The sequence below is a fragment of the Pseudomonas umsongensis genome, from assembly GCF_002236105.1.
Taxonomy (GTDB): Bacteria; Pseudomonadota; Gammaproteobacteria; order Pseudomonadales; family Pseudomonadaceae; genus Aquipseudomonas; species Aquipseudomonas umsongensis.
In genome coordinates this window covers 228640-285913 of the sequence record NZ_NIWU01000003.1, presented here as the reverse complement: position 1 = coordinate 285913, position 57274 = coordinate 228640, and the positions used below count along the sequence as shown (strand labels likewise).

51 protein-coding genes (2 of these 51 running past the window's edge) are annotated in these 57274 nt (G+C 60.2%); 28 read left to right on the top strand and 23 right to left on the bottom strand.

What is annotated here, in order from left to right; translation table 11 throughout:
- From rnk to cyaY, 3 genes are all read right to left on the bottom strand, one after another.
- Positions 1-360 carry the 5' portion of a nucleoside diphosphate kinase regulator gene (gene rnk / locus PSUM_RS17900; RefSeq protein ID WP_020799336.1) on the bottom strand. It extends 51 nt beyond the left edge of the window, so 360 of the gene's 411 nt are visible here — the first part of the coding sequence; its start codon is at positions 358-360; its stop codon lies off the left edge, out of view.
- Between the two features lie 153 nt (positions 361-513).
- Entirely contained in the window at positions 514-741 is a 228-nt protein-coding gene (locus tag PSUM_RS17890; protein WP_081648183.1) for a DUF1289 domain-containing protein, read from the bottom strand.
- Between the two features lie 4 nt (positions 742-745).
- On the bottom strand, positions 746-1078 hold the full coding sequence (gene cyaY, locus PSUM_RS17885; protein ID WP_020799338.1) for an iron donor protein CyaY: 333 nt from the start codon (positions 1076-1078) through the stop codon (positions 746-748).
- Positions 1079-1372: 294 nt separating this feature from the next.
- Here cyaY and lptM point away from each other — a divergent pair, with 294 nt between their 5' ends.
- Genes lptM through PSUM_RS17855 form a run of 6 tightly spaced genes read left to right on the top strand, consistent with a single transcriptional unit; the run spans position 1373 to position 5983 of the window.
- Complete coding sequence (lptM, locus tag PSUM_RS17880) at positions 1373-1546, top strand: LPS translocon maturation chaperone LptM (RefSeq protein ID WP_020799340.1); 174 nt, start codon at positions 1373-1375, stop codon at positions 1544-1546.
- A gap of 9 nt (positions 1547-1555) precedes the next feature.
- Positions 1556-2803 carry a diaminopimelate decarboxylase gene (lysA, locus tag PSUM_RS17875; RefSeq protein ID WP_033039364.1) on the top strand — a complete coding sequence of 416 codons (1248 nt, stop codon included), beginning with the start codon at positions 1556-1558 and terminating at the stop codon, positions 2801-2803.
- A 4-nt stretch (positions 2804-2807) separates the two neighbouring features.
- On the top strand, positions 2808-3638 hold the full coding sequence (gene dapF, locus PSUM_RS17870; RefSeq protein ID WP_020799342.1) for a diaminopimelate epimerase: 831 nt from the start codon (positions 2808-2810) through the stop codon (positions 3636-3638).
- A gap of 13 nt (positions 3639-3651) precedes the next feature.
- The gene (locus PSUM_RS17865) at positions 3652-4377 is read left to right on the top strand and encodes a DUF484 family protein (protein ID WP_083349900.1); all 726 of its coding nucleotides are present in this window, start codon (positions 3652-3654) and stop codon (positions 4375-4377) included.
- A 2-nt stretch (positions 4378-4379) separates the two neighbouring features.
- Entirely contained in the window at positions 4380-5279 is a 900-nt protein-coding gene (xerC, locus tag PSUM_RS17860) for a tyrosine recombinase XerC (RefSeq protein WP_033039362.1), read from the top strand.
- Positions 5276-5983, top strand: a complete 708-nt coding sequence (locus tag PSUM_RS17855; RefSeq protein WP_033039360.1) for an HAD family hydrolase — start codon at positions 5276-5278, stop codon at positions 5981-5983. Before xerC ends, PSUM_RS17855 begins: the two co-directional genes overlap by 4 nt.
- A gap of 186 nt (positions 5984-6169) precedes the next feature.
- Here PSUM_RS17855 and sutA read toward each other — a convergent pair whose 3' ends face one another.
- From sutA to glnK, 4 genes are all read right to left on the bottom strand, one after another.
- Positions 6170-6493, bottom strand: coding sequence for a transcriptional regulator SutA (gene sutA, locus PSUM_RS17850; RefSeq protein WP_007980816.1), 324 nt, complete (start codon positions 6491-6493; stop codon positions 6170-6172).
- Between the two features lie 101 nt (positions 6494-6594).
- On the bottom strand, positions 6595-7020 hold the full coding sequence (locus PSUM_RS17845; RefSeq protein WP_033039357.1) for a secondary thiamine-phosphate synthase enzyme YjbQ: 426 nt from the start codon (positions 7018-7020) through the stop codon (positions 6595-6597).
- 216 nt (positions 7021-7236) lie between these two features.
- Positions 7237-8574, bottom strand: coding sequence for an ammonium transporter (locus tag PSUM_RS17840; RefSeq protein ID WP_020799347.1), 1338 nt, complete (start codon positions 8572-8574; stop codon positions 7237-7239).
- Between the two features lie 35 nt (positions 8575-8609).
- Complete coding sequence (glnK, locus tag PSUM_RS17835; protein ID WP_002555808.1) at positions 8610-8948, bottom strand: P-II family nitrogen regulator; 339 nt, start codon at positions 8946-8948, stop codon at positions 8610-8612.
- A gap of 421 nt (positions 8949-9369) precedes the next feature.
- Between glnK and PSUM_RS17830 the strand changes: the two genes are divergently transcribed.
- Complete coding sequence (locus PSUM_RS17830; RefSeq protein ID WP_020799348.1) at positions 9370-9636, top strand: accessory factor UbiK family protein; 267 nt, start codon at positions 9370-9372, stop codon at positions 9634-9636.
- Positions 9637-9835: 199 nt separating this feature from the next.
- Positions 9836-11329 carry a YifB family Mg chelatase-like AAA ATPase gene (locus tag PSUM_RS17825; protein WP_083349901.1) on the top strand — a complete coding sequence of 498 codons (1494 nt, stop codon included), beginning with the start codon at positions 9836-9838 and terminating at the stop codon, positions 11327-11329.
- 6 nt (positions 11330-11335) lie between these two features.
- Here the strand turns inward: PSUM_RS17825 and PSUM_RS17820 are convergent, their stop codons facing one another.
- Positions 11336-12547, bottom strand: a complete 1212-nt coding sequence (locus PSUM_RS17820; protein WP_020799385.1) for an aldose 1-epimerase family protein — start codon at positions 12545-12547, stop codon at positions 11336-11338.
- 266 nt (positions 12548-12813) lie between these two features.
- Here PSUM_RS17820 and PSUM_RS17815 point away from each other — a divergent pair, with 266 nt between their 5' ends.
- From PSUM_RS17815 to PSUM_RS17765, 11 genes are read left to right on the top strand one after another with little or no spacing between them, the layout of a single operon-like run.
- Entirely contained in the window at positions 12814-14214 is a 1401-nt protein-coding gene (locus PSUM_RS17815) for an SrfA family protein (protein WP_033039472.1), read from the top strand.
- Positions 14215-14231: 17 nt separating this feature from the next.
- The gene (locus tag PSUM_RS17810) at positions 14232-17297 is read left to right on the top strand and encodes a virulence factor SrfB (RefSeq protein WP_020799387.1); all 3066 of its coding nucleotides are present in this window, start codon (positions 14232-14234) and stop codon (positions 17295-17297) included.
- Positions 17294-20005: a putative virulence factor gene (locus PSUM_RS17805; protein ID WP_083349902.1), complete on the top strand. Its 2712-nt coding sequence runs from the start codon at positions 17294-17296 to the stop codon at positions 20003-20005. Before PSUM_RS17810 ends, PSUM_RS17805 begins: the two co-directional genes overlap by 4 nt.
- A gap of 3 nt (positions 20006-20008) precedes the next feature.
- Positions 20009-21037, top strand: coding sequence for a hypothetical protein (locus tag PSUM_RS17800; RefSeq protein ID WP_083349903.1), 1029 nt, complete (start codon positions 20009-20011; stop codon positions 21035-21037).
- Positions 21038-21048: 11 nt separating this feature from the next.
- Entirely contained in the window at positions 21049-23028 is a 1980-nt protein-coding gene (locus tag PSUM_RS17795; RefSeq protein WP_083350199.1) for a vWA domain-containing protein, read from the top strand.
- A 10-nt stretch (positions 23029-23038) separates the two neighbouring features.
- On the top strand, positions 23039-23740 hold the full coding sequence (locus PSUM_RS17790; RefSeq protein WP_020799391.1) for an ABC transporter ATP-binding protein: 702 nt from the start codon (positions 23039-23041) through the stop codon (positions 23738-23740).
- The gene (locus PSUM_RS17785; protein ID WP_083349904.1) at positions 23724-24947 is read left to right on the top strand and encodes an ABC transporter permease; all 1224 of its coding nucleotides are present in this window, start codon (positions 23724-23726) and stop codon (positions 24945-24947) included. Before PSUM_RS17790 ends, PSUM_RS17785 begins: the two co-directional genes overlap by 17 nt.
- Positions 24937-26481 (top strand): SUMF1/EgtB/PvdO family nonheme iron enzyme, encoded by a 1545-nt coding sequence (locus PSUM_RS17780; protein WP_020799393.1) that lies wholly within the window; start codon positions 24937-24939, stop codon positions 26479-26481. The genes PSUM_RS17785 and PSUM_RS17780 overlap by 11 nt, the downstream gene beginning before the upstream one ends.
- Before the next feature lie 34 nt (positions 26482-26515).
- On the top strand, positions 26516-27253 hold the full coding sequence (locus PSUM_RS17775; protein WP_020799394.1) for a hypothetical protein: 738 nt from the start codon (positions 26516-26518) through the stop codon (positions 27251-27253).
- A 4-nt stretch (positions 27254-27257) separates the two neighbouring features.
- Positions 27258-27764, top strand: coding sequence for a hypothetical protein (locus tag PSUM_RS17770; RefSeq protein ID WP_033039480.1), 507 nt, complete (start codon positions 27258-27260; stop codon positions 27762-27764).
- A 57-nt stretch (positions 27765-27821) separates the two neighbouring features.
- Positions 27822-29324, top strand: a complete 1503-nt coding sequence (locus PSUM_RS17765; RefSeq protein ID WP_083349905.1) for a vWA domain-containing protein — start codon at positions 27822-27824, stop codon at positions 29322-29324.
- 40 nt (positions 29325-29364) lie between these two features.
- On the opposite strand, the gene PSUM_RS17760 is transcribed toward PSUM_RS17765, so the two are convergent.
- On the bottom strand, positions 29365-30285 hold the full coding sequence (locus PSUM_RS17760; protein ID WP_020799397.1) for a LysR substrate-binding domain-containing protein: 921 nt from the start codon (positions 30283-30285) through the stop codon (positions 29365-29367).
- A 157-nt stretch (positions 30286-30442) separates the two neighbouring features.
- Between PSUM_RS17760 and PSUM_RS17755 the strand changes: the two genes are divergently transcribed.
- Entirely contained in the window at positions 30443-31837 is a 1395-nt protein-coding gene (locus PSUM_RS17755) for a NorM family multidrug efflux MATE transporter (RefSeq protein ID WP_083350200.1), read from the top strand.
- 44 nt (positions 31838-31881) lie between these two features.
- Here PSUM_RS17755 and PSUM_RS17750 read toward each other — a convergent pair whose 3' ends face one another.
- Positions 31882-33555: a putative bifunctional diguanylate cyclase/phosphodiesterase gene (locus tag PSUM_RS17750; protein ID WP_020799399.1), complete on the bottom strand. Its 1674-nt coding sequence runs from the start codon at positions 33553-33555 to the stop codon at positions 31882-31884.
- A gap of 254 nt (positions 33556-33809) precedes the next feature.
- Here PSUM_RS17750 and rep point away from each other — a divergent pair, with 254 nt between their 5' ends.
- Positions 33810-35819: a DNA helicase Rep gene (rep, locus tag PSUM_RS17745; RefSeq protein ID WP_020799400.1), complete on the top strand. Its 2010-nt coding sequence runs from the start codon at positions 33810-33812 to the stop codon at positions 35817-35819.
- Between the two features lie 57 nt (positions 35820-35876).
- Positions 35877-36449, top strand: a complete 573-nt coding sequence (locus PSUM_RS17740; RefSeq protein WP_083349906.1) for a xanthine phosphoribosyltransferase — start codon at positions 35877-35879, stop codon at positions 36447-36449.
- Between the two features lie 130 nt (positions 36450-36579).
- On the opposite strand, the gene PSUM_RS17735 is transcribed toward PSUM_RS17740, so the two are convergent.
- The 6 genes from PSUM_RS17735 to dadA form a co-directional block, all read right to left on the bottom strand.
- A complete protein-coding gene (locus PSUM_RS17735) occupies positions 36580-38502 on the bottom strand; it encodes an acetyl-CoA hydrolase/transferase C-terminal domain-containing protein (RefSeq protein WP_083349907.1) in 1923 nt (640 codons plus the stop codon).
- 218 nt (positions 38503-38720) lie between these two features.
- Complete coding sequence (ltrA, locus tag PSUM_RS17730) at positions 38721-40013, bottom strand: group II intron reverse transcriptase/maturase (protein ID WP_083348477.1); 1293 nt, start codon at positions 40011-40013, stop codon at positions 38721-38723.
- A gap of 499 nt (positions 40014-40512) precedes the next feature.
- Positions 40513-40929 (bottom strand): c-type cytochrome, encoded by a 417-nt coding sequence (locus PSUM_RS17720; RefSeq protein ID WP_020797888.1) that lies wholly within the window; start codon positions 40927-40929, stop codon positions 40513-40515.
- A gap of 182 nt (positions 40930-41111) precedes the next feature.
- On the bottom strand, positions 41112-41660 hold the full coding sequence (locus PSUM_RS17715; protein ID WP_020797889.1) for a cupin domain-containing protein: 549 nt from the start codon (positions 41658-41660) through the stop codon (positions 41112-41114).
- A 127-nt stretch (positions 41661-41787) separates the two neighbouring features.
- Positions 41788-42861 carry an alanine racemase gene (gene alr / locus PSUM_RS17710; RefSeq protein WP_020797890.1) on the bottom strand — a complete coding sequence of 358 codons (1074 nt, stop codon included), beginning with the start codon at positions 42859-42861 and terminating at the stop codon, positions 41788-41790.
- 119 nt (positions 42862-42980) lie between these two features.
- On the bottom strand, positions 42981-44285 hold the full coding sequence (gene dadA / locus PSUM_RS17705) for a D-amino acid dehydrogenase (protein ID WP_033044263.1): 1305 nt from the start codon (positions 44283-44285) through the stop codon (positions 42981-42983).
- A gap of 157 nt (positions 44286-44442) precedes the next feature.
- Here dadA and PSUM_RS17700 point away from each other — a divergent pair, with 157 nt between their 5' ends.
- Complete coding sequence (locus PSUM_RS17700; protein ID WP_003177284.1) at positions 44443-44931, top strand: Lrp/AsnC ligand binding domain-containing protein; 489 nt, start codon at positions 44443-44445, stop codon at positions 44929-44931.
- 38 nt (positions 44932-44969) lie between these two features.
- Here PSUM_RS17700 and PSUM_RS17695 read toward each other — a convergent pair whose 3' ends face one another.
- A complete protein-coding gene (locus PSUM_RS17695) occupies positions 44970-45323 on the bottom strand; it encodes a YkgJ family cysteine cluster protein (protein ID WP_083349908.1) in 354 nt (117 codons plus the stop codon).
- 146 nt (positions 45324-45469) lie between these two features.
- Between PSUM_RS17695 and PSUM_RS17690 the strand changes: the two genes are divergently transcribed.
- Entirely contained in the window at positions 45470-46783 is a 1314-nt protein-coding gene (locus tag PSUM_RS17690; RefSeq protein ID WP_083349909.1) for an NAD(P)/FAD-dependent oxidoreductase, read from the top strand.
- A gap of 140 nt (positions 46784-46923) precedes the next feature.
- Here PSUM_RS17690 and PSUM_RS17685 read toward each other — a convergent pair whose 3' ends face one another.
- A complete protein-coding gene (locus tag PSUM_RS17685) occupies positions 46924-47169 on the bottom strand; it encodes a DUF1127 domain-containing protein (RefSeq protein WP_020797894.1) in 246 nt (81 codons plus the stop codon).
- 179 nt (positions 47170-47348) lie between these two features.
- Here PSUM_RS17685 and PSUM_RS17680 point away from each other — a divergent pair, with 179 nt between their 5' ends.
- Both PSUM_RS17680 and PSUM_RS17675 read left to right on the top strand, forming a co-directional pair.
- Positions 47349-48782, top strand: a complete 1434-nt coding sequence (locus PSUM_RS17680; protein WP_020797895.1) for an aminotransferase-like domain-containing protein — start codon at positions 47349-47351, stop codon at positions 48780-48782.
- Between the two features lie 60 nt (positions 48783-48842).
- Positions 48843-50411, top strand: coding sequence for a phospholipase D family protein (locus PSUM_RS17675; RefSeq protein WP_042955424.1), 1569 nt, complete (start codon positions 48843-48845; stop codon positions 50409-50411).
- 78 nt (positions 50412-50489) lie between these two features.
- On the opposite strand, the gene PSUM_RS17670 is transcribed toward PSUM_RS17675, so the two are convergent.
- Together PSUM_RS17670 and PSUM_RS17665 are read right to left on the bottom strand one after the other, a co-directional pair.
- A complete protein-coding gene (locus tag PSUM_RS17670) occupies positions 50490-51632 on the bottom strand; it encodes an MFS transporter (RefSeq protein WP_020797897.1) in 1143 nt (380 codons plus the stop codon).
- Between the two features lie 255 nt (positions 51633-51887).
- Positions 51888-53381 (bottom strand): aldehyde dehydrogenase, encoded by a 1494-nt coding sequence (locus PSUM_RS17665; protein WP_020797898.1) that lies wholly within the window; start codon positions 53379-53381, stop codon positions 51888-51890.
- A 234-nt stretch (positions 53382-53615) separates the two neighbouring features.
- Between PSUM_RS17665 and PSUM_RS17660 the strand changes: the two genes are divergently transcribed.
- Entirely contained in the window at positions 53616-53978 is a 363-nt protein-coding gene (locus tag PSUM_RS17660; protein WP_083349910.1) for a cupin domain-containing protein, read from the top strand.
- Between the two features lie 71 nt (positions 53979-54049).
- Here the strand turns inward: PSUM_RS17660 and rpmG are convergent, their stop codons facing one another.
- A complete protein-coding gene (rpmG, locus tag PSUM_RS17655; protein WP_007894709.1) occupies positions 54050-54205 on the bottom strand; it encodes a 50S ribosomal protein L33 in 156 nt (51 codons plus the stop codon).
- 11 nt (positions 54206-54216) lie between these two features.
- Positions 54217-54450 carry a 50S ribosomal protein L28 gene (gene rpmB, locus PSUM_RS17650; protein ID WP_003176907.1) on the bottom strand — a complete coding sequence of 78 codons (234 nt, stop codon included), beginning with the start codon at positions 54448-54450 and terminating at the stop codon, positions 54217-54219.
- A 447-nt stretch (positions 54451-54897) separates the two neighbouring features.
- On the opposite strand from rpmB, the gene PSUM_RS17645 reads away from it, so the two are divergent.
- Positions 54898-56484: an ABC transporter substrate-binding protein gene (locus tag PSUM_RS17645; RefSeq protein ID WP_083349911.1), complete on the top strand. Its 1587-nt coding sequence runs from the start codon at positions 54898-54900 to the stop codon at positions 56482-56484.
- A gap of 126 nt (positions 56485-56610) precedes the next feature.
- Here the strand turns inward: PSUM_RS17645 and radC are convergent, their stop codons facing one another.
- A protein-coding gene (radC, locus tag PSUM_RS17640; protein WP_033041752.1) for a RadC family protein crosses the window boundary here: on the bottom strand, positions 56611-57274 show its 3' portion. Its footprint extends 11 nt past the window's final position; the window shows 664 of its 675 coding nt (coding positions 12-675); its start codon lies beyond the right edge, outside the window; it ends in the stop codon at positions 56611-56613.

The following is a 57274-nucleotide window of genomic DNA, read 5'->3' as shown; positions in this document are numbered from 1 at the left end:
GGTCAGTTTCAACGTCTTGCCGCCCGGTGCTGGCCAGTCGATGTGCTGGCCGACTTTCAGGCCCAGCAACGCGCTGCCGACTGGCGCCAGAATGGAAATCTTGCCCTCATCGGCGTTGGCATCCTTCGGATACACAAGCGTCAGGTGGTAGTCCTTGCCACTGCCTTCTTCACGGCAATGCACGCGGGAATTCATGGTCACGACATCGGCGGGCACTTCATCGTGGCCGACCACTGTATCGGCGCGATCCAGTTCGGTTTGCAGCGCGATAACGCCCGGCAGCGATTCATCCAGGCTGTCGATCAGACGCTCCAGACGCTGAACGTCTAGACGGGTAAGGGTGATGGAAGGTGCGGTCATGATCAGGGCAGACTCCTTTCTTCTGCACGAAAAAAGCAAAACCCCGCCAGAAAAAGGCGGGGTTTTCACAAGCCTCGATGGGTTGAGGCGTTTCTGGACACTATCACAGCTCAAAAAATATACAAGCCGCCACCGGCGTACGGCTGTGTGTCCCTACCGGGGAGTGTCGGTGGTTTTGCGTTGCGAGGCCTGGGCGCAGATCACCCGGCGGCGTTCGTCATCCGCCGAGCGCCATTCGCGTATGTCTTCCACATGACGGAAACACCCGAGACAGACCTTCTGCTCGTCCAGCCGACACACGCCGCTGCACGGGGAAGGCACCGCCGGGCTGACGTTGCTGTAAAGCGGCTTGGGAGGGCGAGCAGGCGCGGACTGGGTCACGAGATTACAGGCCTTCGAAATCGAGCTCGACGTCAGCCTGCTGCTTGACGATACGTTCAAGCATCTCGCCCAACTGCTCTTCGCTCTTGTCGCACATCCAGCGCTCGCTTTCTTCGTCGTAGTCGAAGTGGAAGCCGCCGGACACAGCTGCCAGCCACAGCTGGCGCAGGGGCTCCTGGCGACTGAAAATCAGTGCGGTTCCGTTTTCAAATTTGACGGTCAGTACACCGGCCGAACTCTCCAGATCGATATCCAGGTCGCTTTCGTCAAAGATGTCTTCCAGTTTTTCCTGGGTGGCATCGACCAGATCGTGGAAACGGGCTTCGGACAAACTCATTGCGGCAACCTCAAAAATGTCTGATCAGGCTCAAGCGCCGCAAGATACGGACGCTGCTTGCCGAATGCAAAGGATTACTAATTGTGGGAGCGAGCCTGCTCGCGAAGAGGTCGGCACATGCAACATCATAGCTGCCGGACCCACCGTTTTCGCGAGCAGGCTCGCTCCCACAGGGACTCCATGATACCGACTGGCATCTTGCAAGGCCCGCCGGACGGGAGCCCCGTCGCATAGGCAAGCTGCCGGGTGGCCGGTATACTCCGGCGCAATTAATGCATTTTCAAGGATTTCGCCATGAAGCGCCTGATCTCTTCCCTTGCTGCGCTCCTCGCGGTTGCCTGCCTTGTGTCGGCCTGCGGTCAAAAAGGCCCGCTGTACCTTCCCGATGAAGATCAGGACCCTGCAGAGCAAGCCAAGTCCTCGCAAAAGCAGCCCTCCAAGTCGCACAAGCACGACGTCTACCAATAAGGGAACATCATGGACGCTTTTAACTACCGTGACGGTGAACTGTTCGCGGAAGGTGTTGCACTGTCTGCTATTGCCGAACGCTTTGGTACACCGACCTACGTTTACTCGCGTGCGCACATCGAAGCCCAATACCTGGCTTATGCCGATGCCCTGGTCGGTATGCCTCACCTGGTTTGCTTTGCGGTCAAGGCCAACTCCAACCTGGGTGTGCTGAATGTCCTGGCGCGTCTTGGCGCCGGTTTCGACATCGTTTCCCGTGGCGAGCTGGAACGTGTGCTGGCCGCTGGCGGCAGCGCCGACAAGATCGTGTTCTCCGGCGTCGGCAAGACCCGCGACGACATGCGTCGTGCGCTGGAAGTCGGCGTGCATTGCTTCAACGTCGAATCCACCGACGAGCTGGAACGCCTGCAAGTGGTGGCCGCCGAGCTCGGTGTTCGTGCGCCGATCTCCCTGCGCGTCAACCCGGACGTCGATGCCGGTACCCACCCGTACATTTCCACCGGTCTCAAAGAGAACAAGTTCGGCATCGCCATCGCCGACGCCGAAGACGTCTACGTGCGGGCCGCCCAACTGCCTAACCTGGAAGTGATAGGCGTCGATTGCCATATCGGCTCGCAACTGACCACCCTGCCACCGTTCATCGATGCCCTCGATCGCCTGTTGGGCCTGGTCGACCGCCTCGGTGACTGCGGCATCTACCTGCGTCACATCGACCTCGGTGGTGGCCTGGGTGTGCGTTATCGCGATGAAGAGCCGCCATTGGCTGGCGACTACATCAAGGCCGTGCGTGAACGTCTCGACGGTCGCGACCTGTCGCTGGTCTTCGAACCGGGCCGCTTCATCGTCGCCAATGCCGGCGTGCTGCTGACCCAGGTCGAGTACCTCAAGCACACCGAGCACAAGGATTTCGCCATTGTCGACGCAGCCATGAACGACCTGATCCGCCCGGCGCTTTACCAGGCTTGGATGGACGTCACCGCCGTGCGCCCGCGCAATACCGCTGCGCGTCCCTACGACATCGTCGGCCCGATCTGCGAGACCGGCGATTTCCTGGCCAAGGAGCGTGAGCTTGCCCTGGAAGAAGGTGACCTGCTGGCCGTGCATTCGGCTGGCGCCTATGGGTTTGTCATGAGTTCCAACTACAACACCCGCGGCCGCGCCGCCGAAGTGTTGGTGGACGGTGATCAGGCATTTGAAGTGCGTCGCCGTGAGACGGTAGCCGAGTTGTTCGCTGGCGAAAGCCTGCTGCCGGAGTAAAACCATGCTGCTGCGTTTTACCAAGATGCACGGCCTGGGCAATGACTTCATGGTCCTCGACCTGGTCAGCCAGCACGCGCATATACTGCCCAAGCATGCCAAGCAATGGGGCGACCGGCATACCGGCATCGGTTTCGACCAACTGCTGATCGTCGAAGCTCCGAGCAACCCGGACGTTGACTTCCGCTATCGGATCTTCAACTCCGACGGCTCCGAAGTGGAACAGTGCGGCAACGGTGCACGCTGTTTCGCCCGTTTTGTGCTCGATAAGCGCCTGACCGCAAAACGGCAGATCCGTGTCGAAACCAAAAGCGGCATTATCGAGCTCGATGTTCGCAGCGATGGCCAGATCAGTGTCAACATGGGCGCTCCACGCCTGGTGCCGGCCGACATTCCGTTCCAGGCGCAAGAACAGGCCCTGAACTATCAGGTCGACGTCGATGGCACGCCCGTCGAATTGGCCGCCGTGTCCATGGGCAACCCCCATGCCGTGGTGCGGGTCAGCGATATCAACAACGCACCGGTGCATGAACTGGGGCCGAAAATCGAGCATCACCCGCGTTTCCCGGCACGGGTCAATGTCGGTTTTCTCCAGGTTATCGACCGGAGCCGTGCGCAGTTGCGCGTCTGGGAGCGCGGGGCTGGTGAAACCCAGGCCTGCGGTACCGGCGCCTGCGCCGCCGCAGTCGCTGCGATCAGCCAGGGGTGGATGGATTCGCCACTACTGATCGACCTGCCTGGCGGGCGCTTGTCCATTGAATGGGCAGGCCCTGGCCAACCGGTCATGATGACCGGCCCGGCAGTGCGCGTTTATGAAGGACAAGTGCGTCTTTGAGTGAGCCACAACCATGACCGATAAGCCTCAGGTACCCGCCCGACAGCCCGACGAATCACCGTCCGAAAGCCTGGAGGCGGCGGCCATTGCCGCGTACCTGGAGGCTCATCCGGACTTCTTCGTCGAGCACGAAGACCTGCTTGCATCCTTGCGCATCCCCCACCGGCGCGGTGATACCGTTTCGCTGGTGGAGCGGCAGATGACCATCCTGCGCGACCGCAACATAGAACTGCGTCATCGCCTCTCGCACCTGATGGATGTGGCCCGCGACAATGACCGCCTGTTCGACAAGACCCGCCGCCTGATTCTCGCCCTGATCGACGCGACGAGCCTCGAAGACGTGGTGATCTGCGTCGAAGACAGCCTGCGCCAGGACTTCCAGGTTCCCTTCGTCAGTCTCATCCTGCTGGGCGACAACGCCATGCCGGTGGGCCGCTGGGTGACCCACGCCGAGGCACAAGTGGCCATCGGTGGTTTGCTGCAGGAAGAAAAGAGCGTCAGCGGCACCCTGCGCGAGCATGAACTGGACTTTCTGTTCGGCGAAGAACAGCGCAAGCAGATTGGCTCCACCGCCGTCGTTGCCATCAGCCATCAAGGCATCCACGGCATACTGGCCATCGCCAGCCGTGATCCGCAGCACTACAAGAGCTCGGTGGGCACGCTGTTCCTGAGCTACATCGCCGAAGTCATGGGCCGCGTGCTGCCACGATTCAACAGCTCCCTGCGCTCGGTACGCTGAAAATGGAACGGCAACTGGACGCTTACTGCGAACACCTGCGCAGTGAGCGGCAGGTGTCGCCGCACACGCTATCGGCCTATCGCCGCGACCTCGACAAAGTGCTGGACTGGTGCGTCAAACAGAACATCGCCAGTTGGGCGGCCCTGGACATCCAGCGCCTGCGTAGCCTGGTCGCCCGCCTGCATTCACAAGGCCAATCGTCGCGCAGCCTGGCGCGTCTTCTGTCGGCAGTACGCGGGCTTTATCACTACCTGAACCGCGAAGGTCTCTGCGACCACGATCCGGCCAATGGCCTCGCACCGCCCAAGGGCGAGCGCCGCTTGCCGAAGACCCTCGATACTGATCGTGCGCTGCAACTGCTGGAAGGCGGCGTGGAAGACGACTTCCTGGCGCGCCGGGATCAGGCGATCCTTGAGCTGTTCTACTCCTCCGGACTGCGCTTGTCGGAGCTGACCGGGCTCAATCTCGATCAGCTGGATTTGGCGGACGGCATGGTCCAGGTGCACGGCAAGGGTAGCAAGACCCGTCTGCTGCCTGTGGGCAAAAAAGCTCGCGAGGCGCTGGAACAGTGGCTGCCACTGCGAGCCTTGGCCAATCCGGCAGACGATGCGGTGTTTGTCAGCCAGCAAGGCCGGCGCCTGGGGCCGCGGGCGATCCAGTTGCGGGTCAAGGCGGCGGGCGAACGCGAACTGGGGCAAAACCTGCACCCACACATGTTGCGACACTCCTTCGCCAGCCACCTGCTGGAGTCCTCCCAGGACCTGCGGGCGGTGCAGGAACTGCTCGGCCACTCGGATATCAAGACCACCCAGATCTACACCCATTTGGATTTCCAGCACCTGGCAACCGTCTACGACAGCGCCCACCCACGGGCCAAACGCATTAAAGGCGACGATTCATGACTCTCCAACTGATCACTTTCGACCTCGATGACACCCTGTGGGACACCGCCCCGGTGATCGTCAGCGCCGAAGCCGTATTGCGGGAATGGCTGACTGAACATGCGCCCAACCTTGGAGCGATACCGGTGGAGCATTTGTGGGCCATTCGCGAACGCATCCTGAGCATCGAGCCAAACCTCAAGCACCGTATCAGCGCCCTGCGCCGGCGCGTGTTGTTTCACGCATTGGAAGAAGCCGGATACGCTCACGCTGAAGCGTCGGACCTGGCCGATCAGAGCTTCGAAGTGTTCCTGCATGCCCGGCATCAGCTGGAAATCTTCCCGGAGGTGCAACCCACCCTCCAGGCACTGGCCAACCATTACACCCTTGGCGTGGTCACCAACGGCAACGCCGACGTGCGCCGGCTGGGGCTGGCGGACTACTTCAAGTTTGCGTTGTGTGCCGAAGACATCGGCGTCGCCAAACCCGATGCGCGCCTGTTCCATGAAGCGCTGCAGCGCGGTGGTGCAACCGCAGAGACGGCGGTGCATATCGGTGATCATCCAGGGGATGACATCGCCGGTGCGCAACAGGCAGGGTTGCGGGCGATCTGGTTCAACCCGGCGGGCAAGGTCTGGGAAAACGAGCGTTTGCCGGATGCCGAGATTCGCAGCCTGACCGAGTTGCCAGCGTTGTTGGCGCGGTGGAATGCAACCTCAGCCTGACATAGCAACCTGTGGGAGCGGGCTTGCCCGCGAAGGCGTCGTGACAGTCAATAAAGGTGTCGACTGACAAACCGCATTCGCGGGCAAGCCCGCTCCCACATTGGGTCTCGTTGAGCCCAGAGTTTTATTTCAGGCATGAAAAAGCCCGCAGCGACGGCGGGCTTTTTCAGCAAGCGAGTAGCAGGCTCAGATAGGCCGGCTGCCGTACTTGTTGTCTGGCTTCTTGGGAGGATCGGCGACCACATTGGCCTCCACTTCCTGCACCTTGCCACCACGAGCCAGGAACTCCTCCATGGCCTTGGCCAGGGCGTCACGTTCCTTGTTCTTGGCTTCGACACTCGGCAGCTCATCGACCGATACCGCTGCCTTGGCTTTGCCTTTGGCGGTCGGAACGGGGGCATCACCGCCGTCGTCTTCAGCGACGTCTTCCGCCGCTGCTTCCAGACCTTCTTCGGTTTCGTCGTCGTCGCCTACTTCGAGGTCGTCGTTTTCCAGATCATCGTCGCTCATGTTCTACCTCATGACTTGCGAAAAGCAGATTAGTTATAGCCCAGCTTTGCCCTCTGTCGAAGGCTGCCGGAAAAAAATCAACAGCCGCTGCTGACCAGCGGTTATGCCCCTTCACCGTGCAAGGTGGCGAGGACTTTACGGGCACCGCCATGATCACGGTGCTCGCCCAGGTAAACGCCTTGCCAGGTCCCTAACGCCAGTCGACCCGCCGAAATCGGCAAACTGAGCTGACAGCCAAGCACACTGGCCTTGAAATGCGCCGGGAGGTCGTCCAGGCCTTCGTCGTTATGCTCATAGCCGTCTGTTCCTTGTGGGATCAGACGATTGAAAAATCGTTCGAAGTCGCGACGTACCGCCGGATCGGCGTTCTCGTTGATGGTCAACGACGCCGAGGTATGCTGTATCCACAAATGCAACAGACCGACCCGGCACGCCTTGAGTTCAGGCAGGCCAGCGAGTAACTCGTCCGTTACCAGATGAAAGCCCCGGGGCCTCGCCCGAAGGGTTATCAGAGTCTGTTGCCACATACAGTTCTCCGCACGTCCGGGGCGCATTCTAGCGCGCTCAGGGAAAAAACAAAGGCCCTGATCATCCTTCAATCATGTAAGCCATTGGCGGCACAAAAACTCGCATCGCAAACGTCGTAAAAGCTGTAAGAAAAAACCTTTCAGCCTTTGCTTCAATGACAAACTCCAGACGAAAAAATGCCCGGCAAGCCGGGCAAGATTTTTTCATGCGCGTGCTTACAAGTTGTAGCCGCGTTCGTTGTGAAGCGCCAGATCGATGCCGACCGCTTCTTCTTCCTCGGTGATCCGCAGGCCCATCACGGCGTCCAGGACCTTGAGGATGATGAAGGTGACGATGGCGGTGTAGATCACCGTGAAGCCCACGCCTTTGCACTGAATCCATACTTGTGCGGCGATGTCGGTCACGGTGCCGAAGCCGCCCAGGGACGGTGCAGCGAATACACCGGTCAGGATCGCGCCGAGAATACCGCCGATACCGTGCACGCCAAAGGCGTCCAGGGAGTCGTCATAGCCGAGCTTGCGTTTCAGGGTAGTGGCGCAGAAGAAGCACACCACGCCCGCTGCCAGGCCGATAACCAGGGCACCCATCGGGCCCACGGTGCCAGCAGCAGGAGTGATCGCAACCAGACCGGCCACGACACCCGAAGCGATACCCAATGCGCTTGGCTTGCCGTGGGTGACCCACTCGGCAAACATCCAGCCCAGCGCAGCGGCGGCGGTCGCGATCTGAGTGACCAGCATCGCCATGCCGGCAGTGCCATTGGCCGCCGCAGCGGAACCGGCGTTGAAACCGAACCAGCCGACCCACAGCATGGCCGCACCCATCAAGGTGTAACCCAGGTTGTGCGGGGCCATCGGCGTGGTCGGGAAACCTTTGCGCTTGCCCAGCACCAGGCAGGCAATCAGACCGGCCACACCGGCGTTGATGTGCACCACGGTGCCGCCAGCGAAGTCCAGCACGCCCCAGTCCCACATCAGGCCGCCGTTGCCGGACCAGACCATGTGCGCGATCGGTGCATACACCAGGGTGAACCAGATGCCCATGAAGATCAGCATCGCGGAGAACTTCATGCGCTCGGCGAAGGCACCGACGATCAGCGCCGGGGTAATGATGGCGAACGTCATCTGGAAGGTGATGAACACCGCCTCAGGGAACAGCGCCGCAGGGCCGGTCAGGCTGGATGGCGTGACACCGGCGAGGAAAGCCTTGCCCATGCCACCGAAGAAGGAGTTGAAGTTGACGACGCCCTGCTCCATGCCAGTGGTGTCGAACGCAATGCTGTAGCCATAAATGACCCACAGGACGCTGATCAGGCCGGTAATGGCGAAGCACTGCATCATCACCGACAGAATGTTCTTGGAGCGCACCATGCCGCCGTAGAACAGCGCGAGGCCGGGAATGGTCATGAACAGCACGAGGGCTGTCGAGGTCAACATCCAGGCGGTGTCGCCGGAGTTGAGGACTGGGGCCGCCACTTCGTCTGCCGCCAAGGCCAGGCTGGGCATTACGAAGGACAACAGGGCTCCTAGCCCTGCGAATTTACGCAGAGTCATTTTGTTTTCTCCTGGGGCGTTGGGTTTGTGGCGGCTTAGATTGCGTCGGTATCGGTTTCGCCGGTACGGATGCGAATCGCCTGTTCCAGATTGACCACGAAGATCTTGCCGTCACCGATCTTGCCGGTGTTGGCCGCCTTGGTTATCGCCTCGATAACCCGGTCGAGATCCTTGTCGTCAATGGCGACATCAATCTTCACCTTTGGCAGGAAATCGACCACATACTCCGCGCCGCGATACAGCTCGGTGTGACCCTTCTGCCGACCGAAGCCTTTGACTTCAGTAACGGTAATGCCCTGCACGCCGATCTCGGACAACGACTCGCGCACGTCGTCCAACTTGAACGGCTTGATGATGGCAGTGACTAGCTTCATGAAAACTCTCTCCCGAATTTGGTGGACTTGCCCCAGGAAAACAAACCCGTCTCAAGTCTAAGCGCAGTGCCTGGCTTTGTAACGCATCGTCGGCCTTACCTGCCCGTACGACGCCAGCTAACCGCTCCTTGCGAAACACTCCCCGCGTCTCGCCTGGCGCACTGCATTCGTCACAGCGACTGCATCAGTGCATGGGTCATCAGCATCTAAGCAGAAAGCTTGCCATCTCCACAAAACACTTTGATTTCAAGCCTTTGCCAACAGATCGCAACCACTTCACGACAACACCCAACGCGTTACGCACAACAACGGTGCGATACCGTCCGTCCCCATGCTCGAAAAGCGTGCATCCCTTGCCCGCGAATTTGACTATAGACACTGCGTGGTACACTGCCGGGCATTGCTACCAGGACATTCCCCCATGCTCGCGCCCAAAGACTTCCTCGACGCCCTGACAGGCACCGCCTCCCGCCTCTTCAGCGGCGACACTCCACTGCCGAAAAGCGAAATCGAAAGCCAGTTCAAGGCATTGTTGCAGAGCGGATTCAGCAAGCTGGATCTGGTCAGCCGCGAAGAGTTCGATAGCCAGATGGTCGTGTTGGCACGCACCCGGGCACGGTTGGAGGCTCTTGAGGCGAAAGTGGCGGAGCTGGAAGCGAAGCTGAGCCCACCAGCGGAAACTGAATAACTGAAGTAACTGATCCTTCCCATGCTCTGCGTGGGAATGCTTCCAGGGACGCTCCGCGTTCCGCCTCTGAAGCGACGCGGAGCGTCACCGTAATATCCCGTGAAAGTTTGCCCGCCTAACCACTTCACCAATCCCCTCTCCCACGTCTACCCTTGAAAAACCCGCAGGAAGCGGCCTCTCGTCACCTCAAGGAACGACCATGTCCCTCTCCATCGTCCACAGCCGCGCCCAGATTGGCGTGGATGCGCCCGCTGTCACTGTTGAAGTCCACCTGGCCAATGGCTTGCCATCATTGACCATGGTCGGCCTGCCCGAGGCGGCGGTGAAGGAAAGCAAGGACCGGGTGCGCAGTGCGATCATCAATTCGGGGCTGCAGTTTCCGCCACGGCGCATCACGCTGAACCTGGCACCGGCGGATTTGCCCAAGGATGGCGGGCGCTTCGATCTGGCGATTGCGCTGGGGATTCTTTCGGCGAGCGTGCAGGTGCCGACGTTGACGCTCGATGATGTGGAGTGCCTGGGTGAGCTGGCATTGTCTGGCGCGGTCCGGGCTGTGCGCGGTGTATTGCCGGCGGCTTTGGCGGCGCGCAAGGCCGGGCGATCGTTGGTGGTACCACGGGCCAATGCCGAGGAAGCGTGCCTGGCGTCGGGATTGAAAGTGATTGCGGTGGATCATTTGCTGGAGGCTGTCGCGCATTTCAATGGGCATACACCGATCGAGCCTTACGTCTCCAATGGTTTGCTCTACGCCAGCAAACCTTATCCTGACTTGAATGAAGTGCAGGGACAGCTGGCGGCCAAGCGGGCGCTGTTGATTGCTGCCGCAGGCGCTCATAACCTGTTGTTCAGCGGGCCGCCTGGAACCGGAAAAACGCTGTTGGCGAGTCGCCTGCCCGGGCTACTGCCGCCGCTATCCGAAAGCGAAGCCCTGGAGGTGGCGGCGATCCAATCCGTTACCAGTTGCGTACCGCTGAGCCATTGGCCGCATCGGCCGTTTCGCCAACCCCACCATTCTGCCTCAGGCCCCGCACTAGTGGGTGGCGGCTCGAAACCGCAGCCGGGCGAGATCACCCTCGCCCACCATGGCGTCCTGTTTCTGGACGAACTTCCAGAGTTTGAACGCCGGGTGCTGGAAGTTTTAAGAGAACCATTGGAGTCCGGGCATATCGTGATTTCCCGGGCGAAGGATCGCGTGCGGTTTCCAGCGCGGTTCCAGTTGGTGGCGGCGATGAATCCGTGCCCCTGTGGATATCTTGGCGAACCCACGGGCCGCTGCTCCTGCACACCGGACATGGTGCAACGTTACCGCAACAAGCTGTCGGGCCCACTGTTGGATCGGATCGACTTGCACCTGACCGTCGCACGGGAGGCCACGGCGCTGAATCCCCCCGTGAAACCGGGAGAGGACAGCGCCAGCGCTGCATTGATAGTGGCCGAGGCACGCGAGCGCCAGCAGAAGCGTCAGGGCTGTGCCAATGCCTTTCTCGATCTACCGGCGCTGCGTAAGCACTGCAAGTTATCCACAGTCGATGAAAACTGGCTGGAAACCGCTTGTGAACGACTAAACCTCTCCCTGCGTTCAGCGCACCGGCTGCTCAAAGTTGCGCGCACGCTGGCGGACCTTGAACAAGCCGAGGGAATCGGACGCGAACATTTGGCCGAGGCGCTGCAATATCGGCCGACAACGCTCTAGCCGGCATCACCCTTTGGTTAGATCAACCAACGGCGTCTGCCGCACCTCAGTTTCCCGCCCCGCCTGAATCTCGCCCACCTGCTTCAAGGCCTTATCCACAGCCGCCTTATCCGCCAACAAGCTGTAGCTGATGCGGAACTGCTTGTGTTCCTTCGGCGCAATGGTCGGCACCAGGTTCAGTGGCCGCTGATAACGGCGGTTGTAGGAAAAACTTGTTCCCGGCTCCAGCCCCGAGACATAGCCCTGGCCTTGGGTGTCGGTGTTTTTCCACAGGGAGAACACGGGCAGTGTCTGAGTGTTGAAGCCGACCGAAACTCCAAGGCTACCGGCCTTGTCATGCAGCACGGTCAACGTATCGCCCTGGGCATCGGCATACGGCACCACGTTGTAAACCGTCTCGTCGTAGTCCTTGGTCGGTGCGCGATAGGTTTGCCAGTCCGACAAATCGCCTTTGGCTTTATCGTTGAACGGTGAGACCTGTTTCACCGGCGCGACGAAGCGGGCGCCCTGTTCCAGGAACGGCGTGCTGAAGTTGCTGTGATACAGCGCCTGATATTCCTTCGGATAGTCACCGTTGTTGGTCAGGGTGTCGTTGAGAGCGAACGTTACGCTGCCGGGCTCGGTGACCAGCTCAGTCGCCACGGAGAAGTCGACTTTCTTGAACGCCTGCTCTTTCAGTTCACCGCGCAAGGTGATGGCGTACGGTGGTTTTTCATCGATGTGCAGGGTGACTGTGCTCGCAGGAATATTCGCGGCCCGACCGTGCAGGGTCAGCAGTTCGCCGTTGTCGACGCCGGGGTGGCCAACCCATTCGTAGCCGCAGCGGGTGACCAGCTCATTGAAACCTTCCAGCCAGCCCAGACCGCCGCGGCCATTGAGTTCGATGAAGGACGGATTGACCACTTCCTTGACCGGCGAATCCCAGCCCATGCGCACACTACCGACCGACGCCTGCAACACGTTCATCCCGCGAGTCGGCACCACGGAGAGTTTCATCCTGCCGTTATCGATCTCGACGATGCTGACGCCCTCTTGCCGACCGCCGTGCAGGGTACGAAGAGTCACGGAGAAGGGTTGGTCGGTTTTCACACCGAGTTGCTGGCTGGTGATCTGCCAGTTTTGCGCAGCTTTATCGCTGTCGAGCAGGACGTAATCCCAGGCCATGGCGTGGGAGGCGGACAGCGCGCCAAGGACAACGAGGAGTTTGAGCGAGGTCATGGGGGAAGCCTTTCTTGGAGTTGTGCATTTTTTATAGCGCTGATGAAACGATTCAGCAAGCTTAAAAAGCCCACGCCCGAGCCTTCCCAAGTCAATTAATATTGACCTTATGCAACCTCCGCACGCTTACGTTAGTCTCATAAGGTTTAAACCTCCGGCAGACTGGCGGTGATATCATCATGGCATTAAGGCCGCCCGCCAAATGCAGGAGCACGTACAGACACATCTGTCTGTCATTTTTGCGCAACGGATCGTATGGAGTTTGAATGCGCGGGGCACTATTACGCAGCGGTAAGAGCGGGTCATTCACTGCCCTCGGCGAAACAGGTCAACCGGTCTACCGGGCAGCCCTGCAATTGCGCGAAGCCATTCGCCGCAAGAACCCCGAGTTGGTAGATCATCTGGCCATCCCTCAAAGCGATGAACTCGGCAACCGGATCGACTGGTACAGCGCCCTCGACGGCGACGTGATTCCGTGGAGCAGTGCGACCGAAGAAGAACGCGCCCCTGCCCGCCGCCAGCTTGAAGCCTTGAAAAACGCGCTCGAAGAATTGAGCCAGCGTTTCCTGGGTACGGACTCCGCCGAACAGCCGCAAGGCGACAAAGCCGTGTTCGGTAAGCTACTCAAGCGCGTGATTCATTTCCCGGACGAAAACTTCGTCTACCTGGTGCAAGGCAAACCGGTGCTGACCTTCTGGGGTTTCGAGCATGCCGGTACGGGCAATAGCGATCCCCTGCACTGCCTCTATCAGGTCCCACCCGCGTTCACGCTGCCACCCGAGGTCGAACCGCCTGTTGTCGCGCCCGTCATGCCGGTGGTTGCTCGTCCATGGTGGCGTCGCTGGTGGTGGTGGCTGTTGCTGCCGCTGTTGCTCCTGCTGTTGTGGCTGTTGCTCGGCCTGCGAGGGTGCGTTCCGATTCCGTTGGTGGCGGTAGACTTGCTGCCAGATAGCGTTGTGCCAGTAGAAAAACAGCCGGAAGAGCCGCCAAAGACCGGCAATGTCACGACGGTCAATGGCGTCCCGGTGACAGGCACCGTTATAGGCTCCAGCACTGGAACCGGCATCGGTACCGCCGTGACCGGAACCCATGACGTAGAGGCGCCGCCAGTCGAAGGCACCGAGGCTGATGCAGCGGCGGCCGACCTGGCCAAAGGCACCGAGGCTGATGCAGCAGCGGCCGACCCAGCCAAAGATCCGGCAACCGAAAACAAAACCGCGACACCCGAAAACAAAACCGCACCGCCGGATGTCACATCGCCCGAGGCAGAAAAACCCGCCGCCGCCAAACCCGGCCCTCCCCTCAGCATCCCGCCAGACGCCGCCGATGGTGCCGCCAAGTTTCTCGATGGCCAGTACAGCGCAGGCGCCGGGATACAGGACCGCAGAACCGGCAAGCCGCTGCGTCTGGAGTACCAGCTCAAGGACGGCAAGGGCCAAGTCACCGTGCACCAGGCCGACGGTTCGAAATGCAGCGGGCCAGTGAGCGCTACTATGAAGGGTGGCAGCCTGGCCATCGACAGCCAGGGCCAGGCCGTTTGCGGCGATGGCAGCACTTACGACATGCCCAAGGTCAGCTGCAGCAAAGGGGCGACCTCGATCGCGGACTGCACCGGCGGTTACGGAAAAGAACAATTCCCCATGTCCATGCGGCAAGTGGCCGAATAAAAACGGAATAACTCGACATGTTGCCTGAAGTCACTCAATTCGAAGACACCGTCACGCTGGTCAGCGACACCGGCATCCAGTTCATGGATTTCGCCCTGCGCCTGGATCCCCGCAAGGAACCGGCGGGCGAGTTCGCACCGATGATCAGCGGGCTGATCTGCCGCCTGGCGTACAACGAAGAGAAAGACTTCTTTTTCTACGAACCCGAACCGGAAAAGGTCGAAAAAGCCAAGCCTGCGTTCAGCGTCGACATGAAAAGCAGCCTCGATTTGCTCGACGGCATCTGGCTGCCGATTCCGTTTTTCCGCTTCATGCCGCCGCATCGCTTCGACGAAGGTCCGACCAACTGGTCGCGCATGCGCTTGGTGAAATTGGCGACTCCCGACATCGACGGTAATACCCACCGCCTGACGATGGCGTTCGACAGCCGTGTGATGCCCAAGCGTGACGGCACTGCCTATCTGGCGCCGAACGATGAAGACATCAGCTCCGGCGTGTCTTTCAAACTGGCGACCAAGGCTAGCGAAACCCGCTGGTTCCTGGCGCAACCGTGGGTCAACGAGTGGTTGCTGGAAGTGTTCAATGAGGGCAATGCCCACCGTTCGCGCGCAGAGCTGGACATCGATATCCGCGCCAACCATCACCTGGCGCACTACCTCAACTTGCTCAGCCTGTTGAGCAAACCGTCAGCCGCCCAGGAGTCGAAGGCCCGGGCGAAAGTTGAAATCCCCGAGCTGAAAGTGGTCGCCAACGACAGCAATGGCCTGGTCAAACCGATACCGGTAGACCTGGTGCTGGACGTCGGCAACTCGCGTACCTGCGGCATCCTGATCGAAAACCACGGTCAGGCCGGCTCCGGACTGAAGCAGAACTACGTGCTGGAACTGCGTGACCTGATCACCCCCGAACACACCTATAACCTGCCGTTTGAAAGCCGCGTGGAGTTCTCCCAGGCGTACTTCGGCAAGGACCACTGCTCGGTCAAGAGCGGTCGCCACGATGCGTTCCAATGGGCGACGATTGCCCGTGTCGGCAATGAGGCCAGTCGCCTGGCCAGTCGTCGTCGCGGCACCGAAGGCTCCACGGGCCTGTCCAGCCCGAAACGCTATCTGTGGGACGAACACGCCTATGGCCACGGCTGGCGTTTCAACTGCTCGTACATAAAGACCGACAATGAGCCGTACGCCACCGCCGCGCCGTTCTCGCACCTGATCAACGAAACCGGCGAGGCGCTTTACAGCCTCGAAGAAGACGATCGTCTGCCGGTGTTCATGCCGCGTTACTCACGCAGCTCGCTAATGACCTTCATGCTCGCCGAAGTACTGGCCCAGGCGCTGTCGCAAATCAACAGCCCGGCCCAGCGTTCGCGCCAGGGTCACACCCGTGTGCCGCGCCAGCTCAACAGCATTACCCTGACCGTGCCGCCGGGCATGCCGCAGGCCGAGCGCAGTATCCTCAACGAACGCATGCTGCAAGCCATCGGCCTGGTGTGGAAAAGCCTCGGCTGGCATGCCGGCGAGGAAGATCCACATCTGGATCAGGCTGTCAGTCCGCGCACGCCGATCCCGAGTATCCGCGTGGAATGGGACGAAGCGTCCTGCGGCCAGTTGGTGTACCTGTACACCGAGGTCAACGAGAACTTCGCCGGTCACCCGGAAGAGTTTTTTGACACCATCGCCCGGCCGGACAAGGTCGACCGTCAACGCATCACCCTCGCGACCATCGACATCGGCGGTGGCACCACCGACCTGGTGATCACCGACTACCGCCTCGACCGCGCGGGCAATACCGGCAGCGGCAGCAACGTGCACATCGTGCCGGAACAGCGTTTTCGCGATGGCTTCAAAGTGGCCGGCGACGACATCCTGCTGGACGTGATCCAGGACTTCATCCTGCCGAGTTTCGAAAAAGCCTTGCAGAACGCCGGCGTGAAGGCACCGAACTCATTGATGTCACGGCTGTGCGGCGATGAATCGGTCAGTGCCCAGGACATGATCCTGCGTCAGCAATTGAACCTCCAGGTGTTCGTCCCGCTGGGCCTGGCGCTGCTCAAGGCGTATGAGCATTACGATCCGCAGGTCCCGCAAGAAGTCATCCCGCAAAGCTACCGCCAATTGCTCGGTGACAATGCCATCAGCCAGACCGTGCTCGACTACGTGAATGTCGCCGTGCGTCGCGATGTCGGCGCCCAGAGCAGTTTCGACCTGTATGACGCGCCGATCAGCTTCGACCTGCAAAAGCTCCATGCCGCGTTCCTCAATGACCAGATCAACATCACCAAGATCCTGGGTGCACTGTGTGAAGTGGTCGCGCATTACCCCTGTGACGTCTTGCTGCTGACCGGCCGCCCTTCGCGCCTGCCCGGCATCCAGGCGTTCATTCGCAAGCTGTTGCCGCTGCCACCGGGGCGCATTCTGGCGCTGCAAAACTACCGCACCGGCGGCTGGTATCCGTTTCACAAGAACGGCCGGATCGACGACCCGAAAAGCACCGCCTCGGTCGGCGCCATGCTCTGCCTGTTGTGCGCCAACCACAGCGTGCCGAACTTCTACTTCCGGGCATCGGCGCTCAAGCCATATTCGACGGTCAAGCACATCGGCGTCATCGATCTGAACAACGTGATCAAGGATGCCGACGTGCTGTACCGCGACATCCAGTCCGAAGACTACAAAATCAAGCTACCTGAAATTGGCGTTGGCGACGCCGTCGACACACCGCAGCTGGAAATGCGCGGCGACCTGCGCCTCGGTTTTCGCCAGTTGGCCACCGAACGCTGGGCCGCTTCGCCGTTGTACACCTTGCGGTTCACCAAGGCGGGTCGGGAGAAGTTTTCCCGGGCAACCGGTGAAAACGGCAGCGCCCCGCTGCTCAAGGTGCGGTTCGAGGTCAAACCGGCGGACAAATACACGCGCAAGCAGGATCTGGTCAGCGATCGCCTCTCGGTTCGCGACATCGAATCCAACAGTAACAACGTCAACTTCAACCCGCGCAGCGACCTCGAGCTGGAACTCAACACCATGCTCGACGCCGGCCTGAGCGAGACCAAGTACTGGCTCGACAGTGGAAGTGTGAAACGCAAATGAATGACCTGACCCCCGATCAAACTCAGCTCTCTGCCAGTTGGGCCGCTGTTTATGAAGGCGCCGGTCAAGCGCTGGACTGGATTGAACAGACGCGCGGCAATGCGCCACGCCTGGACAGCGAAGCCGACAACCTGAACATCCGCCTGCACCGCGCCCGCAACCTGGCTCAAAGCCTCGGTCGCGTGGCCTGCACGCCGATGACCATTGGCTTTTTCGGCTTGTCCCAGGCCGGCAAGTCCTACCTGATTTCGGCCCTCGCCGCCGGTCAGAACGGCAAGCTGGAAACCGAGTTCGGCGACCATCGCCTGGACTTCATCAAACACATCAACCCGGTGGGTGGAGGCAAGGAAGCCACCGGCCTGGTCACGCGCTTCAGCCGTCGGGCGACGGCAAGCCAGGACAAGGACTTCCCGGTAGAACTTACGTTGTTCAAGGAAATCGAGCTGGCGAAGATTCTCGCCAACGCCTGGTTCAAGGATTTCGACCTTGAGCGGATTTCCTACGAGATCGACGAAGAGCGCATCCAGCGCGTGCTCAAACCGTTCGAAGGCCGCGAAACCGGGCCGCTGCAAACGGGCGTCAACGCCGACGATCTGGTGTCGCTGTGGGATTACCTGCGCGACAATTTTCGCAACTCGGTGAAGAAGCTTGAGCACCTGTACTGGCCCAAAGCGTTGCAGCTGGCGCCACGGCTGAATTTCCAGGAGCGGGCCGAGCTGTTTTCGATCCTCTGGGGTGAGCAAAGCGAGTTGACACGCGTGTACCAGAAACTGGCCGGCGCGCTGCACAAGCTGGGTCTGCCCGAGACTGTGTTCGCACCGTTGAAGGCCTTGGTGAGTTTCGACAACGACACCTACAGCCAGCGCGACAGCATCATGAACGTCGACATCCTCGAACGCTTCGGCAGCCCGCTGGACTTGCCGATCGAGGTTCGGCCGCTTGTTGGCGATCGCCTGCAAAACAGTCAGGCAATTGCGGTCGCGCAACTGGCGGCACTGACCGCCGAAATGACCTTCCGTCTGATCGAGGCGCCGGTAGATGACATCGTCAATCAGGTCGACCTGCTGGATTTCCCCGGTTATCGCGGGCGCCAGAAACTGCACGAGATCGCCGATTCCAACGACCCGCAATCCAGCGCCAAGGACAATTCCGTTTCCCAGCTGATCCTGCGCGGCAAGGTCGCCTACCTGTTCGAACGCTACACCGACAACCAGGAAATGAACGCACTGGTGGTCTGCACCAGTTCGACCAAGCAGAGCGACGTCAACGACGTGGGCCCGGTGCTGACCCGCTGGATCGAAAAAACCCAAGGCGCCGACTCGGCTGCTCGCAGCAAGCGCGATACTGGCCTGATCTGGGCGCTGACCATGCTCGACCTGCGCATTACCAACTCCCTGAGCCTGACACCCGATCAGTACGATGAGAGCTGGAACGGCATGGTCAAACTGACCATGCTGGAGCGTTTCGGCAGCCTGAGCTGGATGAACGACTGGGCCGGCACACCGTTCCAGAACACCTACCTGGTGCGCAAACCGCGTATGGATGCGGCGTTCATCGGGCAAGACGCGACGGGTGCGGAAACCGGCCTCAATGCCATCTATCAGGAACGTGTCAGCGCGCTGGGCACCAGCTTCGCCAGCAACGCGCTGGTGTGCAAACACATCAAGAACCCGGTCAACGCCTGGACAGAAATGCTGCGCAACGACGACGGTGGCATCAGCCACTTCAGCAGCAGTTTCAAGGGCGTGGCCAATATCGAATTTAAACTGCAGCGTATCCGCGAGCAATTGAGCGAATGCCTCGAAGGCCTGACCACTCACGGACTGAGCACCTGGTACCACGCTGACGACGACGGCGCCGCAGCCGCCAAGAAAGCCAAGGCGCAAATGATTCTGACGGGCCTGGGCCGTCGCCCCGCGGTACTTGGCGAATTGATCGATCAACTCGACATACCGAGCGAAGAGGTGCGCGACCTGTACCTCAGCGGTGTGTACGAAACCGATGATGAGCCGGTCGTGAACGACGAGCCGGTCACCCCGACACCGAGCCAGAGCCTCTACGGCAACGACGCCGGTTTCAATTTCGATTTCAGTGACGACCCGGGCCATGACGCGCCAGTCAGCAGTAAAACTGCCACCCCGGCACCCGAACTGCAAAGCAATGAGCACCGTTTCGCCAAAGCGGCGTTCAAGGCCTGGATCGCGCACCTGCGTGAACTGACCACCCGGCAAAGCCTGCTCAACCTGCTGGGGCTGGAAAAGGCCTTGCTGGAAGCGGTGGTCGATGAACTGATCACCGCCGGCTATCGCCAGGACTTGCCGGGGCAACTGAGCCGCGCCGTCCTCAAGCGCGCACAAAGTGGCGCGCGGCGTGATCAACTGGTCGAGCGCCAGGTGCTGGAAGTGCAGCGCGTGCTGCGCGATTTCGTGTCTTGGTTCGGCTACCTCCAGAAACCGGTGAGCGAGCGTCCGAACAGCCGCGCCGGTGCCAAGGAGCCCCTGTTTTCTTTCTACACCGACATTGGCCCGGGACAAGTGCCCGTACTGCCGGCGCAACCGGCGAATCAGGCGCAACGGTACCTGGGCGACTGGCTTTCGGGCCTGGCCTACATCACGCAGGACAATGCCGGCCATGGTGCCGGACGTGAAATCACCCCTGAACAGAACGAACGGCTGGGCCAAGTGCTCAAAGCCTTCGCAGCGAGATAAGCAATGCCAATTCGTGTCGACCTGCTCGCGTTAGAGCCCAATGTGCCTGGCCAGGCCCGCCTCACTGTGAAGAAATGGCAGGGTGACGAGCAACAGCTGGAGTTTTCCATTCAGCGCAACCAGGACGGTTTTTACCTTCAGGACCACAAGGCCTGGAGCAACAATCCATTCTGGTTCAAGGTCTCGCGTTTCAACCTCATGGCCAACGGCGAAGCGTTGGAAACCCAGGTCGGACCAGACGTGGTTGACCCGCTGCTGGAAGGCGGCGCCAACTCGCAATTCCAGATCGAATTGCGTGAACAGGGCCAAGGCCACGCCGACAAAGGCGTGGTTCGGCCAGGCGTCGGTTTGTTGCCGTCCACGGCCGGCGGCCAGACACGCTCGACTTACGGCGCTGTCGAATTGACGGCGCCCAGCGCACCGGCACCGGCACCGGAGATCCCGGAGATCCCGGATCTGCCTGAACTGACCCTGTCCACCGCCGAGCCAGAAATGGAGTTGGAATCGGTACTCACCGAGCGCGCCTATACGCCGCCTCCCGCACCGGTGAAGAAAAGCAATAAAGGCCTGATCGGCCTGTTGATTGTAGTGTTGCTGCTGGCGGCGGGCGCCGGATTCTGGTTCTACAAACGCACCCCAGCGCCTGCGGTTGCAGCCACTGCCGCCGCACCTGCTGGCGCCAATGCTCAAGCCTGCACCCTCGACAGCATGAACAGCCTGCCCGAGCTTACCTTCGTCCAGACCTGCATCAAGGCGGCGCCGGACAGTGCCAGGTTGCTGGAGATCATCAACCAGGCCAAGGACAGTAAACATTGCGGCGTCGCCCAGCGCCTGTACGCCAACCGTGCCCAGGCCGGTGACGTGCTGATCGCCAACGCCTATGCCCGCGAATACGACCCTAAATACCTGAAGGCCAGCGAGTGCTTCCCGGCCGCGGACAACGCCACCGCCGCCTACTGGTATGAAACCATCCTCACCCAGGACCCGAACAACGCCGAAGCCAAGCAGCGTTTCGAGGAGTTGCAGAAGTGATGCGTTCACCCATGAGTCGACTCCTGCTGAGCGGTGCCGCCTTGCTCGCTCTGTGCATCAGCCCGCTGTCCCAGGCCGATGACAAACCGCTGATCCAGACCGGTAAAAAGACCCTGTTCCAACGCGTGCTGACCACACCGGGCTGCAAAATCAGCTCGACGGCGGGCGGTGCCGAAGGTGAAGCACAACCGGTCTTCAGCCGCTTCTATGTGTACGAGCGCGCCCAGGCAAACAATGCCGAATGGCTGAAAGTCGGCCCCGACAGTTATGGCAAAACCATTGGCTGGCTGCCTGCCAGCTGCACCACCGACTGGAAGATGCAGCTGACGTTGGCCTTCACCAACTCGGCCAACCGCGACCGGCTGCTGTTCTTCAAGGACCGCGCCACCGTCGAAGGCATCCTTGATGCGCCGGACCCGGTCAGCAAAGTTGCGCCGCTGCGTGCCACGCTGAAAAAGGGCCAGCAGGCCCCGGGCGTACTGGCTGAAGAACCTGAATACTTCGTCGACCTGCAAAAGCAGTTTTACCTGCTGCCGGTGCTCAGTGGCGAAGAAGTCATGACCGAAAGCGGTTTTCGCACGCGCCTGCTCAACGTCGCCTCCGTCAGCAAGCCGGATGACAAAAACGCCAAGGGCGGTGCTGCAAGCAGCGCTGCCGGCAGCAAGGAAGCCGAAGAGAAAAAAGCCAACCAACTGAAGGAATTCAGTGCGGCCGTGGTATTTGTCATCGACTCGACGATCTCGATGGACCCCTACATCGACCGCACCCGCGAGGCGATCCGCAAGGTTTACCAGAAGATCGAAGCGCAGAACCTCGGCAAGCAGGTCAAGTTCGGCCTGGTGGCTTTCCGCTCCAACACCCAGGCGGTACCGGGGCTGGAATACACCACCAAGATGTACGCCGACCCTACCAAGGTGAAAGACAGTGCCGACTTTTTCGCCAAGATTGCAGACCTCAAGCAGGCCACCGTGTCGAGTAGCAGCTTCGATGAAGACTCGTTTGCCGGCGTCATGGAGAGCATCGACAAGGTCGACTGGAACCAGTTCGGCGCACGCTACGTGGTGCTGATCACCGATGCGGGCGCCATCGAAGGCGACGACAAGCTGTCGAAGACCGGCTTGAGTGCTGCGCAGGTGCGTATGGAAGCCGCCAACCCGGGCGTGGCGATTTACACCCTGCACCTGAAAACCCCGGCGGGAGCCAAGGACCATGCCAAGGCCGAGGCGCAATACAAAAACCTGTCGACCTACCCGGGCACCAACACTTCGCTGTACTACCCAGTGAACGCTGGCGATGTACAAGAGTTCGGGCGCAAGGTCGACGCCCTGGCCGGCGCGATCACTACACAAGTGAAAGCCGCCTACATGGGCGAAGACGCCATCGGCAGCGCGGCGAACGCCAAGCAGGACCCGGGCGAGAAAAAAATGCTCGAAGACGCAGCGCTGATCGGCCACGCCATGCAACTGGCCTATCTCGGCGAGAAGACCAACAGCAAAGCCCCGCCAGTGTTCAAGGCATGGATCACCGACCGCGACCTGATCAAGCAGAACATCCCGACCACCGACGTGCGGGTGCTGCTGACCAAGTCACAGCTCAGCGACTTGAGTGATGTGATGAAGCAGATTCTCGATGCCGCCAACGAAGGCCTGATTTCGCCGACGGACATGTTCAATCGCCTGCGTTCGGTGGCGGCGACCATGGGCGCCGATCCCAATCAGCTCAAGCAGAACAACAATGCCAAACTGGCGGACATGGGCGTCCTCGGTGAATACCTCGAAGACCTGCCCTATCAAAGCGAAGTGCTGAACCTCGATGAAGAAACCTGGAAGAGTTGGGATGGCCTGGCCCAGGAAAAATTCATCCGCACGCTGAACACCAAACTGCGGCATTACCAGCGTTACAACGCCGATGTCGACCGTTGGGTCGCTTTAGCCAAAGACAGCGATGCGCGGGACAACGTCTACCCCGTGCCACTGGAAATGATGCCCTGACGAGACGTCCATGCTCGATATCAAGAACCTGCTGGTGCGCCGTGGTGAAGGCGCACAGGCTCATCATGTGCGACTGCCGCACTTGCAGGTCGGCGCCGGGGAAATCCTCGCCATCACCGGCGAGAGCGGGAGCGGCAAAAGTACATTGCTCGAAGCCATCGGCCTGTTGCTCGCGCCGGTGGAGCTCGAGCGCTTCCGGCTGGGCCCGACGCACGCCCAGGATATCGCCCAACTGCTGGCCACTGACGATCAGCCTGCTCTAGCCGCGGTGCGTTCACGGCACTTGGGATTCATTTTGCAGAGCGGCGGCTTGCTGCCGTTCCTGAGCGTGCGCGACAACATCAGCCTGCCGCGCCGTTTGCTCGGGATGCCGGTGAAGAGCGATCACATCGACCACGCCGTTGACGTGTTGCGCCTGCAAGGGTTGCTGGATAAACAACCTCAAGCCTTGTCGATTGGCGAACGCCAGCGCGTTGCCTGCGTTCGGGCGATTGCCCATGAACCGCTGCTGCTGTTGGCCGACGAGCCGACCGCCGCGCTCGACCCTCACAGTGCCCGACGTTTGTTCGAGTTGCTCCTGAGCCTGGTGTCGAGCATGGGCCTGAGTGCACTCGTGGTATCCCATGACTGGGCCTTGCTGAAAAATTTCGGCTTGCCGCGACTCGGCGCTATCAGCCACCAGGGAGAGACTCTGTTTGAACCGATGGACTGATCGCTTGCGCCTGCTGGGCTCGCTGGCACTGCAAGACCTCTGGCACGACCGCAAGGTCTCGCTGTGTATCGCCGCGTCCCTGGTGGCGGTGATCGCGCCGTTGTTGCTGCTGTTCGGGCTCAAACACGGGGTGGTCAGCCAGCTGCAGGACGAACTGCTGCGCGACCCGCGCAACCTTGAAGTGAAGATGCTCAGCAACGGCAACTACGACTCGGCCTGGATCGAGCGTTTGCGCCAGCGCCCCGAGACCGGTTTTGCCCTCGGCCAAACCCGCTCGCTCAATACCCAGGCGGACCTGCTGATCGGCATGCAACGCTTTGTCGAAGGTGCGGAAATCATCGCCACTGAGCCCGGCGACCCTCAGCTGAACCTGGCATCCCTCAACCCCGTCGGCAATCAGGTGATCCTCAGCGCCAGCGCAGCGCAGCGCTTGCAGGCCAAGGCCGGTGACAGCGTGCAGCTGCGCGCCTTACGCCGCCTGGAAGGTGTCAATGAACGCGGCGAGATGACGCTGACGGTACTGGCCGTGCTCGACGGCGCCCGCTTCGGTCGCGCTGCCGGGTTTGTCGCCCCGCCGCTATTGCTGGATCTGGAGCGTTTTCGCGACGGTTATCAGGTCAGTGAATTTGGCGTTACCACCGGCAAGCCTCAGGATAATCTACAGCCGCTGTATGCCCGCGCCCGCGTTTATGCGCGCGACATCGATCAGGTCGCGCCGCTGGAACGCTGGCTCAACGAACAACACATCGAAACGTCGAGCCGACTGGCCGACATCGACAACGTCAAAGCCATCAACCATGTGCTGGGGTTGATCTTCGGGGTGATCGCCATGGCGGCGCTGATCGGCTGCGTGGCGTCCATGGTTGGCGCGTTCCTGGCCAACATCGATCGCAAACGCAAAAGCCTGGCGGTCCTGCGCCTGCTGGGTTTCAAGCGCAGGTCTGTCGGCGGCTTCGTGGTCCTGCAAGCGCTGGTGCTGGGTCTGGCTGGCTACGTGGGCGGGCTGGGATGTTATGCGGTGGGCAGTCATTTGTTCGACTACCTGCTCGGCAGCAGCCAAGCCACCGGCACCTTCGTTTGCCACATCACTGTCTGGCATGGCGTCGCCGCCCTGCTCCTGACCTTCCTGGTCGCTGCCTTGGTGGCCATGATCGGCGCCCTGAGAGCCATCAACATCCAACCTGCGGAGAGTCTGCGTGAGCTATAAACGTTTTGGCTTGCTGTTACCCCTGAGCCTCGGCTACTTGCTCGACGCCTCGGCGGCGGGCTGGGAAGAGAAGTATTACAACCCGATGCCCGAGGCTGGCGACGTCGTGCTGCCGATGCCCTGCGAAGGCTCGATGGTGTTCCGCAAGGTGTTCATCCCGGTCGCCGGCCCGCTCGACGACTATCCGATCAACATCGGTCAGGACGGTGCGGAATACGGCTATGTCGAGCAGACCCGCCCGACCTTTATCGCCGGCAGTTTTACCGGCGCCAAGAGCGACAAGTCCCGCTACTACCTGATGGCCAAGTACGAGATGAGTCAGTTGCAATACGCCGCGCTGACCGAAGCAACCTGCCCCACCGCTGCCACCAAGATGCGCTTGCCGCAAACGGCGGTGAGCTGGGTGCAAGCCATCGAGGCCGCCGACAAGTACAACCTGTGGCTACGCAAAAACGCCGCTGGCAAGCTGCCCAAGGAAGACGGCGCCCAAGGGTTCCTGCGCCTGCCAACCGAGGTCGAATGGGAGTTCGCCGCGCGCGGCGGGCTGGAAGTCGGCGCTGCTGAATTCCGCGACACGCACTACCCGATGCCAGAAGGCATCAACGCCTACGAGTGGTTCGCCGGGGCGCAATCGTCCAACGGCAAAGTGCAATTGACCGGCCTGCAAAAGCCCAACCCGCTGGGCCTGCATGACATGCTCGGTAACGTCGACGAAATGATGTTCGAGCCGTTTCGCCTGAACAAGCTCGACCGCCAGCACGGCCAGGCCGGCGGCTACGTCGTCCGTGGCGGAAACTACCTGACCGCGCAGGCCGACCTGCATACTGCATTACGTAAGGAAGAACCGTATTACAATGCCGAGGGCCAGGTGAAAAACAAGACCACCGGCCTGCGACTGGTGTTGGTCTCCCCGACCCTCACCTCTCGCGAACGGGTCGCCAGCATCGAAAGCAGCTGGAAGAAACTCGGCACCGGAAGCAACGAAGCCGAATCCGCCGACAAAGGCACCGTGCAATCGCTGAACAGCCTCGCCTCGGGCGTCGAAGACAAAGCGCTCAAGGAAAAGCTCCAGGCCCTGGAGAACCAGCTGCGCGCTAGCAACCAGCAGCAGGAAGAAACCCGCGACCAGGCGATCCGCGCCAGCCTCAACCTGGGTGCGTTCCTGTGCACCAAGATGCTCGACGACGGCCAGTACGTGGACTTCCTGCAAAAGAACTACAAGCTCAACTGCGAAGGCGCGGACAAAGACACCAGTTGCGACATGCGTAAAGGCAAGCTCGAGGAGCAAAAGGATCGCCTGCACAAACTCAGCCGTTACTACGCCAGCAGCCTGGTGGAATCGGCTACCTTGTACGGCCAGCCACTGCTTGAAACGCAAGTCCCGGTGATGGAAGAAATCATCACCCGCAACAAGCAGTTGCAAGACCTGAAACCTTACTTGCGCACGCACTGGGCCAATCAGAAAGCGTTCCTGCAAAAGCAGAAAATCGACACTGCAGCCTGGTTGAACAGCTGCAAAACCGTCACTCAATAACAATGCGTCAACACCGTTACGTAGGAGTTTCACCATGTCGCGCAGCCTTTGGACTCGCTTCAAACTACAGATCGCTTTCGTAGTCGCCAGCAGCCTGCTAATGACCGGTTGCGCCAACACCGGCAGCTCCATGCTCGGCGAAGGTGAAGGCGACGGTACCGACCCGCGCCTGACCCAGGGCAATGACGCAGAGTTCTTCAGCAAGTCCGGATACCAGGCCTGCGCCGTCGGCGCCGGTGTCGGCATCCTCGCTTGCGCGCTGTCCAACAGCAGCAACAAAACCGTGTGCGTCATCGCTGCCGGTATTACCGCGTGTGGCGTGGCCATGGGTGCGAACTATTATCTGGATCAACGTCGCGCTGAATACGCCGACACCACCACCCGCTTGGCGAAGATGAACAGCGACGTCGAACAAGACACGCAGAAAGTGATCGCCCGGACTGAGACCGCTCAGCAAGTGATCAATGATGACCGTGCGCAAATTGCCCAGATCAAAAAGGACATCGCCAACAAGAAAGTCGACAAGAGCAGAGCCCAGGCGCAAATCGCCGGGATCGATTCGGACATCGCGCGCCTGCGCAAAGACCTTGCCAACATGCGGACCAAAGTCACCGAGTACCGCAAGGTGGCAGACGCCGAGCGTTCGCAAGGCAGCAGCGCCGAGATCAGGCAAGTGGAGATGAACATTCAGAGAATGAACCAGAAAGTCGTCAGCCTCCAGAAGGAAGTCGACGCGCTGTACAGCCAACGCTCCGCAATCACCCTGGGCTAAACACATGACACCAAGACAACTGATGGTCATCACTGCCGTCCTGGCCCTGAGCGGTTGCGCGACCCAGCCCGGCGAATGCGATGCGACCAATCGCGACAGCAGCATGCTGACCAAGATGAACTGCGACTATTCCGGTGGTTACAGCGATCAGGTCAAGCAGAAAGAAGAGGCCCTGAGCGAATCCCGAAAGCAAAACGCAATGTTCCGTCAGGTGTACGAGAACATTCAGGCCCAGCAGCTCAGCACCAAGGCCGACCTGGCCAGCCAGCAGAAATCCCAGGCGGCGCTGAATCAGTCGCTGACGCAGCTGCTGAACTCGCTCAAGGCCCGGCGTGGCAATGAAGCCCAAGTGCAGAAGCAGATTGCCGACCTCGAGAAGCAACTCAAGGCTACGCAAGCGCCGCCAACGGCCAAAGCAACGCCCGCGGCACTGGCGGCCAGGCAGCAAGAACTGAAAACGTTGCAGAAGAAGGTCAACCAGCTGCAATTCAGCCTCGGCTACGAAGAGTAACTTTTCACCCCGCAGGGCATCCCGACGGATGCCTGCACTTTTTCAGGAATCGTCGTCATGCAGCGGGTCATCAGGGATGCGCAAGCCACATCGGAGGGGATGAGTGCGCTGCAAGCCAAAGTCGCCCTCATCCAGAAACACTTTCCGCCGACCGTCGCCAGTTTGTTTGCCATCCCGCGGATGGGCAGCGGCGACGTGCTGGAATGGTGGACCGAACTGGGTGGCCAACCCACACCTTATGCCGATCTCAACGAGGACGCGCAACGACGTTTGCTGGAAACCTATGAGGTGCGTCAGACGTCCCTCGCACAGCTGGCGGATGAACTGCAAAAACGCGGTCAACCGACGGAAGCGCAAGACCTGCGCAGCCTGCTCGGCACGCCTGAGCTGGACAAACTCTACAGCCTCAACGGTGAGCCTTTGGTGGTGCGCTGGAACCAGCGACCGCCCAAACCGATTGTGCCGCCAGTGATTCCGGTGGTACCGGTCGTGCCGCCGTCGCGGCGTGGCTGGTGGATCGCGGCGGCCTTGCTCGCGCTGCTGTTGCTGCTTCTGGCGCTCTGGCTCTGGTGGTTCCTGCACCATGAGCCGGTGGTCGTGGCTCCGCCTGTAGCGCCTGTGGCGCCGGTGGTTACGCCGGCTGAGAAACCGCTTGAGAAACCGGTTGAGCCCGCCCCCGCGCCTGTCGTGGAACCGGAACCGAAACCTGTTCCGGCACCCGAACCCACGCCAGAACCGGTGCCGGAGCCCAAGCCGGTCCCACCACCAAAACCGGCACCGGCCCCCGTACCGGAACCCAAGCCGGCCCCGCCACCCAAACCGGTTCCACCACCAAAACCGGTAGTGGCTGCCCCGCCACCAGCCCCGCCCCCAGCCCCGACGCTGGACAATTTCGCATGCCGCAAAACAGCGCCGAAGTCAGAGGTCCCGCAGTTCGTGGTGGTGCTCGACACCTCGGGTTCGATGGATTTGAACATCAAGGCAGTGAGAGCCGACGAGGACTGGTTCTACGGTCCTGACATCAACAAGCTGCTGGACCCGAACCGCACGATGCGGCTTACCGCCAAGCCCAGCCGCATGGACGTCGCCAAGGAGTCGCTGGCCGGCATGATCAACGGGCTGGACCCGAAGATTGATACACGCCTGATCACCTTTGCCGGCTGCGAAAGAACGCCGGACCGGGGTTTGTTCAAGTTCGGCGACCGCCCGCGGTTGATCAACGGGATTCGAGGCCTGGTTCCCGACGAAGGCACACCGCTGGCCGACAGCCTGGCCCACGCGGCGAGCACGGTCGACGGGCGCAATAACGATGCCGTGATCGTGATGTTCGTCGACGGCGAAGACGGTTGCGGACAGGACGTATGCGCGGTATCCCGTCGAATCGCCAGGGAACAACCACGCCTGCGGGTCAACGTGGTGAAAATCGGTGCGGGCGGCCCGTCACGCTGTATCGCTGAAAATACCGGAGGTCGGATTTACAACAGCACCAACGCAGCTGAGTTGGGTAACCTGTTGAAACAGGCGAGCAAGGAAGTATCCAGCAATGCCAAGTGTGATTAGCTTGGCGACGGATCCGCCATTGAGGCTTGCCGGCGATGATTCAGCTCAAGTGCTCGACCGCCGGTAACTCCATGGCCCGAACCTCGCCCAACAAAAAAACGCTGAGGCGGCGTAAACGCTCACCTCCGGGGCGGGTTTTCGGCCAGACCAGGTAATAATTCTCACCGCTGGCGACCGCCGTCGGCCACGGCAAACTCAGGCGACCCTGCGCAACATCTTCAGCCACCATCAACAAATCGCCCATGGACACGCCATAGCCTCGGGCGGCGGCGATCATCCCCAACTCCAGCGTGTCGAACACCTGGCCGCCCTTGAGTGAGACCTGGTCAGTCAGGCCCATGCGCTCCAGCCAGCTGCGCCAGTCGCGACGGTCGGGCGTTGGGTGAAGCAGTTCGGTGCTGGCCAGCCGTGCGACGTCCCACGGCTGATCGTTCAGAAGATTGGGCGCGCCCACCGGAATCAGTTCCTCTGGAAATAACAAAGTAGCCTCCCAGTCCGGCGGGAAATGCCCGTTGCTGAGGATCACGGCGCAATCGAACGGTTCCTGATTGAAGTCCACCGAGTCGATGTCCATCCAGGCGCTGGTCAGCTGTACTTCATTGCCCGGTTGAAGGTGCCGAAAACGGCTGAGCCGCGCCAGCAACCAGCGCATGGTCAAGGTCGACGGGGCTTTCATACGCAGGATGTCGTCTTCGGCGCGCAAGGTATTGCAAGCGCGCTCCAGGGCAGAGAAACCGTCGCGAATGCCCGGCAGGATCAACCGCGCCGACTCAGTGAGTTGCAGGTTTCGCCCGCTGCGGTGAAACAACCGACAGGCAAAATGCTCTTCGAGCGTACGAATATGCCGACTGACCGCGCTTTGGGTAATCGACAGCTCTTCCGCAGCCCGGGTAAACGATGTGTGACGCGCCGCTGCTTCAAATGCGCGCAGAGCATATAAAGGAGGAAGACGACGCGACATCAGGAAAGCTCCTACAGCGGTTTTGAATACCCTAGCAGAAAATCTCCAGCATGAGTTTGAATCATGCTACCCATCCTTTTTATCCCTTTGTGCAATCCCCGTAGAGCGCCGAGAATCGACGCTTTCCTGTCTCCTTTGATAATCGAGCGTGATGACCATGCAGCATCCAGCGCGTATTGAACTCTGGGCCATCCTGCGGCTGGCGGGGCCGCTGATCGCCTCGCAGTTGGCGCACATGTTGATGGTCCTCACCGACACCTTGATGATGGCGCGACTGAGCCCCGAGGCCCTGGCGGGCGGCGGGCTCGGTGCGGCGACTTACTCGTTCGTGTCGATTTTCTGCATCGGCGTGATCGCGGCGGTCGGCACCCTGGTGGCGATCCGCCAGGGTGCGGGCGACATCCTCGGCGCGACCCGGTTGACCCAGGCCGGGTTATGGCTGGCCTGGCTGATGGCGCTGGTGGCGGGCTTGCTGCTGTGGAACCTCAAGCCGGTACTGCTGCTGTTCGGCCAGACCGAAAGCAACGTCCAGTCGGCCGGTCAATTCCTGATCTTCCTGCCGTTCGCCCTGCCCGGATACCTGAGCTTCATGGCCCTGCGTGGCTTCACCAGCGCGATCGGCCGGGCAACGCCGGTCATGGTTATCAGCCTGGGGGGCACCGTCGCCAACTTCCTGCTGAACTACGCGTTGATCACCGGGATGTTCGGTTTGCCGAAACTGGGGCTGATGGGCATTGGCCTGGTCACGGCAATTGTCGCCAACCTGATGGCGCTGGCGCTGGCGTGGCACATTCGCCGGCACCCGGCCTACGACGCCTATCCCCTGCGCCGGGGTCTGTTGCGGCTCAACCGACAGTACCTGAAGGAGCTGTGGCGCCTGGGGCTGCCGATTGGGGGCACCTACGCCGTGGAGGTTGGGCTGTTTGCCTTCGCCGCTTTGTGCATGGGCACCATGGGCAGCACGCAGCTGGGGGCGCACCAGATCGCCCTGCAAATTGTCTCGGTGGCATTCATGGTGCCCGCGGGGATTTCCTACGCGATCACCATGCGCATCGGTCAGCACTACGGCGCCGGGCAGTTACTGGACGCACGGCTAGCCGGAAGGGTGGGCCTGGCTTTTGGCGCGGTGGCGATGCTGTGCTTTGCGATGGTCTTCTGGCTGTTGCCAAATCAGTTGGTCGGGCTGTTTCTCGATCACAACGACCCCGCGTTTCGCGATGTCATCAACCTGGCGGTGAGCCTGCTGGCAGTGGCGGCATGGTTCGAGCTGTTCGACGGCACGCAAACCATCGCCATGGGCTGTATTCGTGGGCTCAAGGACGCCAAGACCACCTTCCTGGTGGGCCTGGGCTGTTACTGGCTGATTGGCGCCCCGGCAGCCTGGTGGATGGCGTTCCAATTGAATTGGGGGCCAACGGGCGTCTGGTGGGGCTTGGCACTGGGACTGGCCTGTGCAGCGGTGGCCCTGACGCTGGCGTTTGAATGGAAGATGAAGCGGATGATTCGGCGGGAGCCGGTGCCAGGACATTTCGACGCCATCCAGGCCGAATGAAAACTCTGTAGGAGCTGGCTTGCCAGCTCCTACAGGTTTTGTGTTCAGACCACGATTTCCAGCGGCGCCTGCTGATTGCCGTCAAACATCAGGTACTCCACCAGCTCCGCCAACGGCAACGGCTTGCTGATCAGATACCCCTGCACCTGATCGCAATCGAACCCGCGCAACAGATCCAGTTGCTCCGGCGTCTCCACGCCCTCGGCAACCACTTCCAGATTGAGGTTGTGCGCCAGGTTGATCATCGCGTGCACCAGTTGACGGTTTTCTTCGCGCTGCTCCATGCCACCGACAAAGCTCTTGTCGATCTTCAACAACGTGATCGGCAGGCTGTTGAGGTGCACAAAGGATGAAAAGCCGGTACCGAAGTCATCGAGGGAGAAGCGCACGCCCAGGCGCCCAAGGGCGTCCATGGTCTGCTTGACCAGGTCGCTGCGGCGCATGACCGCGGTTTCGGTCAGTTCGAATTCCAGCCACTGCGCTTCGACTCCGCGCTCGCTGATCAGCCGGCTCAGGGTCGAGAGCAACTGGCTGTCCTGAAATTGCCGGAACGACAGGTTGATCGCCATGTGCAACGGCGGCAAACCTAGCTCAAGCAACGCCTGCATATCGCGCAATGCCCGGGAAATGACCCAGTAACCCAGCGGCACGATCAAACCGCTCTGCTCGGCCAGGGGCACGAACTCGCTCGGTGGCAGCAAGCCGCGCTCGGCATGACGCCAGCGCACCAAGGCTTCGAGGCCGACGATTTGCCCGTCTTCAAGGTTCATTCGCGGCTGGTAATGCAGTTCCAGCTCATCGCGGCGCAAGGCCCGGCGCAGCTCGGTTTCGAGGTCGGCGATACTGCGGGCATTGCGGTTGATGCGTTCGTTGAAAATATGAAATGTGCAGCCCTGGGTGCTTTTCGCTTGCTGCATGGCGATATGCGCGTGCCACATCAACGGGTCGGCGCCCGCCTGCGCTCGTGCATGGGCAATGCCCAGGCTGGAGCCGATCAGCAGGCTTTCGCCGTCGACCCAATAAGGCTCGGCCAACGCTTCGGTAATGCGCTCGGCCATCCATTCGGCGCGCTCAGGAGCGCGGCGGGTGTCGATCAGCAAGGCGAACTCATCGCTGCCCAATCGCGCCAGTTGATCGCCGGCCTCAAGCTGGCCTTTGAGCCGCGCGACCACTTGCAGGATCAGGCGGTCACCGGCCTGGTGGCCGAGGGCATCATTGGCGTAACGAAAGTTGTCGAGGTCAAGATGGCCGAGGGCCAGGCCACGACCATCGTTTTCCGCCAGCCGCGCCGTCAAGAGGGTCTGGAAACCCTGGCGGTTGGCGATGCCGGTCAGCGGATCCTGCTCGGCCAGGCGTTGCAGGGTGTTTTCCAGTAAGCCGCGCTCACGCACATGGCGCAGGCAACGGCGCAACATGCCCGGGTCAAGATGGTCACGCACCAGCCAGTCGCTTACACCGTCGGGCGCGGTCACGGGTTCATGCTCGAGCAGCAACACCGTCGGCAGGCAGCAACGGCCCGGCGCCGGCTGGAGAGCCGGGATCGTCAACAACACCGCGCTGCGGTTGTCATCGAACAGACTGCTGACCGACTCCCAGCTCGGCGCACTGATGAGCACGGCCAAGCTCCCCATCGGAGCCAGACACTCGCGCAACAACGCTGCCCACGCTGGCTCTTCGGCCAATAGCAGCAAACGCAAGGGTTCGACAGGCGTAGACAAGCTAGCTCCCTAGACTCTGCAAAGATGTAGGCGACGGCATTATGCCGCGCCGATCCCTGATGACCAATGGACATCCGAGGCCTTTGTATCCGGAATTACGAACATTAGACGCGAATTCGTCGTGCATCCTGCGTGAAAGTAACAAAACCGGCAAATACAGATCGCGCTGTACGTCACAAGTCGGAGAGAGCAGCACAATTCTCTGAGCCTGTTAAAATGCCGGCCCATTTCGTGACTGACTCCTGAATTTACCTATGTCCCGACTCAATCCCCGGCAGCAAGAAGCCGTGAGCTATGTCGGCGGCCCTCTTTTGGTGCTCGCCGGTGCAGGCTCCGGCAAGACCAGCGTAATCACCCGAAAGATTGCCCACTTGGTCCAGAACTGCGGCATCCGCGCCCAGTACATCGTCGCCATGACATTCACCAACAAAGCCGCGCGCGAGATGAAGGAGCGGGTCGGCACCCTGCTGCGCGCCGGTGAAGGCCGCGGCCTGACGGTCTGCACGTTCCACAACCTGGGCCTGAACATCATCCGCAAGGAACACGCGCGGTTGGGCTACAAGCCCGGTTTCTCGATTTTCGACGAGACCGATGTCAAGTCCCTGATGACCGACATCATGCAAAAGGAATACTCGGGCGACGACGGCGTCGACGAGATCAAGAACATGATCGGCGCCTGGAAAAACGACCTGATCCTGCCGGCCCAGGCCCTGGAGAACGCGCGCAATCCCAAGGAACAGACCGCCGCCATTGTCTACACCCACTACCAGCGTACGCTCAAGGCGTTTAACGCGGTGGACTTCGACGACCTGATCCTGCTGCCGGTAAAGCTGTTCGAAGAGCACGCCGACATCCTGGAAAAGTGGCAGAACAAGGTGCGTTACCTGTTGGTGGACGAATACCAGGACACCAACGCCAGCCAGTACCTGCTGGTGAAAATGCTGATCGGCAAGCGCAATCAGTTCACCGTGGTAGGTGACGACGACCAGTCGATCTACGCCTGGCGCGGCGCCCGCCCGGAAAACCTGATGCTGCTCAAGGAAGACTACCCTTCCCTGAAAGTGGTGATGCTGGAGCAGAACTACCGCTCCACCAGCCGCATCCTGCGCTGCGCAAACGTACTGATTTCGAATAACCCCCACGAATTCGAAAAGCAGCTGTGGAGTGAAATGGGTCACGGTGACGAGATCCGCGTGATCCGCTGCCGCAACGAAGACGCCGAAGCCGAGCGCGTGGCCGTGGAAATCCTCAGCCTGCACTTGCGCACCGACCGGCCTTACAGCGATTTCGCGATCCTGTACCGGGGTAACTATCAGGCCAAGTTGATCGAACTGAAGTTGCAGCATCACCAGGTTCCCTATCGCTTGTCCGGCGGCAACAGCTTCTTCGGGCGCCAGGAAGTGAAAGACCTGATGGCCTACTTCCGCCTGATCGTGAACCCGGACGACGACAATGCCTTCCTGCGCGTGATCAACGTGCCGCGCCGCGAGATCGGCTCGACTACGTTGGAGAAACTGGGCAACTACGCCACCGAGCGAAAAATCTCGATGTATGCCGCCACCGACGAAATCGGCCTGGGCGAGCATCTGGACAGCCGCTTCACCGATCGTCTGTCGCGCTTCAAGCGCTTCATGGACAAGGTCCGCGAGCAATGCGCCGGCGAAGACCCGATCTCGGCCCTGCGCAGCATGGTCATGGACATCGACTACGAGAACTGGCTGCGCACCAACAGCTCCAGCGACAAGGCCGCCGACTACCGCATGGGCAACGTGTGGTTCCTTATCGAAGCGTTGAAAAACACGCTCGAGAAGGACGAAGAAGGCGAAATGACCGTCGAAGACGCGATTGGCAAGCTGGTGCTGCGCGATATGCTCGAGCGCCAGCAGGAGGAGGAAGACGGTGCCGAAGGCGTGCAGATGATGACCTTGCACGCCTCCAAGGGGCTGGAATTCCCCTATGTGTTCATCATGGGCATGGAAGAAGAAATCCTGCCGCACCGTTCCAGTATCGAAGCCGACACCATCGAAGAGGAGCGGCGCCTGGCCTACGTGGGCATTACCCGCGCGCGCCAGACCCTGGCCTTCACCTTTGCCGCCAAGCGCAAGCAATACGGCGAGATCATCGACTGCGCACCGAGCCGCTTCCTCGATGAACTGCCGCCGGACGACCTGGCCTGGGAAGGCAACGACGACACACCGACCGAAGTCAAAGCCGTGCGTGGCAATAGCGCATTGGCGGATATACGCGCGATGTTAAAGCGCTAGAATTGACCACATTTATTTAGACCTTCGGCGCAAAAGGCGCCAAACGAGGACAGCTTCATGGAAGCACTGCACAAGAAAATTCGCGAAGAAGGCATCGTGCTTTCCGATCAGGTCCTGAAAGTCGACGCCTTTCTGAATCACCAGATCGACCCGGCCCTGATGAAGCTGATCGGCGATGAATTCGCCACGCTGTTCAAGGATTCGGGCATCACCAAGATCGTCACCATCGAAGCCTCGGGCATTGCGCCGGCAATCATGACCGGCCTGAACCTCGGCGTGCCGGTAATTTTTGCGCGCAAGCATCAGTCCCTGACCCTGACTGAAAACCTGCTGTCGGCGACCGTCTACTCGTTCACCAAGCAGACCGAAAGCACCGTGGCGATTTCTCCGCGCCACCTGACCAGCAGCGACCGCGTGCTGATCATCGATGACTTCCTGGCTAACGGTAAGGCGTCCCAGGCGCTGATCTCGATCATCAAGCAAGCCGGTGCCACCGTGGCCGGCTTGGGGATCGTGATCGAGAAGTCGTTCCAGGGCGGTCGTGCGGAGCTGGATGCCCAGGGTTATCGCGTTGAGTCGCTGGCGCGCGTGCAGTCGCTGGCTGACGGCGTCGTGACCTTCATCGAGTAAAGCCGCCACACCGCATCTCCCCTGTGGGAGCGGGCTTGCTCGCGAAAGCGGTGGGTCAGTCGACATCAACTTTGACTGACACACCGCTTTCGCGAGCAAGCCCGCTCCCACATTTGTTTTGTGGTGTTAGTTATTGCGCGGTGACCTTCAGGCCGGTTAGCAGCAACCGCTGAAACAGGTCTTCTTTCAAGCCATCCGGGCTGGTCAGTTGCATCCGTTCCAGATGTTCCGGGTACGAAGAAGGCTCCGGCGCATCGAGCGCAGCCTTGCCCAACTCCAGCACTTCGCTGAGTTTGAATTTGCTCTTGAGCCAGTTCAGCGCCCGTAACAGGTCACGCTCCACGTCGGTGAAATCGCAACCCAGCGGATACTCCGGAAACAACCGCGAATGACGCGCTTCAATCGCCTGTAAACGCTGTGGTGTGTTGTCGGTGAAACGCGGATCCAGATGGAAATCCTTCGGTAACTTGCCGACCTTCCGTGCCTGCTCGATCAAGCCCGGCTGAAAACGCGAGTCGCTGATGTTCAACAGGGCTTCGATCACCGCCGCATCCGTCTTGCCGCGCAGATCGGCAATGCCGTACTCGGTGACCACGATGTCCCGCAGGTGCCTGGGGATGGTGCAATGACCGTACTCCCAGACAATATTGGAACTGACGTCACCCGCCGACTCACGCCAACTACGCAGCAGCAACACCGAACGCGCACCTTCCAGCGCATGGCCCTGGACAACGAAGTTGTATTGTCCACCCACCCCGCTGACCACGCGCCCATCTTCAAGCTGATCCGCCACACCGGCGCCTAGCAGGGTTACGGTAAACGCGGTGTTGATAAATCGTGCATCGAGCCGCTGCAGGCGTTTGAGCTCTTCCTGCCCGTACAGTTCGTTGATGTAGCTGATGCGGGTCATGTTGAATTCGAGACGCTTGCTCTGCGGCAATTCGCGCAGCCGCTGATAGAAACTGCGTGGGCCGAGGAAGAAGCCGCCGTGCACCGAAATACCGTCGGTTTGCGCCGCTTCGTCGAGGGTGCCGGCATTGGCCTGCCGTTGGGTCGGCACGTCCGGGTAAACCTTGCGCCGCACGATCCCGGCGTCAGCCAGCACCAGAAGGCCGTTGACGAACATTTCGCTGCAACCGTACAAGCCTTTGGCGAATGGTTCGATGCCACCTTCGCGCTCAATCAGTTGCGCCCACGGGTCGAGATTCAGGTCGCTCAGTAAAGCCTTATAGGCGTCGTTGTCAGCCTGACGCGCCAGCAACGCAGCGGTCAGCGCATCGCCCATGGAACCGATGCCGATCTGCAGGGTACCGCCATCACGCACCAGTGAGCTGGCGTGCAGGCCAATGAAATGATCCTGGAAACCCACCGGCATGTTCGGCGTGGAAAACAGCGTGGTGCTGTCTTTCTCGTCGATCAACAGGTCGAAGGTGTCGATGCCGACTTCAGCGTCACCGGGCATGTAGGGCAAATCGTCGTGCACCTGCCCGACCATCAGGATCGTCTCCCCTTCTGCACGGCGCCTGGCAATCATCGGCAGCAGGTCGAGGGTGATGTCCGGGTTGCAACTCAAGCTCAAGCGATCGGGATGTTCGGGATGACTGGCCACCAATTGAGCAATCAAGTTCAAACCGGCAGCGTTAATGTCCCGGGCGGCATGGCTGTAGTTGCTGCTGACGTAATCCTGTTGCGCCGTGGCACTGTTGAGCAGACTGCCGGGCTGCATGAAGAATTGCTGGATGTGAATGTTGCCCGGTAGATCATCGCGACGCAGGTCGGCGAGGAACTCCAGCTCCGGATAATCGCCGAAAACCCGTTCGATAAAGGGTTCAAGGAAGCGCTTTTGCAAGCCATCGCCCAAGGGCGGGCGTCCCAGGCACAACGCGGTGTAAATCGTCAGCCGTCGCTCAGGCAACTGAGCAATTCGTTGATACAGCGCGTTGACGAAGTGATTGGGCTTACCCAATCCTAAGGGCAAGCCCATGTGAATATGCGCCGGCAACCTCGCCAACACTTCATCGACCGCTTGCTCGATAGAACACAGCTGTACCATCCGATCCTCCCGTACATTCCATGAGTGAGGTTGGACCGAGCTTGCCGGGTCTTTGCTGCATTGACCAGCCCATTAAAAACAATCGACCCACACAGGAAACCCTGTAGGAGCGATTAACGAAATCGCAGGCATCGGCATAGGGGACGGCCTTCACAGGCCGTTCCCCTGCCACACCACCCGGCATGCGGGTCCGCACCGGGCGGTTCGAGAGATTGAGGTTATGAGAGACGCACTAATCCCAGCCTGTCGAACCACGCAATATTAAGCACGCGATTCAGATCAAGACGACTGTTACGCCACCAGCGGCAGGTATTTCCCGCCACCTTCTGTGCCACCTGGATGTTTGCACCAAGTGCTCGTAGCTCACGATACGTCGTCGTTCCACGCCCCCATTGTTTAAGCTGGATAGCTCGCAATCGGTGTCGCATCCATTCGTCCAACTCACGCCAGACGGCTGGGGTTTGCGACAAACCGAAGTAAGCCTTCCAGCCCAAAATGTAAGGTCGCAGCTCATCAGCAATCTGCTGCAAGCTACGGCCACACGAGCGTCGGGTGTACCAGCGTATTCGCTGCTTGAACTGCTTCTGCGCTTTATAGGATGCAGCACGCTTGACTTCGCCGCGGGCTGACCACATCTCATAGCCCAAGAACTTGCGACCAAACGCACTCGCCACTGCACTCTTGCTCGCGTTGACACTCAAGTGCAGCTTGTCATACAGACGCTTCAGCAGAGCCATTACCCGCTCCCCCGCCTTATGACTGCGAACATACACATTCGCATCGTCGGCATAACGCACGAAGCAATGACCTCGACGCTCAAGCTCCCGATCCACTTCGTCCAGCAGCACATTCGCCAGCAACGGCGACAGCGGGCCGCCTTGCGGCGCCCCGCAGCGGCTTTTCTCGACCACGCCATTGATCAGCGTTCCTGCATCCAGATACGCACGAATCAGCCGGATAACCGCCCGATCCGTGATCCGTTTGCGTAAGCGCTCCATCAAAATGTCGTGATCGACCCGGTCGAAGAACTTTTCCAGGTCAACATCCACCACCACTTTGCGTCCCGAGGACACGTGGCGCTGGGCCGCCAAAACGGCGTCCTGCGCACTGCGCCCCGGGCGAAAACCGTAGCTGTGTTCACTGAAAGTCGGATCGAGTAGTGGTTGCAAGACTTGCAGCAACGCCTGTTGGATCAGGCGGTCGGTGACCGTGGGAATGCCCAACTCGCGCTGACCGCCGTCGGGCTTGGGAATGACCACTCGGCGTACCGGACTGGGCCGGTAGACACCAGACATAAGCTGTTCACGAATCACGACCCATTGGGTCAGCAGATGCTCGGCCGTCTGATCTATGTTCAGACCGTCGACTCCCGCTGCACCTTTGTTGGCCTTGACCCGCTTCCACGCCTGCTTCAGGTTTTCTCTCGCAAAGGCCCGCTCCAGCAGCCCTTGCCCTGCGTTATAGGGTTCATCTTGCGGGCGATTGACCTCGTCGCTGATGGGATCTCTCACGGTTTCACCGCTCGTTATCTCCGTCCGCCCCGCGTTTGGCAGGCATCTGACTTCCGGTCTTTCGCATCAACATGGCCTATGACGCTTTCTCTCGTTCGGCCCTTCGTCAAAAAAAAAAGACTACTACGGCCTCTGCTGACTTCTCGCTCCGGCTGGCGCCGTCGCCCTTTCAGGCACAAGGCGAGATCTCCCCAGGTAAGAACGCAATCCTTCACCACACAACCGCCGGATTTACACAGCCTGATCCTTGACCACAAAAGCTTCGCGGTTTTGTGCCCGCTCGCCCTGATCGGCTTTGCCTTTTATCCGGTTCTTGTACATCGGCTCATGGCTTCGATTCACGCTTCCTCCCCACACTCGGTCGCCCTCATGCAGTTGCGCTTCACTTCGTTCGCTGTGGTCAGCTTACGGCGGGACTTTCACCCACAAGATTGCGCCCATGCTGGGCGCACACAAAAAAAGCCGCTCGAAAGCGGCTTTTCAGCAGGAAGACTCAGGCTTATTTCAGGCCGGACATCTTCTGGATGGCGCCTTTGAGCTCGGCGTCGGAGCAGTCGGCGCAGGTGCCTTTAGGTGGCATCGCGTTGATACCGGTAATGGCTTTGGCCAGGATGCCGTCGAGGCCGCCCTGGTGATCGGCACGCTCTTTCCAGGCGGCGGCATCACCGATTTTCGGTGCACCCAACAAGCCTGAACCGTGGCAAGCGTTGCAATGTTTTGCAATCACCTCATCCGGGGTTTTTGCACCACCGCCGCCGCCAGCAGCAGCGGCGACTTCCATGCCCTTGCACTCTTTGCCCTGGACACAGACCTGGCCGACTGGCTCAAGGCGCTTGGCGATTTCGTCATTGGTCGCAGCTTGAGCGCTGGCAGCCCAGAGGGCCAATACGGTTGCTGGTACGGCCAGCATTTTCATAATTAGATTCACGCGTTCACCCTCAATGGTGGCTAGTCACGCCTACGGCCACGGTTCGCAGGCGGGCGCAAGTATAGCGGTAAGCCCGCGACACTGAAACAACCCCAAAGTCGAAGGGGTCTTGTTGCGCAACGGTCAAACGGCTCAAGTGCCTCCGTCGTGCTGGCAGGACGCCTCTTTCCTTAAAAGTTCGCGGGTGTTGCTGCGCTGATTAGTCGCGCCGGCGCATCGAATGGATTACGGAAACGATGCGGCTTGGTACTTTCAAAGTAGTAGCTATCGCCAGCTTCGAGCACAAAAGTTTCAAGCCCAACCACCAGTTCCAGCCGCCCTTCGAGCAGAATGCCGGTTTCCTCGCCCTCATGGGTGAGCATTTCCTCACCGGTATCGGCGCCTGGCGGGTAGATTTCATTGAGGAATGCGATAGCGCGGCTCGGGTGAGCCCGGCCGACCAGTTTCATGGTCACTGCACCATCGGAAATATCGATCAGCTCGTTGGCTTTGTAGACGATCTGAGTCGGTATTTCCTGCAGGATTTCTTCGGAAAAGAACTCGACCATGGACATGGGAATCCCGCCCAACACCTTCCTCAGCGAACTGATCGAGGGGCTGACGCTGTTCTTCTCGATCATCGAAATCGTGCTGTTGGTGACGCCCGCGCGTTTGGCGAGCTCACGCTGGGAAAGACCTTTGAGCTTGCGGATTGATTGCAGTCGTTCACCGACGTCCAAGCTTGCGCCTCCAAGGATTCAGGTTGCTGGAATATTGAGCGTTATCATGGCGACAGCGTTCAGTATTTACAACACCTTGACCTGAATCCTGTTCGGCGAGGCGACTTCCGGTCTGGGCGGCTTTGCCCTAGCTCCCGGAATAGAGCATTGGCACCCGGCGCAGGTTGCAGAAGATCTGGTACGGAATCGTGCCGGCGGCGATGGCCACGTCGCTGGCGAGGATGTTTTTGCCCCATAACTCGACGGTCGAGCCCAGGCCTGCTTGTGGAATGTCAGTCAGATCGACGCACAGCATGTCCATCGACACCCGGCCGATCAACTGGCTGCGTTGCCCGGCGACCAATACTGGCGTCCCGGTCGGCGCCAGCCGCGGATAGCCATCGGCATACCCCATGGCCACCACGCCAACGCGCATCGGCTTCTGGGTAATGAATTTGGCGCCGTAGCCGATCGGCTCTCCAGCAGGCAATTCACGGACGCTGATCACCTTCGATTCAAGGGTCATCACTGGCTGCAGGCGCGAGGCCACGGCGTTGGCTTCCTCGAACGGCGTGGCGCCGTACAGCATGATCCCCGGGCGAACCCAGTCGCTGGGAATCTGCGGCCAACCCAGCACCGCCGGGGAATTTCGCAGGCTGACCTCGGCCGACAAGCCCTGACGCGCCGCTTCAAAGACCGCGACCTGCTCGGCACTGGCCTGGCAGTTCAATTCGTCAGCACGGGCGAAATGGCTCATCAGCACAATCTTCGCAACTTTGCCGCTGGCCAGCAGCCGTTGATAGGCTGCCTGATAGTCCTTCGGATGAAGGCCGACCCGATGCATGCCCGAGTCGAGCTTGAGCCAGACCGTGATCGGCTTGCTCAATGCAGCTTTCTCGATCGCTTCGAGTTGCCACAGCGAATGCACCACGCACCAGAAATCATGCTCGACAATCAGCGGCAGTTCATCGACTTCGAAAAAACCTTCAAGCAGCAGGACGGGCGCGCGAATGCCCGCCGCCCGCAACTCCAGGGCTTCTTCGATGCAGGCCACGGCAAACCCGTCCGCCTCGGCTTCCAGCGCCTGGGCGCAACGCACCGCGCCATGGCCGTAGGCATCGGCCTTGATCACCGCAAGAGCACGGGCACCCGTGACTTCACGGGCGATCTGGTAATTGTGACGCAGGGCTTGGAGGTCGATCAGGGCACGGGCAGGACGCATGGCGGCAGACTTCTGGTCGGTCGGTTAAAAAAAAACCGGCGCTGCGGGCGGCGATAACCGCCAGTAGCACCGGGAGAGGGATCTCGCATTATCGCTTTCGCAGCGCGCCTAGCGTGGGCTCACTGGTGAGCCGGCGCTGGATTGACATGTTTTGCAGGCTCCTGACGGTTGCTGCCATACCGGGAGATATCCAGCCCTTCGGCACTGATCTGCGGCTTTTTCTTGGCCATCAGGTCGGCCAGCAAGCGGCCAGAGCCACACGCCATGGTCCAACCGAGGGTGCCATGACCGGTGTTCAGGAACAGGTTCTTGAACGGGGTAGCGCCGACAATCGGCGTGCCGTCCGGCGTGGTCGGACGCAGGCCGGTCCAGAAACTGGCCTCGGCCAGATTGCCGCCCTGAGGATAAAGGTCGTTGACGATCATTTCCAGGGTTTCGCGCCGACGCGGGTTCAGCGACAGGTCAAAACCGGCGATTTCCGCCATGCCGCCAACGCGGATACGGTTGTCGAAACGGGTGATCGCGACTTTGTAGGTCTCGTCGAGAATGGTCGAAGTCGGGGCCATCGCCGGGTTGGTGATCGGCACGGTCAGGGAGTAACCCTTGAGCGGATACACCGGCGCCTTGATGCCCAGCGGCTTGAGCAATTGCGGCGAGTAGCTGCCGAGCGCCAGCACGTAGCGGTCAGCGGTTTCCAGTTTGCCATCGATCCACACACCGTTGATGCGGTCACCGGCGAAGTCGAGGCTCTGGATGTCCTGGCCAAAGCGGAATTGCACGCCAAGGTTAGTGGCCATCTCTGCCAACTTGGTAGTGAACATCTGGCAGTCGCCAGTCTGGTCGTTCGGCAGGCGCAGGGCACCGGCGAGGATGTCGGTCACATTGGCCAGGGCCGGCTCGACGCGGGCAATGCCTTCGCGGTCAAGCAGTTCGAACGGCACGCCGGACTCTTTCAGCACGGCGATGTCTTTTGCAGCGCCATCGAGCTGAGCCTGGGTGCGGAACAATTGAGTAGTACCCAGGCTGCGGCCTTCGTAGGCAATACCGGTTTCGGCGCGCAGTTCGTCAAGGCAGTCACGGCTGTACTCGGACAGGCGGACCATGCGCTCCTTGTTCACCGCGTAGCGGCTGGCGGTGCAGTTGCGCAGCATCTGTGCCATCCACAGGTACTGATCGATGTCGGCAGTGGCCTTGATCGCCAGGGGCGCATGGCGCTGCAACAGCCATTTGATAGCCTTGAGCGGCACACCCGGCGCGGCCCACGGCGAGGCATAGCCCGGCGAGACCTGCCCGGCGTTGGCGAAACTGGTCTCCATGGCAGCAGCCGGCTGCCGGTCCACTACCACCACTTCAAACCCGGCGCGTGCCAGATAATAAGCACTGGTGGTACCGATGACGCCGCTACCCAAGACCATAACGCGCATTTTCATTTCCCTCATCGCGGCTAACCGCTGACGTTTGTTGTTCAAAGCTTCGGATGTGCGCAGTGTAAAAAAGATTTGCCAGTGCTTTTCACTATATAAGCGCCTATATTTGGCGACAATTCTCGGCAAAAACCCTTTTCACGGAGGCGCATCCCCTATGCGTACCAACACTCAAACCAAACGTGAGCTGGACAAGATCGACCGCAATATCCTGCGGATCCTGCAAGCGGATGGGCGCATATCTTTTACGGAACTTGGGGAAAAGGTCGGGCTCTCGACCACGCCCTGTACCGAGCGGGTGCGGCGCCTGGAGCGCGAAGGGATCATCATGGGCTACAACGCCCGGCTCAATCCGCAGCACCTCAAGGGAAGCCTGCTGGTATTCGTCGAGATCAGCCTCGACTACAAGTCCGGTGATACCTTCGAAGAATTCCGACGCGCCGTGCTGAAACTGCCCCACGTCCTGGAGTGCCACTTGGTATCAGGCGACTTCGACTACCTGGTAAAGGCGCGGATATCGGAGATGGCCTCGTACCGCAAACTGCTGGGCGACATCCTGCTCAAGCTGCCGCATGTGCGCGAATCCAAGAGTTATATCGTGATGGAAGAGGTGAAAGAGAGCTTGAGCCTGCCGATTCCGGATTGACTCGACATGGATCGTTCCCAGGCGGAGCGTGGGAACGATCAAACAAGAACCTGCCGGGTGCTGGCCATGTATTCATGGATCTGCTTCTCGACCCGAGGGTGAATCAGCTCTACCGGCCGCCGCCCATTGGGGCATGGCAGTGTTTGTGTAGTGCCAAACAGCCGACAGATCAGCGGCCGTTCGTCATACACCGTGCAGCCGTTCGGCCCCAGATGGACGCAGTTGAGTTCATCCATCGCCGCATCCTGCTCGGCGCGGCTCTTGCGTGGCAGGCGGGACATTTCCTCCGGCGAGGTTGTTACCGGACCACAGCAGTCATGGCAGCCGGTGACGCACTCGAACGAGGGAATCTGCTGGCGCAACGTGCGAATTTTCTGACTGTTGCAGCTCATCCAAACTATTACCGATCTCGAAACAGAGGCAGATTCTGACGTAAAAATCCCCAACCAGACAGCACCGAGCGACCAGTGTTGCCCGCCTTCGAGGTCCGGCTTATGCTCCGTCGAATTTTCTAGACACACCCATCAGGATCACGCACATGAATGGCCGTGCCCAGCAGCCTGTCCCGAATCACCGGCACACCGCCTCCTATTACGCCGCCAGCAGCCTGCCTCAGCCTGACTATCCGGTGCTGTCCGGCGAACAGATGGCTGACGTCTGCGTGGTCGGGGGCGGTTTCTCCGGGTTGAACACAGCGCTGGAACTGGCGGAACGCGGCCTGAGCGTGGTGCTGCTGGAAGCCCATAAAATCGGCTGGGGCGCCAGCGGCCGCAATGGCGGGCAACTGATTCGCGGGGTTGGCCATGGCCTTGATCAGTTTGCCAACGTGATAGGCGCCGACGGTGTACGTCAGATGAAGCTCATGGGCCTGGAAGCAGTTGAAATCGTCCGACAGCGGGTCGAACGTTTTCTGATCCCCTGCGACCTGACGTGGGGTTACTGCGACCTGGCCAACAAGCCCCGTGATCTCGAAGGTTTCGCCGAAGACGCCGAAGAATTGCGCAGCCTCGGCTACCGCTACGAAACCCGTCTGCTGCAACCCCATGAAATGCACGCCGTAGTGGGCTCCGACCGCTACGTCGGCGGTTTGATCGACATGGGTTCCGGGCATCTGCACCCACTGAACCTGGCGCTGGGCGAAGCCGCCGCCGCCCGGCAACTGGGCGTGAAACTGTTCGAACAGTCGGCCGTCACGCGCATCGACTACGGCCCCGAGGTCAAGGTGCACACAGCCACAGGCTCGGTCCGGGCAAAGACGCTGGTACTGGGCTGCAACGCCTACCTCAATGAGCTCAATCCCGAACTCAGCGGCAAGGTGTTGCCCGCCGGCAGCTATATCATCGCGACCGAACCCTTGAGCGAAGAACTGGCCCACGCACTGTTGCCGCAGAACATGGCGGTCTGCGATCAGCGGGTGGCGCTGGATTACTATCGACTCTCGGCGGATCGCCGCCTGCTGTTCGGCGGTGCCTGCCATTACTCGGGGCGGGACCCGAAAGATATCGCCGCCTATATGCGGCCAAAAATGCTGGACGTCTTCCCGCAATTGGCCGACGTGAGGATCGATTATCAGTGGGGCGGGATGATCGGAATCGGCGCCAACCGTCTACCGCAGATCGGACGACTTAAAGATCAGCCAAATGTGTATTACGCCCAGGCATATTCCGGTCACGGGGTGAACGCCACGCACCTGGCGGGCAAGTTGCTGGCCGAGGCCATTAGCGGGCAGCACAGCGGTGGCTTCGATCTGTTCGCCCAGGTGCCGCACATTACTTTCCCCGGCGGTAAGCATTTGCGCTCGCCGTTGTTGGCGTTGGGGATGTTGTGGCATCGGCTCAAAGAGTTGGTCTGATATTTGGCTGTGGTCTTTGCGGCCCCATCGCGGGCAAGCCCGCTCCCACAGGGTTCTCGTCGTACACAGCATTTGTGACCGGCGGGGTCATTGTGGGAGCGGGCTTGCCCGCGATGAGGTCCGCAAAAACGCTACAGGACTCAAATCCGCCAAAATGGCTTAAGCCCCTCCTCCCGCGCCTGCTCACGCGTCAGCCCGACATCCTTGAGCTGAGCGGGTGTCAATTCCAGCAATGCCTTGCGCGTGTGCAGACGACGCCAGAACCGATCCCAGCGCTTCAGGTCTGACGGCGCGCCGCGCATGTCCGCCTCGCGCGCACCGTGATCCTGCCCTGCCGTCAGCTCCTGACTGTGTAACGTCAGCCGCACATCGCTCAAGCCGTTCATTTTGATTGCTCCTGTTTACTTGGGTAGCCAGAGCTTTCATGATGCGTGGACGGCGAAAAGCATTACAGATTCAACCAAAGTGTATTATCTCCATACAGATTTAACGCTGTAGGTACTGAATCCTGATTTTTTGCTCCATCTGTACTGGTCAATCCCACGACCTCAGACGAGACTGCACCATGACTCTCTACGTCAACCTCGCCGAACTGCTCGGCACGCGAATCGAACAAGGCTTCTATCGCCCCGGTGACCGATTGCCGTCGGTGCGCGCGCTGAGTGTTGAACACGGCGTCAGTCTGAGCACGGTGCAGCAGGCTTATCGCGTGCTGGAAGACAGCGGACTGGCCACGCCAAGGCCTAAATCCGGATATTTCGTACCGGTCAGCCGCGATCTACCCGAACTTCCAGCGGTGGGTCGCCCGGCTCAGCGGCCGGTAGACATTTCCCAATGGGACCAGGTGCTGGAGCTGATCCGTGCGGTGCCGCGCAAGGATGTGGTGCAACTGGGTCGCGGCATGCCGGACATCACAACGCCGACCCTCAAGCCGCTGCTGCGCGGCCTGGCGCAGCTCAGCCGCCGACAAGACATGCCCGGCCTGTATTACGACAACATCCACGGCAACCTGGAACTGCGCGAGCAGATCGCCCGGCTGATGCTCGATTCCGGCTGCCAACTGGCCCCCGGCGACCTGGTGGTAACGACTGGCTGTCACGAGGCGCTGTCCACCAGCATTCGTTCGATCTGCGAGCCAGGCGATATCGTGGCTGTGGATTCGCCGAGCTTTCATGGCGCCATGCAAACCCTCAAGGGCCTGGGGATGAAAGCCCTTGAAATCCCCACCGACCCGCTCACCGGGATCAGTCTGGACGCACTGGAACTGGCATTGGAACAGTGGCCGATCAAGGCCATACAGTTGACCCCCAACTGCAACAACCCGCTGGGCTATATCATGCCGGAGTCGCGCAAACGCTCACTGTTGACGCTTGCACAGCGCTTTGACGTGGCGATCATCGAAGACGATGTGTATGGCGAGCTGGCCTACAGCTATCCTCGCCCGCGCACCATCAAATCTTTCGACGAAGACGGTCGTGTCCTGCTGTGCAGTTCGTTTTCCAAGACCCTCGCTCCCGGCCTGCGCATTGGCTGGGTCGCGCCGGGACGCTATCTGGAGCGCGTGCTGCACATGAAATACATCAGCACCGGCTCGACCGCGCCGCAGCCACAGATCGCCATCGCCGAGTTTCTCAAGGCCGGTCATTTCGAACCGCATTTGCGGCGCATGCGCACGCAATACCAGCGCAATCGCGACGCGATGATCGATTGGGTCACGCGGTATTTCCCCGCAGGCACCCGCGCCAGCCGCCCGCAAGGCAGTTTCATGCTGTGGGTCGAGTTGCCGGAAGGCTTCGACACCCTGAAACTCAATCGCGCCTTGCACGATCAGGGCGTACAGATTGCCGTCGGCAGCATCTTTTCTGCCTCGGGCAAGTACCGCAATTGCCTGCGCATGAACTACGCTGCCAAACCAACAGCACAGGTTGAAGAAGCTGTGCGCAAGGTCGGCGCCGCTGCCATCCAACTGCTGGCGCAAACCAACGGGCTGACTGACTGACCTTTCTGCGCAAACTAGCGTCCATATACCAACATCTGCCGCCAATCGGAACGGTCCCACGTGAGAATCAGACAGCCCCTGCTAGCTCTGGTGTTACTTGCTTCGTTCCTTGGCGGCTGCGCCAGCCTCGACGTGCAGCGCGAACAAAGCCAGGCGCTGCCGGCGAGCGCTTCGGCATTTGGCCGTTCGGTCCAGGCGCAGGCGGCACCCCATGAAGGGAAATCCGGCTTTCGCCTGCTATCGGACAGCACCGAAGCCTTCACCGCCCGCGCCGAACTGATCCGCAACGCCCAAGGTAGTCTCGATTTGCAGTACTACATCGTGCATGACGGCGTCAGCACGCGGATGCTGGTGGAGGAATTGCTCAAGGCCGCCGACCGCGGGGTGCGTGTGCGCATCCTGCTCGACGACACCACCAGTGACGGCCAGGACGTCACCATCGCCACGCTTGCAGCGCATCCGCAGATCCAGATTCGAGTGTTCAACCCTTTGCACCTGGGGCGCAGCACCGGCGTAACGCGGACCATGGGTCGCTTGTTCAACTTGTCACAACAACATCGGCGCATGCACAACAAGCTGTGGCTGGCGGACAACAGCATGGCCATCGTCGGCGGGCGTAATCTGGGTGACGAGTATTTCGATGCCGAACCCAATCTGAATTTTACCGACATCGACATCCTCGGCGTCGGCCCGGTCGCGGAGCAGCTCGGGCACAGTTTCGACCAATACTGGAATAGCGCCCTGAGCAAACCGGTCGAACAGTTTCTGTCGAGCAAACCGACCGCACAGGACCTGAAAAATACCCGGGCCCGACTGGAAGAATCCCTGGAACAATCACGCAAACAGAACCATGCGCTCTTTCAGCAGTTGAGGAAGTTTGCCACGGACCCGCGCCTGGATACCTGGCGCAAAGAGCTGATCTGGGCCTGGAACCAGGCGTTGTGGGATGCACCGAGTAAAGTGCTTGCGGACGGCGAGCCAGACCCGCACCTGCTGCTGACCACCCAATTAGCACCCGAACTCGATGGCGTCAGTAAAGAACTGGTGATGATTTCCGCTTATTTCGTGCCCGGTCAGCCGGGCCTGGTGTATCTGACCGGCCGCGCCGATGCCGGCGTGTCGGTGAGGTTGCTGACCAATTCATTGGAGGCCACGGACGTACCGGCGGTGCATGGCGGCTACGCCCCGTATCGCAAGGCGTTGCTGGAGCATGGCGTACAACTCTTCGAACTGCGCCGCCAGCCCGGCGATGAAAGCGGCAGCGGACCGCGCCTGTTTTCCCGCAGGTCCTATGGCGAGTCCGACTCCAGCCTGCACAGCAAGGCGATCATCTTCGACCAACAGAAATCTTTCATCGGCTCATTCAACTTCGATCCGCGCTCGGTACTGTGGAACACCGAAGTCGGCGTGCTGGTGGACAGCCCGGAACTCGCGGCCCGCGTGCGCGAACTGGCATTGGAAGGCATGGCGCCAGCCCTGAGTTATCAGGCGCGGCTGGAGAATGGCCAAGTGGTATGGGTGACCGAAGACGACGGCAAGATGCACACCCTCACCGAAGAGCCGGCCAGTTGGTGGCGACGCTTCAATGCCTGGCTCAGCACTACAGTGGGACTGGAGCGCATGCTTTAAAAGACCCGAGCGTTCGGCAGTCCTGCCACTGAAATGCGATCGCCTGCAGGCGCTGCCGAAGATTGCGATCTTTTGATCTTATGCTGGCTGTACGGCGCCAAATGCCCCTTGGCGCGACAGCAGAATCACCAGGCCAAACGCTCCCGCCGCCATTAGCAATGGCAACGCGTGCCCGCTGATCCACTGACTGCCAGCACCGGCGATCAACGGCCCGAGCAGGCAACCGATGCCCCACAACTGTGCGATGTGGGCATTGGCTCGGACCAGCGCATCGTCGCGATAACGCTCGCCAATCAGGATCAGCGACAAGGTAAACAGCCCGCCAGCACTGGCGCCGAACAGCACCCACAGCGGCCAGATCATCAGAGTGTCGATCAGCAGCGGGATCGCCAGGCTCGACACCAGCAGGACCATCGCGCACCAGGTGAACAATGCTCGGCGCGACATCCGGTCCGCCAGCGCGCCGATTGGCAATTGCAGCAACGCATCCCCCACCACCACCGTGCTGACCATCGCCAGGGCGATTTCCGTGGTGAAGCCCTGGCGCAGGCAATACACCGGCAGTAACGTCAAGATCATCGCTTCGAACGCCGCGAACAGCGACACCGCCCAGGCAATCGCCGGCAGGCCACGGCAGAAGGTCAGCAAATCACCGAAGGTCACGCTGCAGGCCTCGCTACTGGGCGCACCACTGCGGCCCAACAACAGCAACGGTGCCGCCACCAGCAATCCGACGCCAACCCAGAAGCCATAATCGTGCTGGGTGCCCAGGACGCCCAGCAATATCGGCCCAGCCAATTGGCTCAACGCATAACTACTGCCGTACAGCGCCACCAGCCTCCCGCGCCACTCTTCGACCACCAGTTGGTTGATCCAGCTCTCACCGAGGATAAAGACCAGGGTCAGAACCACACCGATCAACAAGCGCAGCACCAGCCAGATCGGATAGCTGGGCAACAATGCCAGCAGGCCGATGGACACAGCCCCACCCCACAAACACAAGCGCATCAGATTGGCTGTGCCGAGACGCGCTGCCAGGTGACTGGAAATCTTCGCGCCTAATAAAACACCAATGGCCGGCATCGCGGCCATTACGCCGATGGCAAACGAGCCGTATCCCCAGCTTTCCAGGCGAAACGACACCAGCGGCATGCTGACACCCAGGGCCAGGCCGACACTCAAGACAGACGCCAATACGGCGAAATACGTCGCCCAACGCATGTTCCACGCTCCTGTGGATTGTTATTTTTACAGGCGGCACAAAGCAATGTGGGAGCGGGCCTTTGTGGCGAGGGGATTTATCCCCGTTGGGTCGCGAAGCGGCCCCAAAACCTGCAACAGCGGAGTATCGATACACCGCTTGCACTGGCTTTGCGACTGCTTCGCAGCCGAACGGGGATAAATCCCCTCACCACAAAGGCTCGCTCCCACAGGGGATCTGCGTTGAGCCCCGGCATAGCCAGGGCTCGCGTCACATTACAACTTGATCCAGGTCGCCTTCAGCTCGGTGTACTTGTCGAACGCATGCAGCGACTTGTCGCGACCGTTGCCGGACTGCTTGAAGCCACCGAACGGCGCCGTCATGTCGCCACCATCATACTGGTTGACCCAGACGCTACCGGCACGCAGTGCGCGGGCGGTCAGGTGAGCCTTGGAGATGTCGGCAGTCCACACCGCGGCGGCCAGGCCGTAAGGCGTGTCGTTGGCGATGGCGACGGCTTCTTCGGCGCTGTCGAAGGTGATGACCGACAACACTGGCCCGAAGATTTCTTCCTGGGCGATTTTCATCGCGTTGCTTACGCCGTCGAAAATGGTCGGCTCAACGTAGGTGCCCCCCGATTCCTGAAGCGTACGCTTGCCACCGGCCACCAGTTTGGCGCCGTCGGCATGGCCAGACTCGATGTATGACAGCACAGTGTTCATCTGCTGGGTATCGACCAGCGCGCCGACATTGGTCGCCGGATCCAGCGGGTTGCCAGGCTTCCAGGTCTTCAAGGCTTCGATCACCAGCGGCAGGAATTTATCCTTGATGGAGCGTTCCACCAGCAGGCGCGAACCAGCGGTGCAGACTTCGCCCTGGTTGAACGCGATGGCGCCCGCAGCGGCTTCGGCGGCTTCTTGCAGGTTCGGTGCATCGGCGAACACGATGTTGGGGCTCTTGCCACCGGCTTCGAGCCAGACGCGCTTCATGTTCGACTCGCCGGAGTAGATCAGCAGTTGCTTGGCGATCTTGGTTGAACCGGTGAATACCAGGGTGTCGACATCGTTGTGCAGGGCCAAGGCCTTGCCGACGGTGTGACCGTAACCCGGCAGCACGTTGAGCACGCCTTTCGGAATACCGGCTTCGACGGCCAGGGCAGCGATGCGGATGGCAGTCAGCGGGGATTTTTCCGACGGCTTGAGGATCACCGAGTTACCGGTGGACAGCGCCGGGCCGAGTTTCCAGCACGCCATCATCAACGGGAAGTTCCACGGCACGATGGCACCGACAACACCGACTGGCTCGCGAGTGACCAGACCCAGTTGATCGTGCGGGGTTGCCGCCACTTCGTCGTAGATCTTGTCGATGGCTTCGCCGCTCCAGCTCAGTGCTTGCGCCGCGCCAGGAACGTCGATGTACAGGGAGTCGCTGATCGGCTTGCCCATGTCCAGGGTTTCAAGCAGGGCCAGCTCTTCGGCGTGCTGTTTCAGCAGGCCGGCGAAACGAATCATGGTGGCTTTGCGCTTGGTCGGCGCCAGGCGCGACCAGACGCCAGAGTTGAAGGTGGCGCGGGCGTTTTCAACAGCGCGCTGGGCATCGGCGGCGTCACAGCTGGCGATCTTGCCCAGCAGGCGGCCATCGACCGGGCTGATGCACTCGAAGGTCTCGGCGGAGACGGCATCGGTGTATTCACCATTGATGTAGGCGCGGCCTTCGATCTTCAGATCGCGAGCGCGTTGCTCCCAGTCGGCACGAGTCAGGGTGGTCATGCGAGTGTCCTCCTCTTATTGAATACGACACCCGCGTTCTTCGCGGGCGCTGTCAGGAATTCTGCCCGGCCAGCCAGCTTGCGGCCCAAGGCAACCACCACCCTAAACCAGCGGCAGGTGAAGTTTCAATATATTTGACATAACACCGGCAAACGGCCTTGCGATGTTCATTTTAATAAACATAGACTTAAACATTACCAGCCACTCGCACCGCAAAGACGGGGGAATACAATAATGAGCATCCAGAACATCGTAGACTTCAGCCAGGCCACCACTGCCGTCGAACGCTATCGCCCAGACCCGGCGAAAGTTCTCAAAGGCGATCCCGAGCAAGCCGTGTACAACCACTACAACAGCCCTTGCGGACAGTTGAATGCCGGTGTGTGGGAAGGCACGGTCGGCCAGTGGCTGGTGAATTTCACCGAGCACGAATACTGCGAAATCGTTCAGGGTGTTTCTGTGTTGCGTGACAACGACGGCAACAGCAAAACCGTACGCGCGGGCGATCGCTTCGTGATCCCGGCAGGCTTCCGTGGCACCTGGGAAGTGCTGGAGCCGTGCCGCAAGATCTATGTGGCGTTTGAACAGAAAGCCTGATTTTTTTGCAGGCAGCAAAAAAGGCCCGTATCTCGCGATACGGGCCTTTTTCGTAAGTCAGGAAAAATCAATTACTTGATTTTGCCTTCCTTGTAGATCACGTGCTTGCGAACAACCGGATCAAATTTCTTGATCTCGATTTTGTCCGGAGTAGTACGCTTGTTCTTGTCGGTAGTGTAGAAATGACCAGTACCGGCGCTCGAAATCAAACGAATCAATTCACGCATGATTAGCTCCCTTAGATCTTGCCAGCGGCGCGGATTTCGGCCAGCACGACAGTGATGCCACGCTTGTCGATGATGCGCATGCCTTTGGCAGATACGCGCAGACGCACGAAACGTTTCTCTTCTTCAACCCAGAAGCGGTGATGCTGCAGGTTCGGCAGGAAACGACGACGGGTTTTGTTATTTGCGTGGGAAATGTTATTCCCAGTCACCGGACCCTTACCGGTAACTTGACAGACTCTCGACATGCCTCAGCCCTCTAAAACCACATGCCCAACCCGGCATGGGTTGGCCGCTTAATCTCTCAGTCATTTGGCGCCAGGCGCCGCGTTTCTTTAAGGGTCTTACCGGCTACACCTACAAACGAAGGAACCGGGCCCCTAGAAAAGAGCGCTGCTTTATACCAGAAAGACTAGAGAGCAACAACATTCAGTGTGCGCTGAGTTGATAAAAACCCTGTTTTTCAGGCGCCAGGCGCCTTGGATCAAGGCTATCGTCGCTTGCGACCGCTCGTCGCAGAGAATCTGCGCAACAAGCCGATCCAGCTTTTTCCCAACCAGCGCTCGCCAGAATCGATCGGCTATAGTCCCCTGAAAACGAAAAAGGGGATAGTCATTTGCAATCCAGCCCACTAGGGTAAGCCTTTTCCAGACTGCACTTGCAGATGGGCCTTCGATCTGTAAAGGAACCCGACCATGCGCCTCGCTGCCCTACCGCTGTTGCTTGCCCCTCTCCTGCTGGGCCCACAGGCCTACGCCGCCGCCCTGAGCGTCTGCACCGAGGCCAGCCCCGAAGGGTTCGATGTGGTGCAATACAACTCGCTGACCACCACCAACGCTTCGGCTGACGTGCTGATGAACCGATTGGTGGACTTCGACAATGCCAGCGGCAAAGTTGTCCCCAGCCTCGCGGACAGTTGGGAGGTCACACCGGATGGCCTGACCTACATCTTCAAGTTGCACCCCCAGGTGAAATTTCATCGCACCGACTACTTCAGCCCAACGCGTGAACTGACCGCCGAGGACGTGAAGTTCAGCTTTGACCGGATGCTCGATCCGGCCAACCCATGGCACAAAGTCGCCCAGAGCGGCTTCCCCCATGCTCAGTCGATGCAATTGCCCGCACTGATCAAGAAGATCGACGCACTGGACCCCCTAACCATACGCTTTACCCTGGATCACCCGGACTCCACCTTCCTCGCCACCCTGAGCATGGGCTTCGCCTCGATTTACTCGGCCGAGTACGCTGACAAGCTGATGAAAGCCGGCACGCCGGAAAAGCTCAATAACCAACCGATCGGCACTGGCCCGTTCGTATTCACGCGTTTCCAGAAGGACGCCACCGTTCGCTACAAAGCCAACGCCGAGTACTTCCGCGGCAAGCCCTCGGTCGATCCGCTGATCTTTGCCATTACCCCTGACGCCAACGTGCGCTTGCAGAAATTGCGCCGCAATGAATGCCAGATTGCGCTGTCGCCCAAGCCTCTGGATGTCCAGGCGGCGCTGAAGGAGCCGACGCTGAAAGTCGAAAAGACTGACGCCTTCATGACCGCCTTCGTTGCCATCAACAGTCAGCACCCGCCTTTGGACAAACCCGAAGTGCGCCAGGCGATCAACCTCGCCTTCGACAAGGCCAACTACGTCAAGGCCGTGTTCGAAGACACCGCTGAACCCGCCAACGGCCCCTACCCGCCCAACACCTGGAGCTATGCGAAAACATTGCCGGGTTACCCGCATGACGTCGAGAAAGCCAAGGCGTTGATGGCTAAGGCCGGGCTCAAGGAGGGATTCCAGACCACCATCTGGACCCGCCCTTCCGGCAGCCTGCTGAACCCTAACCCGAGCCTCGGCGCTCAACTGCTTCAGTCCGATTTGGCGGAAATCGGCATTCAGGCCGAAATCCGCGTCATCGAATGGGGTGAGTTGATTCGCCGCGCCAAAGCTGGCGAACACGACTTGCTGTTCATGGGCTGGGCGGGTGACAACGGTGACCCGGATAACTTCCTCACGCCGCAGTTTTCCTGCGCAGCCGTCAAGTCCGGCACCAACTTTGCGCGCTATTGCAACCAGGACCTGGACAAGTTGATCAATGCCGGCAAGACCACCGGTGAGCAAGGCGTGCGCACCAAGCTCTACGAACAGGCCCAGACGCAGATCCAGCAACAGGCACTGTGGCTGCCCCTGGCGCATCCAACCGCCTTCGCCCTGACCAGCAAGGCCGTCGAGGGATACTCGGTCAGCCCGTTTGGACGACAGGATTACTCGAAGGTCAACATCAAATAGGCCACCCGACACAAAACCCTGTAGGAGCGAGCATGCTCGCGATGGTCGTCAACGATGACGAGGGCCGCCTGTAAGAAAGCGGCGCCCCTACCACCATCGCGAGCATGCTCGCTCCTACACGGGGGGTCACATCCACCCGTACTCCGCCATCGACAGCGGGTTGCCATCGCCAATGATGAAATGGTCGAGCACCCGCACATCGATGAGGTCCAGCGCCTTCTGCAGGCGCTTGGTCAGCATCCGGTCAGCCTGGCTGGGGTCAGTGTTGCCTGACGGATGGTTGTGACAGAGGATCAGTGCCGCCGCATTGTGAGCCAATGCACGCTTGACCACTTGCCGCGGGTGAACGCTGGTGTTGTCGATCGAGCCGCGAAACAGCACCTCAAATGCCAGTACCTGATGCCTGGAGTCAAGAAACAGGCAGCCAAATACCTCATGGGGCTCATGTCGCAGCATCGACTTGAGGTATTCACGCACCGCCTGCGGATTTTCCAGTGCCGATTTTTCGCGCACACGCTCAGCCAAGTGACGCCTGCTCATTTCCTGAGCAGCCTGCAACTGCGCGAATTTCGCCGGACCGAGCCCCAACTGCTTGCTGAACGTTTCCTGGTCGGCCTCCAACAGCAAACGCAGGCTGCCAAACTGATTCAACAGGTGTCGCGCCAGATCGACGGCACTTTTACCCACCACGCCAGTTCGTAAAAATATCGCCAGCAACTCGGCGTCCGAAAGACTTCCCGAGCCCTGTTCAAGCAACCTCTCCCGCGGCCGTTCCGACGCCGGCCAATCG

Bases quoted from the DNA above. Each gene is read 5' to 3' on its own strand.
- sutA (WP_007980816.1), bottom strand. From the start codon at position 6,493: ATGAGCGACGATGATCTGGAAAACGACGACCTCGAAGTAGGCGACGAC.
- PSUM_RS17695 (WP_083349908.1), bottom strand. From the start codon at position 45,323: ATGAGCTGCAACAGTCAGAAAATTCGCACGTTGCGCCAGCAGATTCCC.
- PSUM_RS17680 (WP_020797895.1), top strand. From the start codon at position 47,349: ATGACTCTCTACGTCAACCTCGCCGAACTGCTCGGCACGCGAATCGAA.
- PSUM_RS17825 (WP_083349901.1), top strand. From the start codon at position 9,836: ATGTCCCTCTCCATCGTCCACAGCCGCGCCCAGATTGGCGTGGATGCG.
- PSUM_RS17800 (WP_083349903.1), top strand. From the start codon at position 20,009: ATGCCAATTCGTGTCGACCTGCTCGCGTTAGAGCCCAATGTGCCTGGC.
- dapF (WP_020799342.1), top strand. From the start codon at position 2,808: ATGCTGCTGCGTTTTACCAAGATGCACGGCCTGGGCAATGACTTCATG.
- PSUM_RS17855 (WP_033039360.1), top strand. From the start codon at position 5,276: ATGACTCTCCAACTGATCACTTTCGACCTCGATGACACCCTGTGGGAC.
- PSUM_RS17755 (WP_083350200.1), top strand. From the start codon at position 30,443: ATGCAGCATCCAGCGCGTATTGAACTCTGGGCCATCCTGCGGCTGGCG.
- rpmB (WP_003176907.1), bottom strand. From the start codon at position 54,450: ATGTCGAGAGTCTGTCAAGTTACCGGTAAGGGTCCGGTGACTGGGAAT.
- PSUM_RS17720 (WP_020797888.1), bottom strand. From the start codon at position 40,929: ATGAAAATGCTGGCCGTACCAGCAACCGTATTGGCCCTCTGGGCTGCC.
- PSUM_RS17660 (WP_083349910.1), top strand. From the start codon at position 53,616: ATGAGCATCCAGAACATCGTAGACTTCAGCCAGGCCACCACTGCCGTC.
- PSUM_RS17815 (WP_033039472.1), top strand. From the start codon at position 12,814: ATGCGCGGGGCACTATTACGCAGCGGTAAGAGCGGGTCATTCACTGCC.
- PSUM_RS17775 (WP_020799394.1), top strand. From the start codon at position 26,516: ATGTCGCGCAGCCTTTGGACTCGCTTCAAACTACAGATCGCTTTCGTA.
- PSUM_RS17670 (WP_020797897.1), bottom strand. From the start codon at position 51,632: ATGCGTTGGGCGACGTATTTCGCCGTATTGGCGTCTGTCTTGAGTGTC.
- PSUM_RS17770 (WP_033039480.1), top strand. From the start codon at position 27,258: ATGACACCAAGACAACTGATGGTCATCACTGCCGTCCTGGCCCTGAGC.
- PSUM_RS17765 (WP_083349905.1), top strand. From the start codon at position 27,822: ATGCAGCGGGTCATCAGGGATGCGCAAGCCACATCGGAGGGGATGAGT.
- PSUM_RS17740 (WP_083349906.1), top strand. From the start codon at position 35,877: ATGGAAGCACTGCACAAGAAAATTCGCGAAGAAGGCATCGTGCTTTCC.
- PSUM_RS17700 (WP_003177284.1), top strand. From the start codon at position 44,443: ATGCGTACCAACACTCAAACCAAACGTGAGCTGGACAAGATCGACCGC.
- alr (WP_020797890.1), bottom strand. From the start codon at position 42,861: ATGCGTCCTGCCCGTGCCCTGATCGACCTCCAAGCCCTGCGTCACAAT.
- PSUM_RS17645 (WP_083349911.1), top strand. From the start codon at position 54,898: ATGCGCCTCGCTGCCCTACCGCTGTTGCTTGCCCCTCTCCTGCTGGGC.
- PSUM_RS17840 (WP_020799347.1), bottom strand. From the start codon at position 8,574: ATGACTCTGCGTAAATTCGCAGGGCTAGGAGCCCTGTTGTCCTTCGTA.
- rpmG (WP_007894709.1), bottom strand. From the start codon at position 54,205: ATGCGTGAATTGATTCGTTTGATTTCGAGCGCCGGTACTGGTCATTTC.
- rep (WP_020799400.1), top strand. From the start codon at position 33,810: ATGTCCCGACTCAATCCCCGGCAGCAAGAAGCCGTGAGCTATGTCGGC.
- PSUM_RS17735 (WP_083349907.1), bottom strand. From the start codon at position 38,502: ATGGTACAGCTGTGTTCTATCGAGCAAGCGGTCGATGAAGTGTTGGCG.
- lysA (WP_033039364.1), top strand. From the start codon at position 1,556: ATGGACGCTTTTAACTACCGTGACGGTGAACTGTTCGCGGAAGGTGTT.
- PSUM_RS17760 (WP_020799397.1), bottom strand. From the start codon at position 30,285: ATGTCGCGTCGTCTTCCTCCTTTATATGCTCTGCGCGCATTTGAAGCA.
- glnK (WP_002555808.1), bottom strand. From the start codon at position 8,948: ATGAAGCTAGTCACTGCCATCATCAAGCCGTTCAAGTTGGACGACGTG.
- PSUM_RS17830 (WP_020799348.1), top strand. From the start codon at position 9,370: ATGCTCGCGCCCAAAGACTTCCTCGACGCCCTGACAGGCACCGCCTCC.
- PSUM_RS17790 (WP_020799391.1), top strand. From the start codon at position 23,039: ATGCTCGATATCAAGAACCTGCTGGTGCGCCGTGGTGAAGGCGCACAG.
- PSUM_RS17665 (WP_020797898.1), bottom strand. From the start codon at position 53,381: ATGACCACCCTGACTCGTGCCGACTGGGAGCAACGCGCTCGCGATCTG.
- PSUM_RS17810 (WP_020799387.1), top strand. From the start codon at position 14,232: ATGTTGCCTGAAGTCACTCAATTCGAAGACACCGTCACGCTGGTCAGC.
- PSUM_RS17865 (WP_083349900.1), top strand. From the start codon at position 3,652: ATGACCGATAAGCCTCAGGTACCCGCCCGACAGCCCGACGAATCACCG.
- lptM (WP_020799340.1), top strand. From the start codon at position 1,373: ATGAAGCGCCTGATCTCTTCCCTTGCTGCGCTCCTCGCGGTTGCCTGC.
- dadA (WP_033044263.1), bottom strand. From the start codon at position 44,285: ATGCGCGTTATGGTCTTGGGTAGCGGCGTCATCGGTACCACCAGTGCT.
- cyaY (WP_020799338.1), bottom strand. From the start codon at position 1,078: ATGAGTTTGTCCGAAGCCCGTTTCCACGATCTGGTCGATGCCACCCAG.
- PSUM_RS17820 (WP_020799385.1), bottom strand. From the start codon at position 12,547: ATGACCTCGCTCAAACTCCTCGTTGTCCTTGGCGCGCTGTCCGCCTCC.
- PSUM_RS17795 (WP_083350199.1), top strand. From the start codon at position 21,049: ATGAGTCGACTCCTGCTGAGCGGTGCCGCCTTGCTCGCTCTGTGCATC.
- xerC (WP_033039362.1), top strand. From the start codon at position 4,380: ATGGAACGGCAACTGGACGCTTACTGCGAACACCTGCGCAGTGAGCGG.
- PSUM_RS17845 (WP_033039357.1), bottom strand. From the start codon at position 7,020: ATGTGGCAACAGACTCTGATAACCCTTCGGGCGAGGCCCCGGGGCTTT.
- PSUM_RS17690 (WP_083349909.1), top strand. From the start codon at position 45,470: ATGAATGGCCGTGCCCAGCAGCCTGTCCCGAATCACCGGCACACCGCC.
- PSUM_RS17685 (WP_020797894.1), bottom strand. From the start codon at position 47,169: ATGAACGGCTTGAGCGATGTGCGGCTGACGTTACACAGTCAGGAGCTG.
- PSUM_RS17805 (WP_083349902.1), top strand. From the start codon at position 17,294: ATGAATGACCTGACCCCCGATCAAACTCAGCTCTCTGCCAGTTGGGCC.